Origin of the sequence: Curtobacterium sp. MCSS17_016, assembly GCF_003234255.2 — a bacterium.
Classification (GTDB): domain Bacteria; phylum Actinomycetota; class Actinomycetes; order Actinomycetales; family Microbacteriaceae; genus Curtobacterium; species Curtobacterium flaccumfaciens.
On the sequence record NZ_CP126254.1, the window covers coordinates 3,358,928 to 3,414,295 of the forward strand.

Annotated in this window: 54 protein-coding genes and 1 tRNA gene (2 of these 55 only partly in view); 23 read left to right on the plus strand and 32 right to left on the minus strand. The window is 71.4% G+C overall.

Annotated features, from left to right (window positions below):
* Together DEJ19_RS15730 and DEJ19_RS15735 are read right to left on the minus strand one after the other, a co-directional pair.
* Positions 1-573, minus strand: the 5' portion of a protein-coding gene (locus DEJ19_RS15730; RefSeq protein ID WP_051596961.1) for a CDP-alcohol phosphatidyltransferase family protein. Its footprint begins 12 nt before the window's first position; the window shows 573 of its 585 coding nt (coding positions 1-573); it begins with the start codon at positions 571-573; its stop codon lies beyond the left edge, outside the window.
* Positions 574-875: 302 nt separating this feature from the next.
* The gene (locus tag DEJ19_RS15735; RefSeq protein WP_111038986.1) at positions 876-4,703 is read right to left on the minus strand and encodes an ATP-binding protein; all 3,828 of its coding nucleotides are present in this window, start codon (positions 4,701-4,703) and stop codon (positions 876-878) included.
* 185 nt (positions 4,704-4,888) lie between these two features.
* Between DEJ19_RS15735 and DEJ19_RS15740 the strand changes: the two genes are divergently transcribed.
* From DEJ19_RS15740 to DEJ19_RS15755, 4 genes are all read left to right on the plus strand, one after another.
* Positions 4,889-5,761: an HpcH/HpaI aldolase/citrate lyase family protein gene (locus DEJ19_RS15740; protein WP_017887994.1), complete on the plus strand. Its 873-nt coding sequence runs from the start codon at positions 4,889-4,891 to the stop codon at positions 5,759-5,761.
* A gap of 10 nt (positions 5,762-5,771) precedes the next feature.
* The gene (locus DEJ19_RS15745) at positions 5,772-6,239 is read left to right on the plus strand and encodes a DUF6264 family protein (protein WP_110865425.1); all 468 of its coding nucleotides are present in this window, start codon (positions 5,772-5,774) and stop codon (positions 6,237-6,239) included.
* A gap of 141 nt (positions 6,240-6,380) precedes the next feature.
* Complete coding sequence (locus DEJ19_RS15750) at positions 6,381-7,628, plus strand: FAD-dependent oxidoreductase (RefSeq protein ID WP_111233884.1); 1,248 nt, start codon at positions 6,381-6,383, stop codon at positions 7,626-7,628.
* 67 nt (positions 7,629-7,695) lie between these two features.
* Complete coding sequence (locus DEJ19_RS15755) at positions 7,696-8,574, plus strand: aldo/keto reductase (RefSeq protein WP_071244093.1); 879 nt, start codon at positions 7,696-7,698, stop codon at positions 8,572-8,574.
* Positions 8,575-8,667: 93 nt separating this feature from the next.
* On the opposite strand, the gene DEJ19_RS15760 is transcribed toward DEJ19_RS15755, so the two are convergent.
* Positions 8,668-9,156 (minus strand): hypothetical protein, encoded by a 489-nt coding sequence (locus DEJ19_RS15760; protein ID WP_111100318.1) that lies wholly within the window; start codon positions 9,154-9,156, stop codon positions 8,668-8,670.
* Positions 9,156-9,563, minus strand: a complete 408-nt coding sequence (locus tag DEJ19_RS15765; RefSeq protein WP_071404030.1) for a hypothetical protein — start codon at positions 9,561-9,563, stop codon at positions 9,156-9,158. The genes DEJ19_RS15760 and DEJ19_RS15765 overlap by 1 nt, the downstream gene beginning before the upstream one ends.
* Positions 9,564-9,711: 148 nt before the next feature.
* On the opposite strand from DEJ19_RS15765, the gene DEJ19_RS15770 reads away from it, so the two are divergent.
* A complete protein-coding gene (locus DEJ19_RS15770) occupies positions 9,712-10,677 on the plus strand; it encodes an NAD(P)H-quinone oxidoreductase (RefSeq protein ID WP_111233889.1) in 966 nt (321 codons plus the stop codon).
* Here DEJ19_RS15770 and DEJ19_RS15775 read toward each other — a convergent pair.
* The 6 genes from DEJ19_RS15775 to DEJ19_RS15800 all read right to left on the minus strand — a co-directional run bounded on the left by DEJ19_RS15775 (position 10,674) and on the right by DEJ19_RS15800 (position 16,838).
* Positions 10,674-11,450 carry an amino acid ABC transporter ATP-binding protein gene (locus DEJ19_RS15775; protein WP_111030700.1) on the minus strand — a complete coding sequence of 259 codons (777 nt, stop codon included), beginning with the start codon at positions 11,448-11,450 and terminating at the stop codon, positions 10,674-10,676. The genes DEJ19_RS15770 and DEJ19_RS15775 overlap by 4 nt on opposite strands.
* Complete coding sequence (locus tag DEJ19_RS15780; RefSeq protein ID WP_071404033.1) at positions 11,447-12,325, minus strand: amino acid ABC transporter permease; 879 nt, start codon at positions 12,323-12,325, stop codon at positions 11,447-11,449. The genes DEJ19_RS15775 and DEJ19_RS15780 overlap by 4 nt, the downstream gene beginning before the upstream one ends.
* Positions 12,326-12,329: 4 nt before the next feature.
* On the minus strand, positions 12,330-13,151 hold the full coding sequence (locus tag DEJ19_RS15785; protein WP_111224402.1) for an ABC transporter substrate-binding protein: 822 nt from the start codon (positions 13,149-13,151) through the stop codon (positions 12,330-12,332).
* An 83-nt stretch (positions 13,152-13,234) separates the two neighbouring features.
* Positions 13,235-13,753, minus strand: a complete 519-nt coding sequence (locus DEJ19_RS15790; protein ID WP_250895887.1) for a cupin domain-containing protein — start codon at positions 13,751-13,753, stop codon at positions 13,235-13,237.
* Positions 13,750-15,135 (minus strand): amidohydrolase family protein, encoded by a 1,386-nt coding sequence (locus tag DEJ19_RS15795; protein WP_111233883.1) that lies wholly within the window; start codon positions 15,133-15,135, stop codon positions 13,750-13,752. The genes DEJ19_RS15790 and DEJ19_RS15795 overlap by 4 nt, the downstream gene beginning before the upstream one ends.
* A complete protein-coding gene (locus DEJ19_RS15800) occupies positions 15,132-16,838 on the minus strand; it encodes an adenosylhomocysteinase (protein WP_111233882.1) in 1,707 nt (568 codons plus the stop codon). The genes DEJ19_RS15795 and DEJ19_RS15800 overlap by 4 nt, the downstream gene beginning before the upstream one ends.
* Before the next feature lie 81 nt (positions 16,839-16,919).
* Here DEJ19_RS15800 and DEJ19_RS15805 point away from each other — a divergent pair, with 81 nt between their 5' ends.
* The 6 genes from DEJ19_RS15805 (at position 16,920) to DEJ19_RS15830 (ending at position 21,046) form a co-directional block, all read left to right on the plus strand.
* Positions 16,920-17,189, plus strand: coding sequence for a glutaredoxin family protein (locus DEJ19_RS15805; RefSeq protein ID WP_017888006.1), 270 nt, complete (start codon positions 16,920-16,922; stop codon positions 17,187-17,189).
* Positions 17,190-17,335: 146 nt separating this feature from the next.
* Entirely contained in the window at positions 17,336-18,220 is an 885-nt protein-coding gene (locus DEJ19_RS15810) for an amidohydrolase family protein (RefSeq protein ID WP_111233881.1), read from the plus strand.
* Positions 18,221-18,262: 42 nt separating this feature from the next.
* Complete coding sequence (locus DEJ19_RS15815; RefSeq protein WP_111233880.1) at positions 18,263-19,111, plus strand: fumarylacetoacetate hydrolase family protein; 849 nt, start codon at positions 18,263-18,265, stop codon at positions 19,109-19,111.
* Complete coding sequence (locus DEJ19_RS15820) at positions 19,111-19,896, plus strand: SDR family NAD(P)-dependent oxidoreductase (protein ID WP_111233879.1); 786 nt, start codon at positions 19,111-19,113, stop codon at positions 19,894-19,896. Before DEJ19_RS15815 ends, DEJ19_RS15820 begins: the two co-directional genes overlap by 1 nt.
* A gap of 100 nt (positions 19,897-19,996) precedes the next feature.
* Positions 19,997-20,674, plus strand: a complete 678-nt coding sequence (locus DEJ19_RS15825; RefSeq protein ID WP_111233878.1) for a FadR/GntR family transcriptional regulator — start codon at positions 19,997-19,999, stop codon at positions 20,672-20,674.
* A gap of 96 nt (positions 20,675-20,770) precedes the next feature.
* A complete protein-coding gene (locus tag DEJ19_RS15830) occupies positions 20,771-21,046 on the plus strand; it encodes a GlsB/YeaQ/YmgE family stress response membrane protein (RefSeq protein ID WP_027466577.1) in 276 nt (91 codons plus the stop codon).
* A gap of 91 nt (positions 21,047-21,137) precedes the next feature.
* Here DEJ19_RS15830 and DEJ19_RS15835 read toward each other — a convergent pair whose 3' ends face one another.
* The 9 genes from DEJ19_RS15835 to DEJ19_RS15875 form a co-directional block, all read right to left on the minus strand.
* The gene (locus tag DEJ19_RS15835; protein WP_111233877.1) at positions 21,138-22,100 is read right to left on the minus strand and encodes an aldo/keto reductase; all 963 of its coding nucleotides are present in this window, start codon (positions 22,098-22,100) and stop codon (positions 21,138-21,140) included.
* On the minus strand, positions 22,097-22,417 hold the full coding sequence (locus tag DEJ19_RS15840) for an L-rhamnose mutarotase (protein WP_111233876.1): 321 nt from the start codon (positions 22,415-22,417) through the stop codon (positions 22,097-22,099). Before DEJ19_RS15840 ends, DEJ19_RS15835 begins: the two co-directional genes overlap by 4 nt.
* Entirely contained in the window at positions 22,417-23,742 is a 1,326-nt protein-coding gene (locus DEJ19_RS15845; protein WP_111233875.1) for an alpha-L-fucosidase, read from the minus strand. Before DEJ19_RS15845 ends, DEJ19_RS15840 begins: the two co-directional genes overlap by 1 nt.
* A gap of 50 nt (positions 23,743-23,792) precedes the next feature.
* Positions 23,793-24,683 carry a carbohydrate ABC transporter permease gene (locus DEJ19_RS15850; protein WP_111233874.1) on the minus strand — a complete coding sequence of 297 codons (891 nt, stop codon included), beginning with the start codon at positions 24,681-24,683 and terminating at the stop codon, positions 23,793-23,795.
* The gene (locus DEJ19_RS15855; RefSeq protein WP_111233873.1) at positions 24,676-25,650 is read right to left on the minus strand and encodes a carbohydrate ABC transporter permease; all 975 of its coding nucleotides are present in this window, start codon (positions 25,648-25,650) and stop codon (positions 24,676-24,678) included. Before DEJ19_RS15855 ends, DEJ19_RS15850 begins: the two co-directional genes overlap by 8 nt.
* A gap of 164 nt (positions 25,651-25,814) precedes the next feature.
* Positions 25,815-27,050 carry an ABC transporter substrate-binding protein gene (locus DEJ19_RS15860; protein ID WP_258377452.1) on the minus strand — a complete coding sequence of 412 codons (1,236 nt, stop codon included), beginning with the start codon at positions 27,048-27,050 and terminating at the stop codon, positions 25,815-25,817.
* A gap of 48 nt (positions 27,051-27,098) precedes the next feature.
* The gene (locus DEJ19_RS15865) at positions 27,099-28,436 is read right to left on the minus strand and encodes an enolase C-terminal domain-like protein (protein ID WP_111233871.1); all 1,338 of its coding nucleotides are present in this window, start codon (positions 28,434-28,436) and stop codon (positions 27,099-27,101) included.
* A gap of 240 nt (positions 28,437-28,676) precedes the next feature.
* On the minus strand, positions 28,677-29,270 hold the full coding sequence (locus DEJ19_RS15870) for a TetR/AcrR family transcriptional regulator (protein WP_111233870.1): 594 nt from the start codon (positions 29,268-29,270) through the stop codon (positions 28,677-28,679).
* A 77-nt stretch (positions 29,271-29,347) separates the two neighbouring features.
* On the minus strand, positions 29,348-31,408 hold the full coding sequence (locus DEJ19_RS15875) for an MDR family MFS transporter (RefSeq protein WP_111233869.1): 2,061 nt from the start codon (positions 31,406-31,408) through the stop codon (positions 29,348-29,350).
* Positions 31,409-31,577: 169 nt separating this feature from the next.
* Between DEJ19_RS15875 and DEJ19_RS15880 the strand changes: the two genes are divergently transcribed.
* Together DEJ19_RS15880 and DEJ19_RS15885 are read left to right on the plus strand one after the other, a co-directional pair.
* The gene (locus DEJ19_RS15880; protein ID WP_111233868.1) at positions 31,578-32,528 is read left to right on the plus strand and encodes a phosphotransferase family protein; all 951 of its coding nucleotides are present in this window, start codon (positions 31,578-31,580) and stop codon (positions 32,526-32,528) included.
* 71 nt (positions 32,529-32,599) lie between these two features.
* Positions 32,600-32,989: a hypothetical protein gene (locus DEJ19_RS15885; protein WP_111233867.1), complete on the plus strand. Its 390-nt coding sequence runs from the start codon at positions 32,600-32,602 to the stop codon at positions 32,987-32,989.
* A gap of 34 nt (positions 32,990-33,023) precedes the next feature.
* On the opposite strand, the gene DEJ19_RS15890 is transcribed toward DEJ19_RS15885, so the two are convergent.
* Both DEJ19_RS15890 and nadE read right to left on the minus strand, forming a co-directional pair.
* Complete coding sequence (locus tag DEJ19_RS15890; protein WP_111030687.1) at positions 33,024-34,481, minus strand: SPFH domain-containing protein; 1,458 nt, start codon at positions 34,479-34,481, stop codon at positions 33,024-33,026.
* Positions 34,482-34,657: 176 nt separating this feature from the next.
* Complete coding sequence (gene nadE, locus DEJ19_RS15895; RefSeq protein ID WP_110863289.1) at positions 34,658-35,485, minus strand: NAD(+) synthase; 828 nt, start codon at positions 35,483-35,485, stop codon at positions 34,658-34,660.
* A 454-nt stretch (positions 35,486-35,939) separates the two neighbouring features.
* Between nadE and DEJ19_RS15900 the strand changes: the two genes are divergently transcribed.
* Entirely contained in the window at positions 35,940-36,377 is a 438-nt protein-coding gene (locus DEJ19_RS15900; RefSeq protein ID WP_111024304.1) for a MarR family winged helix-turn-helix transcriptional regulator, read from the plus strand.
* Positions 36,378-36,624: 247 nt separating this feature from the next.
* Positions 36,625-38,055: an MATE family efflux transporter gene (locus DEJ19_RS15905; RefSeq protein ID WP_111233866.1), complete on the plus strand. Its 1,431-nt coding sequence runs from the start codon at positions 36,625-36,627 to the stop codon at positions 38,053-38,055.
* A 221-nt stretch (positions 38,056-38,276) separates the two neighbouring features.
* On the opposite strand, the gene DEJ19_RS15910 is transcribed toward DEJ19_RS15905, so the two are convergent.
* From DEJ19_RS15910 to argG, 3 genes are all read right to left on the minus strand, one after another.
* Entirely contained in the window at positions 38,277-38,876 is a 600-nt protein-coding gene (locus tag DEJ19_RS15910) for a copper resistance CopC family protein (RefSeq protein WP_111095310.1), read from the minus strand.
* Positions 38,877-38,917: 41 nt separating this feature from the next.
* On the minus strand, positions 38,918-39,085 hold the full coding sequence (locus DEJ19_RS15915) for a hypothetical protein (RefSeq protein ID WP_181441591.1): 168 nt from the start codon (positions 39,083-39,085) through the stop codon (positions 38,918-38,920).
* Positions 39,086-39,351: 266 nt separating this feature from the next.
* On the minus strand, positions 39,352-40,794 hold the full coding sequence (gene argG, locus DEJ19_RS15920; protein WP_042540079.1) for an argininosuccinate synthase: 1,443 nt from the start codon (positions 40,792-40,794) through the stop codon (positions 39,352-39,354).
* 110 nt (positions 40,795-40,904) lie between these two features.
* On the opposite strand from argG, the gene DEJ19_RS15925 reads away from it, so the two are divergent.
* From DEJ19_RS15925 to DEJ19_RS15935, 3 genes are read left to right on the plus strand one after another with little or no spacing between them, the layout of a single operon-like run.
* Positions 40,905-41,459 carry an RNA polymerase sigma factor gene (locus DEJ19_RS15925; protein WP_111233865.1) on the plus strand — a complete coding sequence of 185 codons (555 nt, stop codon included), beginning with the start codon at positions 40,905-40,907 and terminating at the stop codon, positions 41,457-41,459.
* Positions 41,456-42,358: a hypothetical protein gene (locus DEJ19_RS15930; RefSeq protein ID WP_111233864.1), complete on the plus strand. Its 903-nt coding sequence runs from the start codon at positions 41,456-41,458 to the stop codon at positions 42,356-42,358. The genes DEJ19_RS15925 and DEJ19_RS15930 overlap by 4 nt, the downstream gene beginning before the upstream one ends.
* A 44-nt stretch (positions 42,359-42,402) precedes the next feature.
* The gene (locus DEJ19_RS15935; protein ID WP_146250702.1) at positions 42,403-42,855 is read left to right on the plus strand and encodes an HTH domain-containing protein; all 453 of its coding nucleotides are present in this window, start codon (positions 42,403-42,405) and stop codon (positions 42,853-42,855) included.
* Positions 42,856-42,991: 136 nt separating this feature from the next.
* Here the strand turns inward: DEJ19_RS15935 and DEJ19_RS15940 are convergent.
* Positions 42,992-43,066 (minus strand) — tRNA-Arg (locus tag DEJ19_RS15940).
* Between the two features lie 13 nt (positions 43,067-43,079).
* Complete coding sequence (locus tag DEJ19_RS15945; RefSeq protein ID WP_111233862.1) at positions 43,080-44,183, minus strand: epoxide hydrolase family protein; 1,104 nt, start codon at positions 44,181-44,183, stop codon at positions 43,080-43,082.
* A gap of 215 nt (positions 44,184-44,398) precedes the next feature.
* On the opposite strand from DEJ19_RS15945, the gene DEJ19_RS15950 reads away from it, so the two are divergent.
* Positions 44,399-45,091 carry an HAD family hydrolase gene (locus DEJ19_RS15950; RefSeq protein WP_111233861.1) on the plus strand — a complete coding sequence of 231 codons (693 nt, stop codon included), beginning with the start codon at positions 44,399-44,401 and terminating at the stop codon, positions 45,089-45,091.
* A 90-nt stretch (positions 45,092-45,181) separates the two neighbouring features.
* Here the strand turns inward: DEJ19_RS15950 and DEJ19_RS15955 are convergent, their stop codons facing one another.
* The 4 genes from DEJ19_RS15955 to DEJ19_RS15970 all read right to left on the minus strand — a co-directional run bounded on the left by DEJ19_RS15955 (position 45,182) and on the right by DEJ19_RS15970 (position 49,333).
* Positions 45,182-46,327 (minus strand): TIGR03364 family FAD-dependent oxidoreductase, encoded by a 1,146-nt coding sequence (locus DEJ19_RS15955; protein WP_110863075.1) that lies wholly within the window; start codon positions 46,325-46,327, stop codon positions 45,182-45,184.
* 248 nt (positions 46,328-46,575) lie between these two features.
* Positions 46,576-47,070, minus strand: a complete 495-nt coding sequence (locus DEJ19_RS15960; RefSeq protein WP_027466591.1) for an HNH endonuclease — start codon at positions 47,068-47,070, stop codon at positions 46,576-46,578.
* Positions 47,071-47,423: 353 nt separating this feature from the next.
* A complete protein-coding gene (locus DEJ19_RS15965) occupies positions 47,424-48,395 on the minus strand; it encodes a C40 family peptidase (protein ID WP_111054075.1) in 972 nt (323 codons plus the stop codon).
* A 242-nt stretch (positions 48,396-48,637) separates the two neighbouring features.
* Positions 48,638-49,333 (minus strand): iron-dependent transcriptional repressor DtxR, encoded by a 696-nt coding sequence (locus DEJ19_RS15970; RefSeq protein WP_071404062.1) that lies wholly within the window; start codon positions 49,331-49,333, stop codon positions 48,638-48,640.
* A gap of 184 nt (positions 49,334-49,517) precedes the next feature.
* Between DEJ19_RS15970 and serC the strand changes: the two genes are divergently transcribed.
* Positions 49,518-50,633 (plus strand): phosphoserine transaminase, encoded by a 1,116-nt coding sequence (gene serC / locus DEJ19_RS15975; protein WP_111233859.1) that lies wholly within the window; start codon positions 49,518-49,520, stop codon positions 50,631-50,633.
* Positions 50,634-50,715: 82 nt separating this feature from the next.
* On the opposite strand, the gene DEJ19_RS15980 is transcribed toward serC, so the two are convergent.
* Complete coding sequence (locus DEJ19_RS15980; protein ID WP_111233858.1) at positions 50,716-51,516, minus strand: DUF3027 domain-containing protein; 801 nt, start codon at positions 51,514-51,516, stop codon at positions 50,716-50,718.
* Positions 51,517-51,520: 4 nt separating this feature from the next.
* A complete protein-coding gene (locus tag DEJ19_RS15985; RefSeq protein WP_017888041.1) occupies positions 51,521-51,898 on the minus strand; it encodes a cold-shock protein in 378 nt (125 codons plus the stop codon).
* A gap of 55 nt (positions 51,899-51,953) precedes the next feature.
* Here DEJ19_RS15985 and DEJ19_RS15990 point away from each other — a divergent pair, with 55 nt between their 5' ends.
* The 3 genes in view from DEJ19_RS15990 to DEJ19_RS16000 are tightly spaced (at most 48 nt apart) and all read left to right on the plus strand, a layout consistent with a single transcriptional unit that may run on beyond the window.
* Complete coding sequence (locus DEJ19_RS15990; RefSeq protein ID WP_111233857.1) at positions 51,954-52,253, plus strand: hypothetical protein; 300 nt, start codon at positions 51,954-51,956, stop codon at positions 52,251-52,253.
* Between the two features lie 28 nt (positions 52,254-52,281).
* Positions 52,282-54,048, plus strand: coding sequence for a helicase-associated domain-containing protein (locus DEJ19_RS15995; RefSeq protein ID WP_111233856.1), 1,767 nt, complete (start codon positions 52,282-52,284; stop codon positions 54,046-54,048).
* A gap of 48 nt (positions 54,049-54,096) precedes the next feature.
* Positions 54,097-55,368, plus strand: the 5' portion of a protein-coding gene (locus DEJ19_RS16000; protein WP_027466594.1) for a DNA repair helicase XPB. It continues 426 nt past the right edge of the window; 1,272 of the gene's 1,698 nt are visible here — the first part of the coding sequence; its start codon is at positions 54,097-54,099; its stop codon lies off the right edge, out of view.

The following is a 55,368-nucleotide window of genomic DNA, read 5'->3' on the forward strand; positions in this document are numbered from 1 at the left end:
GACCGCGCGGCGCTTCGCGAACATCGCGACGGCGTACTGCGCGCCGGCGAGCACGTGCCCCGCGGTGCCGAGGTACACGAACACCAGGGCCACGACCCGGACCCACGGCGCGTTCTCGTCGACGGTGTGCACCGCGGAGAACAGCAGCACCGGCAGCCCGACGAACAGCAGGGCCGAGCGGATCTTGCCCGTCCACGTGACGTCGAGGTCCGGGTTGCCGTGGAACAGCACGCTCGACAGGACGACGAGCACCAGGTCGACAAGCACGACGACGGCCACCACCCACCAGGGCAGCAGGCCGACGAGCACCAGGGACAGCACGATCGCGATGATGGCCAGGCGGTCGGCGACGGGGTCGATGGCCTTGCCGAGCTTGGAGCCCTGGTCGAACTTGCGCGCGATGAAGCCGTCCGCCCAGTCGCTCACGCCGATCACGACGAGGGCGACGAGCGCCCACCCCGGGTGGCCGGCGACGACGAGGCCGATGAACACCGGGATCAGCACGAGGCGGAACAGCGTGATCAGGTTCGGCCAGGTCTGCCAGTCGGGGCGCTGCCGCGCGGTGTCAGTCATCACGGGCCAGGCTACCGGTTACCAGTGCGGGGGGACGTCGCGCCGGAGCTGGTCGTCGTTCTCACCGTCACGGTGCCGCGCCGGTTCCGGCGGCGGCGTCGGGTCGTAGCCCGCCACCGGCTGGGTGGTGACGCGTCTGCGGCGCCGCACCGGGCCTCCCGGCTGGTCCGCCGTCTCGCCCCCGTCAGCGGCGGGACGGACGGGAGGCGCGGCTGACGACGCGTCGTCGACTCGCGTCCACGTGCCCACCAGCTGGTCCGTCTCCGGCGTCACCGGACCGGCGGGCCGAGAGGCCCGACGGCTCATCGGCGGGCGGGGATCGGGGGTATGGAGATCTCCTGCGTGGCACCGCGGTCGACCCCGAGCACGGACGCGACGGTGTCGGCGACGCGGTCCGGGTCGGAGAACAGCTGGAACGCGTGCACGCGCACGTAGTGCCAGCCGAGTCGGCGGAGCACCTCGGGACGCAGGCGCAGGGACTCGCGCAGCGATCCCTTGACCAGCGACGCGTCGGTCTCGATCGTGACGCAGACCCCGCCGTGCGCGGCGACGAGGCCGAGCTTGCCGCGGTGTCCGAGCGCGACCGGGATGCCACGCATCTCGAGGCGCCGGGCCAGGTCGACGAGCAGCGGGTCGGAGTCGTCCGGCACGTACTCGGCGGTGGTGCGGGCACGCACCTCGGCCAGGATCTCGGCGAGGGCGACGGTGCCGTGGCCCATGCGCTCGGCCTCGATGTCCGACGGCTGGAAGCAGGTGACGATGACCATCGAGCGACGCGCACGGGTCATGGCGACCGCCAGCAGTCGCTCGCCGCCGGGCTTGCCGAGCGGACCGAAGTCGCGCAGCACGCGACCGTGCGGGGTGCGGCCGTAGCCGATGGAGAACACGACGCGGTCGCGGCTCTGCGCCACCGACTGCTCGAGCGTCGCCACGATGAACGGCTCGGCACGGTCGCCGATGACGAACTCGGTCAGGTCCTTGTGGCCCTGCGCGGCGGTCAGCACGGCCTGCTCGACTCGCACGGCGTGCTTCGCCGACGCGGTGATGACCATGAGCGACTCGGTCGGGCGGGTGCGGGCGTGGTCGATGACGAGCCGGACCACGCGGTCCACCTCGGCGTCGACGCTCTCCACGGCACCGGACTCGGGGTCCGGCACGGCCTTGCCGTCGCTGACGTAGTCGAGCGCGATCGAGCCGTGGCCGAGGAACGAGCCGGCCCACGGCAGGGACTCGATCTTGCCGCCGTAGAAGCGACGGTTCACGAGTTCGGCGAGGTCCTCGCCGCCGGCGCGGTACGACCGCGACAGCGACAGGGTCGGCAGCAGGGTGGACAGCTTCGCCAGGGCGGAGTCGGCGTGGAACGCGTCGAGCGTGCCCTCGTCGACCTGCAGCGCCCGGTGCTCGGGGTCCACGGCGATGCGGAAGGGCGACGGGGTCTGGGTGACCGGGTCGCCGAACACGACGGTCTGGCGAGCACGGCGGACGGCACCGACGGTCTCGGCGATCGTCACGGCACCGGCGTCGACCAGGATCACGGTGTCGAACGGCATCGTGTCGGCGATCTGCGGCACCTCGTACGGGCTGGCGAGCCAGACGGGTGCGATCGACCGGGACAGGTGCGGTGCGGAGTCCTGCAGCAGTCGCGAGGTGATCGCGCCGTCGCGGAGCTGGGTCTTGAGCGCCGTCGCTTCTTCCGGCCAGTCGACGAGACCGACCTTCCAGTTCTCGGCGAGCTGCCACGCCAGGCCCTGGGAGACCCCGGCCGCGTGGGCGTCGTCCACCAGGCGGAAGTCGGCCTCGACCCGGTCGAGCATGTCGGTGTTGGCGCCGAGCAGTGCCCGGTCGGACTCGAGCATGGTCTCGAGGGCGGACTGCCACCAGGCGAGCTCGAGCTCGGCCGGCACCTGCACGTCCGGCACGTGCCGGTTCGCCAGGTCGGTGATGAGCGGTTCGAGCTGCAGGTCGCGCAGGGTCTGCATGAGCTCGGTGCGCTCCTGCAGGTTGTGCAGGACGTCGGACTCGGCGGCGAGCTCGGCGATGGTCGGGACGAGCTGGTCGACCGGGGTGTTCGCGAGCTGGCGGTCACGCTCGGTGCGACCCAGCGGCTCGTCGAGGCGCGCGAGGTCCTCGGCGACGTTCGAGAACAGCACCTGGACGTCGGCGATGCCGGTGGGCACCTCGGGGTTCACGCCGGCGGCGACGTAGCGCTGCCAGAGCACCCGCTGCTGCTGGACGCGGGTCAGGGCCTCGTGCAGGTCGGACACGTGCACGCCCGGACGGACGTACTCGCGGGCGAGCTTCTTGAGCCGGCGACGGTTCGTCGACGACATCGGGGCACCCTCGCCGCGGGGCGCGGTGGCGGCCACGAGCTCGGACACCGAGCGGTCGAAGACCACCGGCAGGAAGCGGTCGAGCGTGTCACGGATCTCGGTGAGCAGGCGCAGGTAGATGCCGAGCTCGTTGATGGTCGTGAACTGGCGCATGTGCGTCGAGCTCACCAGGTCGTGGGCGCGGCGGAGCAGGGTCGGCAGGCCGTCGGCGTCGAGGTCCTTCGCGATGCGGTGCGCACGCTGGGCGCCGTCGCTCGAACCGAACTTCGCGCCGTACCAGGGCGAGTCGTCGGGGCCGTAGCGGAACTCACCGAGGTTCGCAGCGCTGACCATCGTCTCGGCGACGCGTGAGCGGCCCTCGACCATCGAGGCGACGGACTGCTTCGACAGGCGCGCGGTCGTCGAGGGCGCGACGGGCAGCAGCGACAGGCGCGAGAGCTCCACCAGGCAGTCGAGCACCGAGACGCCGAAGTCGGGGTCCTTGCGGGTGAGCGAGCCGCGGTAGTCCTTCAGCACCTTGCGCAGGCGGACCAGGGCGTCGTCGACCTCGCGGAGGTTCGGACGCGCGGCCTTCTCGTTCCGGGCGATGGCACGGACGACGTCACGGCGCAGGGTCGACGGCGTGACCGCGACCCCGGGCAGCTGGACCTCGCCGAAGCGGGCGGCGATGCCCCGCAGGGTCGCGCGGCGCGGGCTCACGACGAGCACGCGCTTGTTCGCGGCGACCAGGCCACCCAGGGCGTTCACGATGGTCTGGGTGCCACCGGTGCCGGGCAGGGTCTTCACGACGATGGAGTTGCCGGCCGTGATCTGCGCGATCACGTTCTCCTGCTCGTCGTCGGCGTCGAGCAGGAGCGTGTCGGTCTCCGGGCTGCGCTCGTCCGACGGGGTCTGCTCGACCGGGTGGTAGGACTGCTCGACCTGCCACTTCGCGCTCGGGTTGCCGGCGAGGGCGTCGAGCACGGGGTGCGACAGGTCACCGGTGTCCTCGACCATGCCGGTGGCGACCTCGGCGAAGGTGGACACCACGAGGCGTGCGTGCACCGAGAAGCCGGGGATGTGCGCGGTCAGGCCACGCAGGCGGTCGATGACGGGGTTCGGCGTGAAGGAGCCGTCCTGCTGCGCGAGGGCCACGAAGGACTGCGCGTCGAGGATGACCCCGAACTGCTCGTGCAGCGCGTCGGCGAGGCCCGGGTTGAGCACCGGTTCGCCGAGCAGGCGCACCTCGAAGTCGCGTCCGTGTCGGCGGATCGCCAGGGGGCGCAGGAGCACCGGGCCGCGGAACTGCTCGTCGCCGTGCTTCCAGTCGGCCATGCCGATGCCGAGCTTCACGGCGTCGATGCCGCGCACGGTGGCCAGCTCGGTGCCCTTCGCCTCGACGTGTCCGGCGGCCACGCGGGCGGCACGGAGCGCCACCTCGTCGCGGATCAGGCTGGACAGCAGGGTCGTCTTGCCGGTGATGAACTGCGCGAGACCGCCCGGGTGGGTGGTCGAGAGCTCGATGCGGGCGCGCGGGTGGTCGCTGAAGTGCGTGAGCGGGCTCGTGCCGCCGACGCCGGTCAGCTGGGTGCGCCAGCCGTCCCACGTCGGTTCGGCCGCGTTGCCGGCCTGCAGCCGCGGGTCGCCGAGGCTGATCGCCTGCGGGCTCGTCATCTGCAGCTCCGGGCGGAGCGTGCGGTCCGGCTCGTCGTCGGTCCGTTCCTGGTCCACGTCCTGCTGCTCGTCTCGATCGTCGTCGGGGCGCGCGCGGGCACCCTCGACGGGGACGTCGTCGTTCACGTCGTCCTCACCGTCGGTCACCCTGTCCGCTCGCCACACATCCGACACTGTAGGCGGAACCGGACGGCCTCTCTGGCAATGAACCGAGGTTTCGGGGTTTCCGCACGGACGTGACCGCCGTCCGGCCCGACGTGCGCCACCGTCCGACCCGACGTGCGGCGCGCCCGATCCGACGGCGGCCCCGTCCGGTGTGGTACCAACGGGGCATGGCCATCGACGACCGCACCGCTCCGTCCGCCCCCACGCCGAACCGGCGTCGATCGGTCCCCGCCGAGATCTCACGGTCGTGGCTGCTGGTGTCCGGCACCGCCACCGACCGGTTCGACAAGTCCCAGCGCTCCCGCGCCGACCAGATCATCCTGGACATCGAGGACGCCGTCGACCCCGCCGCGAAGCCCTCGGCCCGGCAGGGCGTCGCCGCCTGGCTGGCCGGCGGTGGCGAGGCCTGGGTGCGCATCAACGACGTCACGACGGACTTCTGGGCGGACGACGTCGAGGAGCTCCGCGGCCTGCCCGGGCTGCAGGGCGTCATGCTCGCCAAGACCGAGTCCCCCGCCCAGGTCACCGACACCTGGCACCGGCTCGGCGGCCAGACGCCGGTGATCGCCCTCGTCGAGTCGGCCCTGGGCATCGAGGAGTCCGTGTCGATCGCCAAGGCGCAGGGCGCGTTCCGCCTGGCCTTCGGTTCCGGCGACTACCGCCGCGACACCGGGACCAGCGCCGACACGCTCGCGATGGCGTACCCGCGGTCGAAGCTGGTCGTCGCCTCGCGCGTCGGCGACCTGCCGGGCCCGATCGACGGCCCCACGGTCGGGTCGTCGCACCCGATCCTCCGCGAGCAGTCGCAGGTGGCCGTGTCGCTCGGCCTCACCGGCAAGCTCTGCCTGGACACCGAGCAGCTCCCCGTCATCAACGAGGTCATCTCCCCCACGCCGACCGACGTCGCCTGGGCGCAGGACTTCCTGGACGACTTCGAGGCCCGCGGCCGGGTCATCCGCGACGGTTCCGACCTGCCGCGGCTCGGTCGGGCGCAGAAGATCCAGCGGCTCGCACAGGCGTTCGGGGTCGAGGCGCGGTAGGACTGCACGCATGACCTGGTCCAACGTCCCCGGCCCTCCGCCGCAGTCCTCCTCCGGCCCCACGGACGCGCAGCGCGCGGCGTGGGAGCGCGGTGGCACCACGCTGTTCCCGCCGGCGAAGCTCGCCGACCGGATCTCGACGGTGCTGCTCCTGGTGTTCGGTGCCGTCATGACCGCGATCACGGCGGTCGTCGGCATCGTCGCGATCGCCTCGGCCACGGCGGAGTGCGACGCCTCGTCGGGCTGCACGCCCGGCGGGTACTTCGGTGGCGCGGCCATCGCGGTCGGTGGCGCCTTCGTCATCGGGGTCGCCACGATCGTGCTGTCGATCGGCGCGTGGATCCGGCGGAAGCCCTCGTGGTGGATCGCCGCGATCGGCTTCGTGCTCGCGATCGTCGTCATCGTGTGGGGCGGGGTCGTCTTCGCGAACGCCGTCGACAGCGGTCCTGCCTCGTCGTCGGTGTCCGCCAGCGCCTGACCGGCGCACCGACACCACCCTTCCGACCGGACGTCGTCGTCCGACGCGTGCCGGGTCCGAGAACGCGTGTGCGTTCCGGCCCGGAGGCGCGGGGCGGGGCCGCCACGCGCCTCCAGTCCGGAGCGGGGTAGCGTCCGGAGCATGGTGACGGTGTCGCGGACGACGGTCGCGGTGGTCGGTGGCGGCCCCGCAGGGGTCGTGCTCGGGCTGCTGCTCGCCCGCGCCGGCGTCGACGTGCGTGTGCTCGAGCGGCACGACGACTTCAACCGGGACTTCCGGGGCGACACGGTGCACGCCTCGACCATCCGGCTGCTCGACGAACTCGGCCTCGGAGCACCGTTCCGGGCGCTGCCGCAGTCACGCCTCGACGACTTCTCGCTGCCGATGCCGGACGGCTCACGGCTGCTGCTCGGTGACTTCTCGCGTCTCGCACCGCCGTACGACCACGTGGCGATGGTGCCGCAGTGGGACCTGCTCGACCTGCTCGTGACCGCCGCCCGTCGGGAACCGTCGTTCGGCATCTCGATGGGCCTCGCCGCGACCGGGCTCATCGAGGAGAACGGTGTCGTGACCGGGGTCCACCTGCGGCCGCGGGACGGGACCGGCGAACCCGAGGAACTCCGCGCGGACGTCGTGATCGCCTGCGACGGGCGGAACTCGGTGCTGCGTCGCGCCGCCGGCCTCGTGCCACGAGCGTTCCGGGTGCCGTTCGACACCTGGTGGTTCCGGTTGCCCCGGCACCCCGGGGACGCGGCGAGCGCCCTCACCCCCGCGTTCTCGGACCGGGACGTGCTGCTGAGCTTCCCGCGGCCGGACTACCACCAGGTCGCGTACTTCGCGCCGAAGGGCTCTGACGCGGCCCTGCGCGCAGCGGGGGTGACGGCCTTCCGGTCCGGTGTGGCGCGACTCCGACCGGACTTCGCGGACCGGGTCGACGCGATCGCCTCGATGGACGACGTGCACGTGCTCGACGTCCGGATGGACCGCCTGCGCCGGTGGTGGCGCCCGGGGCTGCTCTGCATCGGCGATGCCGCGCACGCGATGTCGCCCGCTGGTGGGGTCGGCATCAACCTCGCGGTGCAGGACGCGGTGGCGACCGCGACGATCCTGGTGCCGGCGCTCCGACGGGGGCTCCGCGGTGACGGCCTCGACCGGGCGCTCGCAGCCGTCCAGCGTCGCCGGACCCCGCCCGCAGCCCTGGTGCAGGCCGCGCAGGCGGTGCTGCACCGGGTCGTGTTCGAGCGGGCCTTCGCCGGGCACCTGCAGGACGGTCCGCCGCTGCTCCCCGTGTTGCTCGCGCGCTGGGTCCCGCCGGTCCGGGGCCTCTACGCCCGCGGCATCGCGTTCGGCCCGCTGCCGGAACACGCGCCGTCGTGGGCTCGTCGGTGACGGGGGCTCGTGGCGCGTCGGTGCGGGAACTGGGCGTCGGCGTCGGGGGCGGGCGCATGCTGGGCCGATGAAGCAACGAGTCATCGGAGACGTGTCCGTCAGTGCCATCGGTCTGGGCGGGATGCCCATGTCGATCGAGGGCCGACCGGACGAGCGTCAGTCCATCGCCACGATCCACGCAGCGCTCGAGAACGGTGTCACGCTCATCGACACCGCCGACGCCTACCACCTGGGCGGCCACGACGAGGTGGGGCACAACGAGGAGCTCATCGCGCGGGCCGTCCGGGAGTTCCACGACGACACCTCGGACGTCCTCATCGCGACGAAGGGCGGACACCTGCGCCCCGAAGCCGGCAACTGGGCACAGAACGGGCACCCGGAGTACCTGAAGGAGGCGGCGAAGGCCTCGGCGAAGCGGCTCGGCGTCGAGCAGATCGGCCTGTACCAGTTCCACCGCCCCGACCCGGCAGTGCCGTACGCCGACTCGATCGGGGCGCTCGCCGAGCTGCTCGACGAGGGCGTCATCCGGATGGCGGGCATCTCGAACGCCGACCCGGACCAGATCCGCACCGCGAACGAGGTGCTCGGCGGACGCCTGGCGTCGGTGCAGAACCAGTACTCGCCGAAGTTCCGGTCGAGCGAGCCGGAACTCGAGCTGTGCGACGAGCTCGGCATCGCGTTCCTGCCGTGGAGCCCCCTCGGTGGCATCGGGAGCGCGGCGGACCTCGGCACGGCGTTCGAGGACTTCGCGTACATCGCCCGCGACCGTGGGGTCACCCCGCAGGTCATCGCCCTGGCGTGGGAGCTGCAGAAGAGCGACGTCGTCGTGCCGATCCCCGGTGCGTCGCGGCCGCAGTCCATCCTGAACTCGATCACGGCGCCGACCGTGCGGCTGCGGCCGGAGGACGTCGCACGCCTCGACGCCTCGCAGCCCGCGGCCGTCTGACGCCCGTTCCCCCGACGGGGGAAGCACGACGCCCCGCCGCTCCTGGTCCAGGAGCGGCGGGGCGTCGTCGTGCGTGGCCGGGCGTGCGCCCGCTCAGCTCTTGGCGGGGCAGACCGCCGAGACCTGGTCGAGCGTGGTCTGCACCTCGGACTGGGCCTTCGTGACCTCGGTGGAGTCCTCGGCCGCGCCGGAGCGGATGGCCGAGCTGTAGCCCTTGGCCGCGCCGGAGAAGTCCTCGAACGTGTCGTGCACCTGGTCGTTCGAGACCTTCGTCAGCGCCGAGTCGATGCGCTGGACGAACTCGTCGATGAGCGCCGCACGGGCCTTCGGCTCGGCCGGGGCAGAGCTGGAACCCTGCTCCTTGAGGAACGACGCGAGTTCGTTCTCGAGCAGCGAGCAGGCTTCCTGCTTGGTCTGGGCGGGTGCCGCGGCGGCGGTCTTCGAGGCCGACGGGGCGCTGGACGAGCCCGAGTCACCCCCGGAGGAGCCGCCGTCGGACGAACCGCCGTCGCCGCCCGAGCAGCCGGCGAGCAGCGTGAGCGCGAGGCCGGCGGTGGCGAGCGCGGTGAGGGTGCGGCGCATCAGGAGTTGCACTCCTTCTGGAACGCGTTGCCGGCGTCCTGCACCTTGGTGCTGGACTTCGTCAGGGCCGAGACGTCGGCCGACTGCGGGTCGTCGGCGATGTCCTCGATGTCGTCGACCAGGTCGCCGTACGCCTCTTCGAAGGCGTCGCCCTTGGCCTTCAGGTCGTCGTCCGACAGGTCGTCGACGCCGTCGGAGATCTTCTCGTCGAGCTCCTTGAGCTTCGTGACGGCGGCGTCCGGGTCGGACTGCAGGTTCGCGGCCTCGGACTGGACGCCCTGGGCGGCGGACTTGACCGTCTTCTCGAACTGCGTGCACTGTTCGGCCTTGGACGGCCCGGTCGAGCAACCGGCGAGCAGCGTGAGTGCGAGGCCGGCGGTGGCCAGCGCGATGAGCTTCTTGGGCATGGTGGAGAGTCCCCCTCGATCTGTCCGCACTCCCCCGGATGAGGTGCAGATCCGTCATCGAGCGTACAGGGAACATCCACAGGGAGACCGGCCGGGTTGTGGGCGACCGGCACCCGGCCGGAGGCGGGTGGCGCGTACCGTCGAGGGCATGCGAGCCATCACGTTCGACGACGCTTCCATGTCCGTCACCGACCTGCCCGACCCGGAACCCGGTACGGACGAGGTCCTGATCGAGGTCGCCGCGGCCGGTGTCAACAACGCCGACCTGCAGCAGCGCGCGGGGAACTACCCGCCGCCGCCCGGGGCCTCGGAGGTCCTCGGGCTCGAGGTCTCCGGCACGGTGCGGGCCGTCGGTGCGGGCGTCACGGCCGTGGCGGTGGGAGACCGAGTGTGCGCGCTGCTCTCCGGCGGCGGGTACGCGGCACTCGTGGTCGCGCCGGTCACCCAGGTGCTGCCGGTCCCCGAGGGCGTCGACCTGGTCGAGGCGGCCGGGCTGCCCGAGGCCGCCTGCACCGTCTACTCCAACATCGGCATGCTCGCCGGGCTCCGACCGGGGCAGACGCTCCTGGTCCACGGCGGTACGGGCGGCATGGGCTCACACGCGGTGCTGTGGGCCAAGGCCCTCGGTGCGACGGTGATCGCGACGAGCGGCGGCGACCGCAAGGTCGCCGCGTCCCGTGACCTCGGCGCCGACCTGGTGGTCGACCACCGCACGGAGGACTTCGTGGAACGCGTCATGGCGTTCACCGACGGTGTCGGCGTCGACGTGGTGCTCGACGTCGTCGGTCCGTCCTACCTGGAGCGGAACCTGCAGGCCCTCGCCCCGAACGGGCACATCGCGGTCATCGCCTCGGGCAGCGGCCGCACCGCCGAGCTCGACCTCGGGGTGCTGATGCGGAAGCGCGCGATGATCAGCGGCACGACCCTGCGTGCACGGCCGCTCGCCGAGAAGGCCGCCATCGTCGAGGCGGTCCGCTACAACGTCTGGCCGCTGGTCGCCGACGGCCGGGTGCGCCCGGTCATCGACTCGGTGCTGCCCCTTGCCGAGGTCGAGGAAGCCCACCGCCGCGTGCGCGACGGCGAGGTGATCGGCAAGGTGCTGCTGACGCCCTAGGCGTGCACGCGGGCGAGGAACTCGACGAGCGCCGGGTGCTGCGGGTGGTCGAGGACGTCGGCGGGGGATCCCTGCTCGACGACCTCGCCGCGGTGCAGGAACACGATCCGGTCGGCGACGTTCCGCGCGAAGTGCATCTCGTGCGTCGTCATCAGGATCGTCGAACCCTGTCGCTTCAGCTCGGTGACCAGGTCGAGCACCTCGCCCACGAGCTGCGGGTCGAGGGCACTCGTGACCTCGTCGAGCAGCAGGAGTTCCGGGTCCGACGCGATCGCCCGGACGATGGCGACGCGCTGCTGCTGCCCGCCGGACAGGCGGTCGGGGTACGCATCGGCGAACGAAGCGAGACCGATCCGGTCGAGCAGCCGGCGCGCGGTGTCCTCGGCCTGGGCACGTCCGATGCCGTGCACCTGGCGGGAGGCGAGCGTGACGTTGTCGAGCACGCTCATGTGCGGGAACAGGTTGAACTGCTGGAACACCACGCCGATGCGCGCTCGCACGGCGTCGACGGCGACGCGCGGGTCGGCGATGTCCGTGCCCTGCAGCAGGATCTCGCCGTCGTCGATGCCCTCGAGCAGGTTGACCGTCTTGAGCAGCGTCGACTTGCCGGAGCCGGAGGCCCCGATGACGCAGATGACCTGGTGGCGGTGGACCGTCAGGTCGATCCCGCGCAGGACCTCGTGCTCACCGAAGGCCTTGCGCAACCCGCGCAGTTCGAGGACCGCGGCGTCCGTACCGGACGCACCACGGGCCTCCTGGCCGGCCTCGCTCATACGGTCCCTCCGATCTGCTCGCGCCGCTGCTGGCGACGCGCGATCGCGTCCGTGACGCGGATCAGCGGCAGGCTGATCACCACGAACAGCAGCCCGGCGACGAAGTACGGCGTGAAGTTGTAGGTCTCGGCCTGCGCGATCTGGGCGGAGCGGACCGCGTCGACGGCCCCGAGGATCGACACCAGACCGACGTCCTTCTGCATCGACACGAAGTCGTTCATCAGCGCCGGGGTGACCTTGCGGATCGCCTGCGGCAGCACCACGAGCCGCAGGGTCTTGGCGTGCGAGAGTCCGAGCGACCGGGCGGCCAGGCGCTGGGAGGGGTGCACGGCCTCCATGCCGGCGCGGAGCACCTCGGCGATGTACGACGAGTAGGTCAGGGTGATCGCGATCGTGCCCCAGACCTCGGCGGGGAGCCGCGGGAACACCCCGAGCCCGGGGATGCCGTAGCCGACCAGGTAGAGCACGATGATGAGCGGCAGACCGCGGAACAGGTCCGTGTAGCCGGTCGCGAGCATCCGCAGCGGGAAGAACACCGGGTTGCGCAGGCCGCGGACGACCGCGAGCAGCGTGCCGAACACGGCGACGCCGATGGCGCTGAAGAACAGGATCCGGACGTTCAGCCAGAGGCCCAGCAGGATGTCCGGGAACGTGTCGACCGCGGTCTGCGGGTCGAAGAACGACTGCTGCACCGCCGCCCAGCCGGGGGTGTTCACGACGCCGAAGTACACGACGGCGAGCACGACCAGGGTGGAGACGACCGACACCACGACCGAGCGACGGCCACGCTGGCGGCGGTAGAGCCGACGCTCGAGCTCGACCTGGCTCGGCGCGGGTGCGGCGACCGGGGTGCCGGCCCCTGCTGGCAGGGTCATCCGGTTACTTCAGGACCGGCGTGCCGGTCTCCGACGACAGCCACTTGGTCTGCAGGTCCTGCAGGGTGCCGTCGTCGTCGAGGGTCTTCAGGGCCTTGTCGACCTTGCTCGTCAGCTCCGAGTCCTTCGGCAGGACGAAGCCGAACTGGTCGCCCTTGCCGTCGTCGGGGAACTGTGCGGACACGGTGCCGTCGTCGACCTGGGCCGAGGCCATGTAGAACGCCGTCGGCAGGTCGGTGACGATCGCGTCGATCTGCCCGGACTTGAGTGCGAGCACGGCGTCGTCGTTGGAGTTGAACACCTGCGGCGTGACCCCGAGGACGTCCTTGACGCTCGCGATGCTCGTCGAACCGGTCGCGACGCCGATCGCGTCCTGCTTGAGGGCAGCGATCGTGGTGTCGCCGGCGGCCTTCGACCCGGAGGTCGTCACGACCGCCTGGGTCGTCGTGTAGTAGGCGCTCGACATGTCGACGGCCTTCTTGCGCTTCGCGTCGATCGAGAACTGCTGGACGTTGAGGTCCCAGTCCTTCGGGCCCGGCGCGATGGCGCTGTCGAAGGTGCTGCGCTTCCACACGACGTCGGACTTGCTGTAGCCCATCTCCTTCGCGACCGCGTAGGCCACGGCGGACTCGAAGCCCTTGCCGGACTGCGGCTTGTTGTCCTCGACCCAGGGCGAGTACGCCGGGTCACCGGTGGCGATCGTGAGCTTGCCGTCGGTCACGGTGCCGTCGGCGTTGCTGCTGCCCCCGGCGGAGCAGGCCGACAGGGCGAGGGCGGCGACCGCGGCGGTGGCGACGGCGAGGGTGAAGCGGAGGGGACGGGTCACGGTCGGGCCTTCGTGCGAGGGGGGTGGGGGCAGGTCGAAGTGTACTTCGCGGTGGGATACCAACGCGAAACGGTGTCGCGGTGCTACTCGGCGGCAGGGTCCCCGTCGTCGGCCATCGTGAAGTCGTCGAACGAGAAGCCCGGCGACACCAGGCAGCTCAGCAGCACCTCGCCGTCGCCCGGGATCGTCCGCTGCCACACCCCGCCGCGCACGAACGCCTGCGCGTCGTTCACGCGGTCGCGTCCGGCGTCCGGGCCGAGGGTGATCGTCGCGCCGGGCTCGGGGACGTCACCGTCGCCGCCGAGCTGCAGGTCGACGGTGTCCGGCCCGTGCCACATCCAGATCTCGTCGCTCGTGACCCGGTGCCAGGCGGAGGCCTCGCCCGGGGGCAGCAGGAAGTGGATCAGGGTGGCGGCGGGACGCTCCCCCGCGGGGGTGGTGACCGTCGCCGGCGAGGTCCAGGTGCGGACGTACCAGCCACCCTCGGGGTGCGGTTCCATGCCGAGGGCGATCGCGCGCTTCGGCACGTCGAGCCACTCGATCAGCTCACCGGTGACGGTTCGGCGCGCGGCCATTCCGGGGTGGGGTGCGGACTCGGTCATCGTTCCTCCTGGTGCGGTGTGGGGACGTCCATGTGCGGGGAAGCCGGCTCGGTGACGACGCCCGCCGCGGCGCGGACCACGCCACGGATCACGGTGGCGGCCGCCCGCCCGGCGCCGTCCTCGACGAGCTCGGCGAGCGCGTCCGGCACCGTGCGGGCATCGACGTCGAAGACCGCCAGGTCGGCGCGCGCCCCGACGGCGAGGTGCCCGATGCGGTCCGGCCCGACGGCGAGGCCCATCGCGTGCGCACCACCGAGGGTCGCCGCCGCGAGCAGCCGCTCGTGCAGGTCACGGTGCCCGTAGCCCTGGGCACGAGCGATGCGGTGGAGCGCGGTGACGTCGGCCATCAGGTCGAGGGACGGCGACGACGACAGGGAGTCGGTGCCGATCGCGATCGGGCTGCCTTCGCGCAGGTAGTCGGCGACCGGCGGCGGGTCGAGGCCGATGACGGCGTTGGAGCGGGGGCACAGCGCCACCGCGGTGCCGCGGGCACGCAGGAGCGCCCGGTCGGCAGCGGTCATGTACACGCCGTGGGCGATGTGGCAGTCCGGCCCGAGCACGCCGAGGCGGTCGACGAACGCGGTCGCGCTCGCACCGAAGCCCAGGGCTCGCAGCGCCCGGAACGACGGCACGTTCGCCAGGTGCCAGTCGTTCCCGTGGCCGACGCCGTCGACCCCGTCGAGCCCGGGGACCGGACCGAGGGCGGTGCGCTCCCCCTCGAACGCCGCCTCACCGAGGTGCAGGTGCAGGCGCAGGCCGCGCTGCCGCACGATGTCGGGGAGCTCGAGCAGCGGAGCGACCTCGAGCGAGTACGGCGCGTGCGGCGACAGGCCGGCACCGGGTGTCGTGGGGATCCGGTCGAGTTCGTCCAGCACCTGGTCGCGACCGTGCGACTGCCAGGCGTCGTTCTCCCAGTCCATCACCTCCCAGTACGCGATGCCGCCGAGCCCGGCGTCCTGCAGGGCGGTCGAGGCCTCGATGTCGGTGACGATGTCCGCGATGCTCGTGACGCCGGCCAGGATCGACGCCCGCGCACCGTCCGCGGCTTCAGCCCGCCAGTCGTGCGGTTCGGCGTAGTCGACGTTGAACGCTGCGGCCCAGTCCTCGAACCCGTTGTACTGGCGCTGGCCGACACTGGCCATGCCGGTGTACTGGAGGTGCGAGTGCGCGTTCACGAGTCCGGGCAGGAGCGCGCCACGCCACTGCCGCTCGGTGAAGGTCGCGCCGGACCCGGTGAGCTGGTCGATGACCCACGACCGGTCGCCGACGTGCAGGATGCGGCCGTCCTGCACGGCCACCGCGCCGTCGGCGATCGGCGGCGCGGTCATCGGGACGACGACGCGCGCCGAGTGCACGGTGACCGGGTGTGGACGGGCGCTCATACCGGGTCTCCGAAACGGTGGGTCCGGACGTCCGGCTCGCGGTCCGCCGGGTGTTCAGCGGCAAGGCCGGGAGGCACGGGTCGGCTCCCGAAGGCGGCGAGCGCCGCGCGGGCGGTCACGTCGTCGACCGCGGGGTCGATCGGCACGACGGCACGCTCCAGCTCGTCGCCGCGCTCCAGGAGCATCCGGACGGCGCCGAGCTGCACGGCGAACGACAGGTCCATGATCTCGACCGGGTTGCCCTCGGCCGCGGTGATGTTGATGCAGCCACCGTCGTCGAGCACGATCGGCCCACCGTCGGACCCGGGGAACACGAACCGCTCGGCCTTCGGGCCCACGTCCTGGCGCTCGGCCCCGGCGGCGAGCGCGTCGTCGACGGCGATCTCCTGGTCGACCCCACCGGCGACGGCGAGGACCGCACCATCCGCGCAGGCACGGAGCACCTCGAGGTCGATCGTGTCCGGCACCCCGGTGGCGCTCATCACGAGGTCGGCGTCGCGCACCGCCTCGACGAGCGGGGCCACGGCGTACCCGGCGAACCGCGCCTGCAGGGCGCGGACCGGGTCGGTCTCGGCGACCGTCACCCGGAACCCGAGGGCGGTGAGCACCAGGGCGACCCCCTCGCCGACGTGCCCGAACCCGGCGACGACCGCCGCGCCTCCCGGCATCACCCGGTGGGTGCCGGACGCGAGCCCGTCGACCAGGTCGAGCACCGCGAACACCGTCGACTGCCCGGTGCCGTACCGGTTGTCGAAGAACGTCTTGGTGCGGGCGTCGTTCACCGCGATCACCGGGATGCCGAGCTCGCCGCGCGCTGCCAGTGCACGCAGGGGCCGGAGGCCGCTCGTGGTCTCCTCGGCGGCGCCGAGCATCGTCGGCAGCAGGTCGGGGCGTTCCTGGTGGGCGAGCCGGATGACGTGCGAGCCGTCGTCAAGCAGGATGTGCGGCGCGGTGTCGAGCATCGCGAGGGCCAGCTGCTTCTGCTCGGGGAGCGTCGCCGTGCTGCTCGCGAACACCGTCAGGCCGGCCGACCGCAGTGCGTCGGCGACGGCGTCGTCGGTCTCGTCGGCGTGGGCGTAGACGACGACCTCGGCGCCGGCGTCACGGAGGAGCAGGCTCAGTACCGCCGTCTTGGGCTCGAGGAACATCGCGACGCCGATGCGGGTGCCGCGCAGGAGTCCACCGTCGCGGAGTTCCGCGGCGACCGACCGGGCGACCGGCATGGAACGCCGTGCCCAGCGCAGGCGGGCGTCCGCTGCGGGGTCGTCCTCGGGGTCGCGGCCGGTGGACACCAGGAAGACGTCGTCGGAGAGCATCGGGACGGCGAGGACGCCGGGGCGGGCGGGCGTGACAGGGCCGAAGGCGTCCTCGTCGACGGCGGGCAGGTACCGGCCGGCGTCGATGACGACCAGGGTGGTGCCGCGCGGGCGGTCGGCGGCCTGCTCGACCGCGGGGGTCGATTCCTCGGGTGTGCCGAGGCACCAGAGCTGGTCGACGAGGTCGGACGGGTGCTGCTGGTCCGACTGATCGGCCTCGTGCGCGCCGAGTGCGATCAGCAGGTGCCGCAGCGCCGCCGCGTCACGGGCGTCACCGCCGACGATGCGGAACCGTCGGGCGGCGACGAGCAGGTTGGTCGCGGCGGCGAAGCGCCGGACGGCCGCCGAGGCCCAGGCCAGCGTCGCGGGATCGGGTGCTGGCGGCATGTGCCAATCGTAGGGCGAGCGGGGCGCGGGTCCGGCGGCGCTCCGGGAATGCCCGGGGGCGCTCCGACGTACTCTCTGCACATGAGCGATGCGACGACTGCCCCCGACCGCGTGACCATGTTCGGTGCCGACTGGTGCCGCGACTGCCGTCGGTCCAAGGCGCTGCTCGACACCCTCGGCGTGGACTACGAGTACGTCGACGTGGAGCAGGACCTGTCCGCCGCCGACCGTGCCGAGGCGATCAGCGGCCGGAAGAACATCCCCGTCGTGGTGCTGCCGAACGGCAAGCACTTCGTCGAGCCGTCCGACGCCGAGCTGCGGGCCGAACTCGAGGCCTCGGGCGTCGTCTGATCGGCGCTCGCCGACGCGACCCCACGCGCTGAGCGACACCTCGCGCGCCGCAGCGTCCGTGACGTGTCGCTGAGCACGAAAGGTCGCCGCACCGGCGGCACCGGCCGCACCGGGCGGACATCGGATGAATCGGGCATCATAATCGCGTGATCATCGACGCTCACCACCACCTCTGGGATCCCGCCGACCGGTCGTACCCCTGGATGGACGACTCGGTCGCTCCGATCCGCCGCCGGTTCGACGTGGACGACCTCCGCGCCGCCGCCCGGAGCACCGACGTCACCCGGACGATCGTCGTGCAGGCCGTGCACGACCCCGGCGAGACCGCCTGGCTCCTCGAGCAGCCCGAGCCGGTCGTCGGGGTCGTCGGCTGGGTGGACCTGACCGCCCCGGACGTCGTCGACCGGCTCGCCGCCCTCATCGCGGGACCGGGTGGCGACCGACTGGCCGGCAACCGCCTCGTCGGCATCCGGCACCAGGCGCAGGACGAACCGGACCCGGACTGGCTCGCCCGGCCCGAGGTCGTCCGCGGGGTCCGCGCCGTGGCCGCCGCCGGCCTGGTGTTCGACGTGCTCGTCCGCGCGCGCGAGCACCGTGCTGCCCTCGCGCTGCTCGACGCCGCGCCCGAGGGTTCGTTCGTCCTCGACCACGCAGGCAAACCCGACATCGCGGGCGGGGATCCCGGGTGGGTGAGCCGGATCGACGACTTCGCCGCGCGTCCGAACGTGGCCTGCAAGGTGTCCGGACTGTTCACGGAGGCCGGCCCGGCGTGGCGACGGCAGCCCGTCGACCGGTACGTCCGTGCGGTGTTCGAGCGGTTCGGCCCGGAGCGGTCGCTGTTCGGGTCGGACTGGCCCGTCTCGACGCTCGCCACGACCTACGACGACGTGGTGCGGCGGACCACCGAGGCGCTGGCCGACCTGACCCCGGACGAACGGCAGTCGGTGCTGAGCGGGACGGCGGAGCGCACGTACCTGCATCGGAGGACCCTCAGCACCCGCGACCTTGTCGGAGACCCGGGCCAGACATAGGATGTCTCTGGTTGCGCCGGTGCAGCCGGAGAGCGAGGAACGATGCAGTTCGCACGACTCGGCCCCGCGGGCGGCGAGATCCCCGTCGCGGTCGACACCGACGGCGAGGTCCTCGACCTCCGCCCGATCACGACCGACATCAGCGGGGCCTTCCTGGCGTCCGACCCGGTCGCCCGCGTCCGGCACGCGCGGAGCGCCGGGGACGTCCGGGCACTGCCCGACGCCGAGGGCCTCCGCCGCGGTGCACCGGTGTCCCGTCCGGGCAAGGTCGTCTGCATCGGCTTGAACTACCGGGACCACGCCGCCGAGACCGGTGCCGAGATCCCGACCGAACCGATCGTGTTCATGAAGGACCCGATGACGGTGATCGGGCCGGACGACGAGGTCCTGATCCCCCGCGGCAGCGAGAAGACCGACTGGGAGATCGAGCTCGCCGTCGTCATCGGGCGGACCGCCCGCTACTGCGACTCCGACGAGGCCGCGAGCGCCTGCATCGCCGGGTACGCCATCGCGAACGACGTCTCCGAACGGGCCTTCCAGCTCGAGCGGGGCGGGCAGTGGGACAAGGGGAAGTCCTGCGAGACGTTCAACCCCCTCGGCCCGTGGTTGGTCACCCCCGACCAGGTCGACCCGGCGGCGCTCGCGCTCCGGCTCACCGTCAACGGAGTGGTCCGCCAGGACGGCACCACGGCCGACATGATCTTCCGACCCGTCGAGATCGTCCGGTACCTGTCGCAGTTCATGGTGCTGTACCCGGGCGACGTCATCAGCACCGGCACCCCGGCGGGGGTCGCCCTCGCCGGGCACGCACCGTACCTGCAGCCCGGCGACGTGGTCGAGCTCACCGCCGACGGGCTGGGTTCGCAACGACAGACGGTGGGAGCAGCCTGATGGCCGACACGACCGCCCAGACCGGCACGACCGGAACGCCCCGCAGCCACGCGGGTCTCCGCGCGATCGTCACCGGCGGCGCCTCCGGCATCGGCGCGGCCATCGCGGCCGCGCTGCACGAGCGGGGCGCAGCGGTCGCGGTGCTCGACCTGCAACCGTCCACCGCCGAGGAATTCGTCTCCGTCACCTGCGACGTGTCGTCCGACGAGTCCGTCCGTGCCGCCGTCAAGTCGGCCGTCGACCAGCTCGGCGGTCTCGACGTGCTCGTGAACAACGCCGGCATCGGCGCACAGGGGACGGTCGAGGACAACACCGACGACGAGTGGCGCCGCGTGTACGAGGTCAACGTGCTCGGTGCCGTGCGCCTGTCCCGCGCCGCACTCCCCCACCTCCGAGCGTCGGACAGCGCGAGCATCGTCAACACGTGCTCCGTCGCGGCCACCGCCGGACTGCCCCAGCGCGCGCTCTACTCCGCCACGAAGGGGGCGATCTCCGCACTCACCCGCGCGATGGCCGCCGACCACGTCCGCGAGGGCATCCGCGTCAACGCCGTCAACCCCGGCACCGCCGACACCCCGTGGATCGCACGGCTCCTGTCGTCCGCGGACGACCCGGCCGCCGAACGCGCCGCGCTCGAGGCGCGTCAGCCGCACGGCCGCCTGGTGCAGGCGGCGGAGGTCGCCGAGGCGGTCGCCTACCTGACGAGCCCGCTCGCCCGGTCGACGACGGGTGTCGAGCTGGCGGTCGACGGCGGGATGCAGGCGCTCCGGCTGCGGCCGGCCTGATGGTCGCCCCACGGCTCCGCCGCACCGGCCTGGAGGCCCGTCCCGGGTATCGTCGGGACGTCCCGTCGCGCACGCGGCCGGGTCCACAGGAGGTGGTGACGTGGCGTCGCTGACCGACGATGCGATCGCACGCATCCAGCAGATGATCGTGAGCGGCGAGCTCCAACCCGGCCAGCGCCTCCCGCCCGAGAAGGAACTGAGCGAGTCGCTCGGACTGTCCCGCAACAGTCTCCGTGAAGCGGTGAAGGCGCTCGAGCTCATCCGGGTGCTCGACGTCCGACGCGGTGACGGCACCTACGTGACCTCGCTCGAACCGGGCGTCCTGCTCGAGGCGGTGTCGTTCGTCGTCGACATGCACCACGACCGGTCGCTCGTCGACCTGCTCGAGGTGCGCCGCATCCTGGAACCGGCGTCCGCCGTCCTGGCGACGGCCCGTGCCACGGAGCAGCAGGTCGACGAACTCGCGACCCTGATGCAGTCCGTCGGCGAGGACACCGGCGTCGAGGACCTCGTCGCCCACGACCTGCTGTTCCACTCGACCATCGCGGGCATCGGCGGCAACCAGTACCTGTCCGGGCTGCTCGACGCGCTGTCGAGCAAGACGGTGCGGGTGCGGGTGTGGCGCGGACTGACGCAGAACGGGTCGGTGCAGCGGACGCTCGACGAGCACGCGGCCATCGTCGACGCGATCCGACGCCGGGATCCGCAGCTCGTGCAGGCCCTCGTCGTGTCGCACGTCGAAGGTGTCGAGCGCTGGTTGCGGCGCTCGCTCGACTGAACCCGACAGTCCTCCCAGGGACCTCGGAGTTGTGTCAGTCCTCGGCCCTGACTCCGGCAACCATGCCGCGGCAACCGCACCCACGAGGAGGACACCGTGCTCGGTCTCATCATCAGCTTGATCATCATCGGACTCATCGCCGGCGCTCTCGCCCGGCTCATCATCCCCGGCAAGCAGAACATCGGCATCCTCATGACGATCGTCCTGGGCATCGTCGGTTCGTTCGTCGGCGGGTTCCTCGGGTTCCTGATCTTCCAGCACGACCCGATGGACGGCTTCTTCCAGCCGGCCGGCATCATCGGCTCGATCATCGGCGCCATCATCGTGCTGTTCATCTACACGCGCGTCGCCGGCCGCGGTTCGCGCCGCTAGGCAGAACGCAGCCGGTCCGACCGGCGCACCACTGAGGTCACCCCGAACCGCGCAACCGCGTGGTCCGGGGTGACCTTCGTTGTGCGCGGCGTCACATCGCGAGCAGGCCCGCCGCGCGCAGGTCGTCCCACAGCGCCTCCGGCACGTCGGCGGCGGCCCGTGCGACGTTCGAGCGGACCTGGTCGGCGGACTGCGCGCCGAGCGCGATCGCCGCGACCGCCGGGGCCCGGCGCGGGAACGCCAGCGCAGCCTCGGGCAGGGTGACCCCGTGGCGTTCACACACGTCGGCGATGGCGTTCGCACGGTCGATGAGTGCCAACGGGGCCTCGGCGTAGTCGTAGGTCGCACCCGCCGAAGGGCGCTCCTGCCCGAGCAGCCCCGAGTTGTAGACCCCGACTGCGACGACCGCGACGCCCAGCGACGCACACCGGTCGACGAGCGCCGCCGCCGGTTGCTCGAGCAGGGTGAACCGACCGGCGAGCATGACGACGTCGCAGAGCCCGGTGTCGACGGCCGCCGACAGCGCCTCGACCGAGTTCGACCCGACCCCGACCGCCTGCACCACGCCCTCGTCGCGCAGCTCGGCGAGCGTCGGGAGCGCCTGGGTCAGGCCGTCGGTGAGCGAGTAGACGTCCGGGTCGTGCAGGTAGGCGACGTCGACGTGGTCGAGCCCGAGGCGGCCGAGCGACTCGTCGAGCGACCGCCGCACGCCCGACGGTGACGGGTCCCACTGCCGCACCGTGTCGTCCGGCACCGCGAAGCCGCCGGAGGCCAGGTCGTCGCCGTCACCGCGCCCGGGCACGAGCACCCGCCCGACCTTCGTCGACACGAGGAACTCCTGCCGGGGCCGTCCGGCGAGCGCCGCCCCGAGCCGCCGCTCGGACAGCCCCAGGCCGTAGTGCGGGGCGGTGTCGAAACCGCGCACACCGGCGTGCCACGCGGCGTCCACCGTGGCCCGGGCGTCGTCGTCGGACACCGGCCGGAGCAGGTTGCCGATCCCGGCGCCGCCCAGCCAGAACGGTCCACGGTCGAGCTGCTGGGCGGGTTGCGTCATGCCTGTCCTTCCAGGGTCCAGACGAGCGGGATCCCGTCGTCGTCGCCCGAGTAGTCGTCGTCCGCCTCGAGCAGGGGGTTGATGACCGCCTGCCAGGCCGCGTTCACCGGGTCGTCCGCCAGCGCGCGGCGCATCGCACGGTGGTCCTCGACCTCGATCAGGTGCACGAGGTCCTGCCCGTCGCGCCAGATGCTCCAGTTCGACACCCCGGCGGACCGCAGCCGGTCGGCCAGTGCGGGCGGGATCGCCGCGTGCGCCTGCTCGTAGTCGAACTCCCGTCCGGGCCGCAGCCGGGTGCGCGAGAGGATCCGCTGCATCAGTCGCGCAGGAACAGCTCGACGACGGGCACGGCGACGTCGGGCCGCACGATCGGCAGCGTCAGGGTGAGCGTGCCGGCGGGCTGGCCGCCGAGCCCGGTGTTCTGCGCCCGGGTGCCCGGTGGGATCTCGCGGAAGTGGATCTCCGATGCGTCGTTGAGCAGCTGCGCGTACGCCACCCGGCCGGCGAGGTCGGGCAGGTGCACGTGCTCGAACGGCCACGCGAACAGGTGCAGGTACAGGCGGTTGCCGTTCTGCGTGTAGACGGTGTTCCGCGGGGCGACGAACCGCGACGGCCCCGCCCCGTACACCGAGCGGGCGTGCTGGTGCATCCACGTCCCGATGCCGTCGAGTGTCTGCCGCGAGACCCCGTCGAACTCACCGCGACCGGTCGGGCCGATGTTGAGCAGCATGTTCCCGTTGTTCGAGACGCCGTCGACGAGCATGCGGACGAGCAGGTCGACCGGCTTCAGGTTCGTGTTGTCGCGGTCGTAGCCCCACGAGCCGTTGAGCGTCTGGCAGGCCTCCCACGGCACCGGGACGCCGTCGACCTCCATCGGCTTGTCGGGCTGGTACTGCTCGGGGGTGACCAGGTCGCCGGGGATGTCGAGCCGGTCGTTCACGATGATGCCGGGCTGCAGGCGCTTCGTCAGCGCCATGAGCTCCTCGGAGCCCCACTCGTCCCGGCCCTTGCCGCCCCAGATGTCCTCGTGGTCGTTGTCCCGGTACGAGAAGTCGTAGAACAGGTAGTCGATCTGCCCGTAGTCCGTCAGGAGTTCCTCGATCTGCCGGTGCAGGTACTCCCGGTACCGGGTCATGTCGCGCCCCTCGTTCAGCGCGGCGATCGTCTGCTCCCCGTCGTCCCGCCGAGGGTGGACCCCGTCGACGGTGAAGTCCGGGTGGTGCCAGTCGATGAGCGAGTGGTAGAAACCGACCCGCAGCCCCTCGGCACGGACGGCGTCGACGAACTCCCGCACGATGTCCCGGCCGAAGGGGGTGTTCGTGGACTTGTAGTCGGTCAGGGCGGTGTCCCACAGGCAGAAGCCCTCGTGGTGTTTGGTGGTGAGGACGACGTACTTCATCCCCGCCTGCCGTGCCCGACGTGCCCAGTCCGCGGCGTCGAACAGGTCCGGGTCGAAGTGGTCGAAGTACTTCTGGTAGTCCTCGTCGGTGATCCGTTCGCGGTTCTTGACCCACTCGTGCCGTGCCGGCAGGGCGTACAGCCCCCAGTGGATGAACATGCCGAACCGGTCGTGGGAGAACCACGCGGGGAACCCCGCGGAGTCGGTCGCGGTCTGCGGCTCGGCAGGTGCGGTGATGGTCATGAGGCCAGTGTTCCTTTCAGTGGAGGACGAGAGGGGGACGGTCGGCGGTGTCACCGGCCGCCGAGACCGCTGGTGACGATCCCCTTGACGAGGTGCTTCTGGAGCAGGATCAGCAGGACCACCGTGGGCAGCATCGAGATCACCGACGCCGCCATCACGAGGTTCCACTCGGAGCCCTGCTGCCCGAAGAACTGCTGCAGGCCGAGCGGGATGGTGCCACGGGCCTCGACGTCGTTGACGATGACGAGCGGCCAGAGGAACGAGTTCCAGTACGCGATGAACGAGAAGACGGCGAGGACCGCCATCGTCGGTCGGGCCAGCGGGAGCATCACCGAGAAGAACGTCCGGATCGCTCCGGCACCGTCCACCCGGGCGGCGTCGTCGAGCTCCTGCGGCACGGTGAGGAAGAACTGCCGCACCAGGAACGCGCCGAGTGCCGTGAACGCCCACGGGATGATGAGCGCCTGGAACGTGTCGACCCACCCGAAGCCCTGCATCATCACGTACATCGGGATGACGAGGACGTCCTGCGGGATCATCAGCGTCGCCAGGAACAGGACGAACACCGTGTTCCGGCCGCGCCACCGCAGTCGCGAGAACGCGTAGCCGGACAGCACCGCGACGGCGACGTTGATCGCCGTGCCGGCCGCGGCGACGAAGACGCCGTTCAGGATGAACCGGGCGAACGGCAGGTACGTGAACGCCTGTGCGTAGTTGCCCCACTCGATGGACGAGCCCCAGAGCGTCGGCGGGGTCGTGAACACGTCGGCCGACGGCTTCAGGCTCGTCGCCACCATGTAGATGAGCGGCGAGACGAACAGCAGGGCCACCAGGCAGAGCAGCGCGTAGCCCACCGCGTGGCGCACCCGGCCGGTCTGCCGGTGCGTGCGGGGCAGCGCCCGCGGGTTGATCGTCCGGTTGGACGAGGTCAGCTCACTCATAGTGCACCCACCGCTTCTGTCCGAGGAACTGGATGGCCGTGATGCCGAGGATGATGACGAACAGCACCCACGCCCCGGCCGATGCGAGTCCGAGCTGCTGGGTCTGGAACCCCGTGTTGTAGATGTACTGCACCAGGGTCTCGGTGGCGGTGCCGGGGCCGCCCTTCGTCAGGACGAACGGCTGCACGAACACCTGGAACGAGGTGATCAGGGTCATCATCGTCGCGAAGAAGATCGACGGCGAGATGAGCGGGAACTTGATCCGCCAGAACATCTGCCAGGCGTTCGCCCCGTCGAGCTGCGCAGCCTCGATCTGGTTCTCCGGCACCGAGTCGAGCGCCGCCGAGAAGATCAGCATGTTGTAGCCGAACCCCTGCCAGACGCTCATCGCGACGACGGCGAGCATGGCCCAGTTGTCGTCGGCCAGGAAGTTCGGGGCGTTCACGCCGACGGTCGACTGCAGCGTCGCGTCGATGGCACCGCCCGGCTGGTACAGCATCCGCCAGACGACGACGTTCGCGACGATCGGCGTGATGGTCGGGATGAAGAACAGCACGCGGAAGACGTGCCGATGGCGGATCTTCGGCGTGAGCCAGGCCGCGAGCCCGAGGGACACGACCAGGTTGAGCGGCACGTAGAGCACGACGAACAGCACGGTGTTCAGCGTCACGGTGCGGAAGATCGGGTCGGAGAACAGCTGCGCGTAGTTCGACAGGCCGGCCCACGAGCGTTCGCCGAGCATCGGCCAGTTCATGAAGCTCACGACGAGCGACGCGAGGATCGGGAACGCCGTGAACACGACGAGGCCGATCGAGTGCGGAGCGGCGAAGGCGGCGCCCCACCAGGAGCGGCGTCCGAGCTCGGCGTCGGGGCCGCTGTCCTTCCGGCGCTGGGCCGCGCCGGTCGCGACCGCGACCGCGGGGGCGGGCAGCGCCGCCTCGGCGGGTGGGTCCTGGATGGTGGTCATGCGACGACCTCCTCGTCGTTCGCGGTCCTGGTCAGGGGATGGGACGGACCGGGAGGCGCGGGGCGGGGTCGACCTCCGACTCCGCAGGCTCCGTCGGCGCGGCCCGCGCAACGCTTCGCGTCGCTCGAAGCGGGCCGCGCCCGTCCGTCAGGGGGTGACGCCCGTCACTGCGATCCGAGCTGGCTCGCGATGGACGACATCGTCTCCTTGCCGGAGGTCTGTCCGTTCACCGCCTGCAGGGCGTACTGCGCGAAGAGCTGGTTGAGCTGGTCGCTCTGCTTGTTGCCGGGCAACGGGGTGGCGTTCTCGAGTCCGGTCTTCAGGGCGTCCTCGACCCCGTCGATGCCGGCGTTGTCGTACCAGGCCTGCTGCGCCGCGGTGCGTGCCGGGAAGGCGCGCCCCTGCTCGGCGAGCGAGGTGAGCGTGGCTTCGTTCGTCATGGTGGTGATGGCCTTGAACGCCTGCTCGGGGTACTTGCACTGCTTCGAGATGCCGAAACCCGACCCCGCGGCGAAGGAGCTGGGTCCGTCCGTGCCCGAGGGGATGGTCGTGATGCCCAGGTCGAACTTGACCTTGGCCTTCTGGCTGATGATCGACCAGGGGCCGTCGCTGTACATCGCGACGTCACCGGACACGAACGCGTTGTCGTCGGTGGAGCCGTCGGTGCTCGCCTGTGTGGCGTAGCCGTCCTGCACCAGGCCGCCGATCCAGTCGAGCCCTTCGGCGAACTCCGCGTTCGAAGCGTCGAGCGTGCCGTCGTCCTCGATGACCCGACCACCGTTGTAGCCGAGGATCATCGACTCGAGGGGGATGTCCTCGACGCTCGTGCCCCAGATCGGTGTGCCCGCGGCCTTGAGCTGCTTCGCGGCGTCCTCGAACCCGTCGACCGTCCAGCCCGGCTTCGGCTCGTCGACGCCCGCCTTCTCGAAGATGTCCTTGTTGTAGAACATGACCATGGGGCCGGTGTCGTACGGCAGTCCGTAGAGCTTGCCGTCGACCTTCATGCCGTCGAGGCCGGTCTGGTCGTACTCGCTCAGGTCGAGGTCGGCCTTCTTCGCCATGTCGTCGATCGGGACGAGCACGTCCGTGTAGTTCGCAGCGCGGAGCGACTGGATGCTCACGATGCAGGGTGCTGTTCCGGTGGACAGCTGCGTGCGGAGCTTGGTCCAGTAGTCGTTGAAGGGTGAGCCCTGGATCGAGACGTCCACGTCGTCGTCGGTCTTGACCGTGTCCGCGACCTTCTGCCACGCGGCCTTGTCCTCCTTCCCGGCGATCCACATGGCCCAGGTGAGGGAGTCCTCGGACTGGCCGTCGCTGGCGCTGCTGCCAGCAGAACAGCCGGTGAGCACGAGCACGGCAGCTGCTGCTGCCGCCAGCCCGGCGGTGCGTCGTCGTTGCATCGGTGTCTCCACTTCGTCGTGGTGATGGGGTGTGCGGGGGGGGGAGAGTCAGGCGACCCGGACGGCGTCCGGGACCCGATCGGGATCGGACTCGGCCCAGACCGGGCCGTCCGGGAACGCGTGGGTGGTCAGGGTGTCGGCGAGCATCTCGGTGCCGGCCCCGGGTGCAGTCGGCGGCCAGTAGCGGCCGTCGTGGACGTCGACCGGGGTCACGAAGTGCTCGTGCAGGTGGTCGACGAACTCGATGCACCGGGTGTCGAGGTCACCGGTCAGGGCGACCGCGTCGAACATCGACAGGTGCTGCACCGCCTCGCACAGGCCGACGCCGCCGGCGTGCGGGCAGACGCGGACCCCGTGCTTGGCGGCGAGGAGCAGGATCGCCAGGTTCTCGTTCACCCCGGCGACCCGGGTGGCGTCGATCTGCAGCACCGACATCGACCCGGCCTGGATCAGCTGCTTCGCGATCACCCGGTTCGCCATGTGCTCCCCTGTCGCGACCGGGATCGGGGCGATGCGCCGGGCGATCTCGGCGTGGGCGAGGATGTCGTCCGGGCTCGTCGGCTCCTCGACCCACGCGACGTCGAAGGGGCGGAGCCGGTCGATCCACGCCACGGCCTCGTCGACGTCCCAGCGCTGGTTCGCGTCGATCGCGATCCGGATGTCCGGGCCGACGGTGGCGCGGGCGATGCCCATCCGTCGGACGTCCTCGTCCACGTCGCCACCGACCTTGAGCTTGATCTGGGTGAACCCGTCGTCCACGGCTTCCCGGCACAGCCGCGCGAGCTTCTCGTCGTCGTAGCCGAGCCAGCCCGGGGTCGTCGTGTAGGCGCGGTAGCCCGCACGCTCCAGGCGCGCTCGACGTTCGGCACGCATCGGTTCGGCGGCGCGGAACAGTTCGAGCGCCTCGGCCGGGGTGATCGCGTCGGTCAGGTACCGGAAGTCCACCAGGTCGACGAGCTCCTCGGGGCGCAGGTCGGCGAGCAGTGCCCACAGCGGCTGCCCCGCACGCTTCGCACGCAGGTCCCACAGGGCGTTGACGACGGCGCCGATCGCCATGTGCATGACGCCCTTCTCCGGCCCGAGCCACCGCAGCTGCGAGTCGTGCACCATCGCGCGCCAGGTACCGCCCATGTCGGCCAGGACCGCCTCGACATCGGCGCCGACGACGTGCCCACGGAGGGCTGCGATCGCCGACTCCTGCACCTCGTTGCCGCGGCCGATGGTGAAGACGAAGCCGGTGCCGACCAGGCCGTCGAGCGCGTCGGTGCTGATCTCGACGTAGGCGGCGGAGTAGTCGGGTGCGGGGTTCATGGCGTCGGACCCGTCGTGCTCCCGCGAGGTCGGGAACCGGATGTCGTGCACGTGCAGACCGGTGATGCGGCTCATCTGTGTCTCCTGCCGTCCGGTCTCCGTCGACCGAACGGTGCAATCAAAACATCCGATGTCTTGCGCGTCAAGAGGCTCGTACATGCCATTTTGCCGAAAGCCGCCCCGCAACCGTCCGATGACTGACCGCACGGCGGTCTGGACGCACCAACGGCCTGGAGGCGCGGTGCGGGTCCGACCCGCACCGCGCCTCCAGGCCGTGGTCGCCCCGCGCCGGGGGCGACGCGATGGTCACGCTGGTCAGGCGGTGGCGAGCCGCCCCATCTCGGCGACGACCGCACGCAGTCGTGCCGCGAGCTCGTCGCGGGAGCCGTCCGCCGATCGGTGGGCGGACTCGATCACGCCGGCCATCACGAGGGTGGTCGCGGTCCGCGCGGTGTCCTCGTCGACGCGCTCGGCAGCGACCGCCAGCACGGTCTGCCGCGCGTGCGCCATCCACTGCATCATCGCCGGGACCATCTCGGGGCGGGCTCGGACGAGCTCCTTCATGCGCCGGCGGTCCTGCGGCAGGGTGACCGTGTGCGCGACGAGGTCGCAGAGGTCCGACACGAGCGGCCCCGTGGCACCGAGGAACGCTGCGCGCGCCACTTCCGGGACCGTCGTCGCCGGCAGTCCGAGGGCTGCTTCGGCCTTCGACGGGAAGTAGTTGAAGAACGTCCGCGGGGAGACGCCGGCGTCCGCGCAGATCTGCTCGACGGTCACCCCGGCGAGCCCGTGGTCGGTGACCAGGGCGAGTGCCGACCGGTGGATGGCGGACCGGGTCTGCTGCTTCTTGCGCTCCCGCAGGCCGAAGTCGCTCGCGACGAGGTCCTCGGTGGTGGTGGGCTGGTGCACGTGCTGCGCTCCGTCCTGCTCTCGGGTCCGTGCGACGCTGGGCCTCCGCGTCGTGTGACGGGGAGGCCCGGCGTGGCTCAGACCTGCGACCGACCGCCCTGGACGGGGATCGAACCGGTGACCGGGGCGGTGGGCGAGCCCATCGTGTCCGCGGCCCGCACGGCCTGCGCCTCGAGGTCGTCGGCGGTGCCGGCGTCGTCCGCCTGCTCCTGCAGGGCCGAGCTCTTGCGGAGCGGCGGCGCCTTGAAGAAGAAGCTCAGGACGAACGCGAGCAGGATCACCGCGAAGCCGACCCAGTAGACGGTCACGGCCGAGGCGTTGAACCCGGACATGAACGGCCGGGTCAGGGCAGAGTCCGCACCGTTGAGGTACGACGTGTCGCTCGTCTCGGCGTTCGAGTCGCTCGAGTCGTTCGCGCCCTTGTCGATCTGCTTCGACAGTTCCGGTGCGAGCTGGTCCACCCAGTAGGTGCGCTGCCCCGAGTCGGACCAGTCGACGACGAGCCGGCCGTCCTGCACGCTGGCGTGCGCCTTGTCGGCGGCGGCGGTGAGCGCCTGCTGCTGCACGGCGTCGGGAGCCCCGGCGGTGGCCTGGGTCACCTGGTCGGTGGCGGTGTCGAGTCCGGACTGCACCTGCTGCTGGAGGGGGGTGACGATCGGGTCCCAGATCTGGTCCATGACGCCCTGGTTCGCCTTGGCGCTGGCGACCTCCGGGTCGAGCGCCGCACTGAGGGCGGGCTTGAGGTTCGACTCGTCCGCCGTGGCGTGCAGGATGTTCGTCGGCATGAGCGAGAACAGGACGGACAGCAGGACGGCGGTGCCGAGCGTGCCACCGATCTGGCGGAAGAACGTGGCGGACGAGGTCGCCACACCCATGTCACGCGGCTGCACCGAGTTCTGCGAGGCCAGGGTGATGCTCTGCATGAGCTGGCCGAGCCCGAGACCGATCAGGAACATGCCGATCATCAGGAACCACAGCGGCTTGTCGATCGTCATGAAGGTCAGGACGACGTAGCCGAGCGACACCAGGGCCGTGCCGATGACCGGGAAGATCCGGTACCGGCCGGTGCGGGCCACGATCTGCCCCGAAGCGATCGAGGCGATCATCAGGCCACCGATCATCGGCAGCGTCGCGAAGCCGGACTCGGTCGGCGTCAGGCCGGTGACGATCTGCAGGTACAGCGGGATGGTGAGCATCGCGCCGAACATCGCGAAGCCGACCAGGAAGCCCAGGATGGTCGCCATCGAGAACGTGCTCGAGCGGAAGAGCTTGAGCGGGATGATCGCGTCGTCCTGCATGCGGGTCTCGATCACCAGGAAGGCGACGAGGCCGAGCGCACCGATGACGTAGCAGGCGATCGCGCTGGCCGAACCCCAGCCCCACGTGCGGCCCTGCTCCGCGACGAGGAGCAGCGGCGCGAGCGTGACGATGACCGAGGTCGCACCCCACCAGTCGATGCGCGGCTTGGCCTTGGCCTCGCCGAACTTCGGCAGGTGCAGGAACGCGATCACCATGAGGAGCGCGGCGACGCCGATCGGCACGTTGATCAGGAAGACCCAGCGCCACCCGGTGATGCCGACGATCGAGCTCGCACCGGCGAACAGGCCGCCGATCAGCGGGCCGATCACGGACGAGATGCCGAAGACCGCGAGGAAGTAGCCCTGGTACTTCGCGCGCTCACGCGGGGCGAGGATGTCGCCCATGATCGCGAGCGGCAGCGACATCAGCGCGCCGGCACCGATGCCCTGGAACGCGCGGAAGGCGGCGAGCATGGTCATCGACGTCGACAGGGTCGAGAGCAGCGACCCGAGGATGAAGACCGCGATGCCGAAGATGTAGAGCGGGCGACGTCCGAAGACGTCGGAGAGCTTGCCGTAGATCGGCGTGGTGATGGTCGACGCGATCAGGTAGGCCGTCGTGACCCAGGCCTGCTGGTCGAGGCCGTGCAGGTCGTCACCGATCGTGCGGATCGCGGTGCCGACGATGGTCTGGTCGAGCGACGACAGGAACATGCCCGCCATCAGGCCGTAGATGACGAGCAGGATCTGGCGGTGCGACATGATCGGCTTGCCCGGCGTGCTCGCCGGGGAGTCCTGTCGTCCGCGCGACACCTCGACGGGTGCGGTGGCAGTGGACATGCGGAGTTCCTCACAGGGGATGTGGCGTGGTGGTCGTCGGCCTGGTCGGGACCCCGAACGGGTGTCAACCTTGCAGGCTCTGCAACTTTACACCGCAAGCACCTTTGCTGCCAACGCAAAGTTGCCGAGCGTGCACGTTCGTGTACGGGTTCTCAGGTAACGTCGGCGCATGGGGCGAACCACCTGGACCGATGTACCGATGACGCTGCGGCAGCAGGTGGAGGGGGTGTTGGGCGGTCCGGTCGTGACCGCCCAGTCCCAGGCGAGCGGGTGGTCTCCCGGCAGCGCCGACCGGGTGACGACCGCGGCGGGACGACGGGCGTTCGTGAAGACCGTGTCGCGCTCGCGCAACGAACCAGCCCTCGAGCTGCACCGCCGCGAGGCCGAGGTCATGGCCCAGCTGCCGACCACCGTGCAGGCGCCACGGCTGCTCGACGCGCTCCACGCCACGGTCGACGGCGACGACTGGGTCGCGCTCGTGCTCGACGACGTCGCGGGACAGCACCCGGGCGGGCACCTCGACGGCTCGGACACGACGGCCGTGCTCGACGCGCTCCACACGCTGCCGCCCGCGACCGGTGGGCTGGTGACGCTCCCCCGCATCGCCGAGGACCTGCGCGGTGAGTTCGGCGCCTGGGACCGGATGCTGGCCGACGACGCGGACGCCGTCCGTGTCGCCGAGGTCGTCCCGCCGCACGTCCTCGACGCCGGGTCCGCCATCGCCCGCGCGGCATCCGGGGCAGCGGCACTCGTCGACGGCGAACACCTCGTGCACGCCGACTGCCGAGCGGACAACCTGCTCGTCGACGACGCCGGGCTCGTCTGGGTGGTCGACTGGCCCTGGGCGAGCGTGGGCGCGCACTGGCTCGATCCGCTGACCTACCTGCTCGACACGCTCGTCCGCGGCGAGGACGCCGACGTCGAACACCACCTCACCACGCACCCGGTCTTCGCCGGGGTGCCCGCCACCACGATCGACGCCGTGCTGGCCGGGCTCGCCGGGCTGTTCTTCGAGCACGCCCTGCCCCCGGCACCGCCGAACATGCCCACGATCCGCGACTTCCAGCGGCGCGAGGGCGTGGCCGCCGCCGAGTGGCTGCTCCGCCGCTGGGCCACCTGACAGCGCGCCCGCCCGAGCGGGGGACGCGTCTGTCCAGGGAGCGCAGCGCACCGGAGCGTACGGTCCACCGCATGACTGATGAGCACCGCACCCCGCGTCCCGAAGACGACGCCGCGCGCCTCGGTCTCGTCGTCGTCGGAGAGGCAGCAGCCCTGCAGTCCGGCGACGAGGCGGCGCTGGACGCGAGCGAGCAGAACATCCGCGACACGATCGATGAACTGGTCGACGAGCCCCTGACCCCGCGGCAGGAGGAGGTCGTCGAGCGACTCGCCGCGGCCGGCGGCACCCTGACCGCCGGACTCAGCGGTGCCCTCGCCGCCCAGAGCGGTCGCAGCGTCGACGACGTGCTCTCGGGCGCGGCCCGCAGTGTCGTCTGGCAGCAGCGGCTCGCCGACGAACGTGAGGACGCCGGCGCACAGCAGCGCGACCCGCAGAACGAGAACGGGCACGACGAGGGCTGATCCCCCGTCGCGCCCGCTGCAGGCACCCGCTCGGTTACTCGGCCGGTTCGACCTGCGGCACCGACTGCTCGCGCACGACGGCACGGGCAGCGGCCTGACCCGTCGTGGTGCTCTTCACGATGTCGCTCAGGGTGAACCCGGCGGTGGCACCGAGCAGCGCATCGACCTCGCTGAACTGGCTGACGACGCTCTTCGACAGTGCACCGGCGCCGTCGGAGGACACCACGGTGAGCGTGTCGATGTTGCTCATCGGAGCAGCGAGCTCGCGGGCGATGCTCGGCAGTGTCTCGATGGCCTTGACCCGCAGGACGGCCTCGGAGTGCTGGGCGAGCGCGTCGGCCTGCGCCTTGGTCGCATCGGCCTCGGCCTGGCCCTTCGCACGGATCGCGTCGGCGGCGGCTTCACCCTCGGCGCGCGAGGCGTCGGCGGCGAGCTTGCGGGCGTCCGCCTCGGCCTTCGCCTCGGCCGCGACGGCCTCGGCGGAGATCCGGCGGGCCTCGGCCTGGGCGCGGGCGGTCTCGACCTGGGCCCCAGCAGCGGCTTCGGCCTCGACGCGGGTCTTGCGCGCCTGGGCCTCGGCGACCGCAGAGACCTCGGACTCGAGCTCGGCACGGCGCAGCTCGGCACGCTTCTGCGCGGTGATCTGCTCCTGCTCGACGACGCCCTGGGACGCACGCGCCTGGGCGAGCGGGCCGGCGGCAGCGGCTTCGGCGGACGCACGGTCGGCGTCGAGCTGCAGCGCGGCACGGCGGATGGCCAGGGTGTTCTCGGCCTCGGCGATCGCCTGGTCTGCGGTCGCGCGGGCCTCTCGCGCTTCACGGTCGGCCTGGGCCTCGGCGTTCTCGGCCTCGAGTCGCACGCGTGCACGCTCGGCACGGCCGAGGTCGCTGATGTACTCGTTGCGGTCCGAGATGCCCTTGATCTCGAACGAGTCGACGTCGAGCCCCTGGCTGTGCAGGGCGTCCTGCGCGACGGTGAGGACCGCGACGGTGAGCTGGTCGCGGTTCCGGATGATCGTCGAGACGTCGGTCGCGCCGATCGAGGCACGGAGCGAGCCGGACAGGACCTCGCGCGCGAAGTCGTCGATCTTCTTCTCCTGGCCGAGGAACCGCTGCGCTGCCGCCCGGATGGACGCGTCGGCCTCGCCCACCTTGACGAGCGCCACGGCCTCGACGTCGATGGTGACGCCGCGGGAGTCCTGCGCGTTGACGTTGATGTCGATCGCACGCGAGCTGAGCGACAGCTTCGCGACCTTCTCGAAGAAGGGGCGGACGAGCACGCCGGCGCCGAGCACGACCTTGATGCCGGACTCGACGGTCTCGGTGCCGTCGGCGTTCTTGACCTTGCGGGAGCGCTTGCCGGTGATGATGAGCGCTTCGTCGGCACCGGCGTTGCGGTACACGACCTTGGCGTAGATCAGCGCGATCACGGCGAGGACGATGATCCCCACGATGATCAGCGGGACGGCTCCGAGCGCGAACAGGACTTCCATGACTCCCCCTCCGGACCAGGCGCCAGCCTGGATTCCGCATCTGTTGTTCCGTTGGCTCCCATCCTAGGAGCGCGCGCGGACAGCGGGGCCGCGCTGGGGAGGGTTGGGGAGAACAGACGGGAGGCGCGGTGCAGGATCACCTGCACCGCGCCTCCCGGCCGGGGCTGCGTCAGCGCCTACGCGCCCGCACGCCACCAGTCGTCGAAGGGCGTCGCCGGCACCTGGCGCTTGTGCTCCGTCGCGCGGTAGCGCGACTCGATCGCCTCGGCGACCTCGACCGGCACGTCGTGGCCCTGCAGGTACGCGTCGATCTCGGCGTAGGTGAGTCCGAGGTTCGCCTCGTCGGTCTGTCCGGGCAGCTCGTCGAGCAGGTCGGCGGTGGGCGCCTTCTCGTACAGGCGGGCGGGTGCGCCGAGGTGCTCGAGCAGCTGCCGCCCCTGGCTCTTCGACAGCCCGGTGAGCGGGGTGAGGTCGACGCCGCCGTCGCCGTACTTGGTGAAGAAGCCCGTGACGGCCTCGGCCGCGTGGTCCGTGCCGACCACCAGCAGGCCGCGCTGCCCGGCGATCGCGTACTGGGCGACCATGCGCATGCGCGCCTTGACGTTGCCCTTGACGAAGTCGCTCAGCTCGACCCCCGAGGCCGCGGTGTCCTGCATGACCCCGTCGACCCCGTGCTCGATGTTCACGGTGACGCCTGGGTCGGCCGCGATGAACTGCAGGGCGAGCTGGGCGTCGTCCTCGTCGGCCTGCACGCGGTAGGGCATGCGCACGGTCGTGAACTCGGCGGGGTGCCCCTCGGCGCGGAGCGACTCGACCGCGAGCTGGGTCAGGCGGCCGGCCAGGGTGGAGTCCTGCCCGCCGCTGATGGCGAGGAGGTACCCCTTCGCCCCGGTCGTCAGCAGGTAGTCGCGCAGGAACCCGACACGACGGGCGACCTCCTGCTCCGGGTCGATGGTCGGCTGGACGTTGAGGTCCGCTGCGATGGCGGCTTGGAGTTCACGCACCACCCCAGTATCACGCCGATCCGGCTCCGTGGACCGGCGGGTTCCCGAAGACGTCGATCGGATCGACCGGGAGGTCCCGGGGCGGCGGTGACCCGATCACCACCGCCCCGGGGATCCGCGACGACCCGAACGCGTCGCGGACCCGGTGAGGCGGACGCCGGTACCCGCCAGCGCCCGTCCTGGTCAGGCGCGACGAACCCGTCGCGCCGGGATCGCGGTGGGTGGTCCGTGGTGTGGCACGGTGCCTCCTCCCCCGACGGGGTCTCCGCCGCTGATCCGACCCCGGTGGTGAGCCAGGGGATGTGGGGCCCGTCGAACGGGCTGAGGGCGGCTGGTGAGGCCGCTTGCTGTGGAAGGTACCAGGATGCGAGCAGGGCTCGACACCCCCGTTGTGGGGTCACGACTTGGACTGCCTTCGTTGACAGTTCGATGGCTAACAGTTAGAGTCCTGATCATGCAGGCACCGGACTTCACGACACCGCTCCAGCTCATGCGGTGGATCGGATGGGCACAGCGCAAGGGCGCCGAGGAGTGGGTCCGTGAGCGCGACCTCACCCACGAGCAGTCCTTCGTGCTCGGGTACCTGCAGGAACACCCCGGCGCCATCCAGCGGGACGTCGCCGAGGCCACCCGGACCAGCGCGGCCAGCGTCTCGAGTCTCCTGCAGGGGCTCGAGCGGCGTGGCCTGATCGAACGACGACCGGACGCCACGAACGGGCGGACGAAGACGGTGCACGCCACCCAGGCGGGCATCGACCTCATCGCCGGGTTCACCGACGCGATGGTCGCCCTCGACGACTCCCTGCTCGCACCCCTCGACGAGGACGAACGCGACACCCTGCGGCGACTGCTGCAGAAGGTGACCGCGGAACTCGCGCCGCCGACCCGCTAGCCGCACCACCGCACCACCCGCGCCACCGGCGCCACCCGCACCAGCGCACCACCCGCGCCACCGCACCGACCCGTTCCACGCACCACGCGCCTCCCGGCCGGATCCGCTGGCGCGCCCTCGCGACCCCGCGATCCCGCGCCTTCCCGACCCGCGACCCTGCGATCCCGCGACCCCCTCGGTCGCGCGCTCCTCCTGCCGTGCCGGCGTCCGTCGGCGCGCCCACCGCCATGCCCGGAAGGGAACCGTCATGTCCTCCACCACCACCACCGCTGCGGCGACGAACCGCTGGTACCTCTCCGCTGCCCCGATCGCCCGAGCCCTGGTGCACCTGTGCGTGCCGATGGCCGCCGCGATGGTCGTCAGCGCCCTGTACAACGTCATCAACGCGGGCTTCATCGGCGCCCAGCACGACACGTCCCTGCTCGCCGCGATCACCTTCGGCACGCCGTTGCTCGGCCTCGTGATGGCCGTGGGCGGCGTGTTCGGCGTCGGCGGCAGCGCGTTGATGTCCCGGTTGCTCGGCGCCTCGGAACACGATCCCGACAAGGCGCGGGACATCAAGCACGTCGCCTCGTTCGCCCTGTGGGGAGCCGTCGTGACCGGAGCCGTGCTCGGCGTCGTCGGGCTCCTGCTGCTCCGCCCGCTCGTCGCCGTCCTCGGTGCCGACGCGGCAGCCCTACCCGCCACGAGCGAGTACGTCACCGTGATGCTCGCGTTCGTCCCCGTCCTCGCCGCGTCCTTCGCGCTCGAGCAGATCGTCCGCTCCGAGGGCGCCGCGAGGCAGGCGATGATCGGCCTGGTCCTGTCCACGGTCGGCAACCTGGTGTTCGACGTCCTGTTCATCCTGGGGCTGCACTGGGGTGTCGGCGGCGCTGCACTCGCGGTGGGCCTGGCCAACGTGGTCTCGATCGCCTACTGGGTGACGTGGCTGCAGCGGAACAGCGAGAACGTCAGCTTCGCGCCGAAGTGGTTCACGCTGCGTGCGGACATCCTGAAGCCCGTGTTCGGCATCGGCGTCGGCGAACTGCTGCAGTCCGCGTTCCTCATCGTCACCACACTCGTCCTCAACAACCTCGCCGCCGCCTACGGTGACGACCCGCTGGCAGCGATGGGCGTCGCGGTCCGCATCGCCCAGGTGCCGGAGTTCCTGGTGATGGGCGTGACCATCGGCGTGCTGCCGCTGCTCGCCTACGCGTTCGGAGCGGGTGACGCCGATCGACTCCGCTCCGGCCTGCGCGCTGCGGCCCTGACCGTCGGCGGCATCGTGCTCGTCTTCTCCGGGACCGTGTTCGTGTTCCGCGAGCAGGTCTTCACGATCTTCTCCGGTGACCACTCGGTGCTCGCGATCGGCATGACGATCCTGACGGCACAGCTCGTCGCCGCCGTCGTCAACGGGTTCACGGGGCTGCTCACCTCGCTGTTCCAGGCGACCGGGATGGTCATGCCCGCGATGGTGCTGTCGATGGCGCAGGGCGTGCTGTTCATCCCGATCGTGATCGCCGGCAACGTGTGGTTCGGGCTCGCCGGGATCATCTGGGCACTCACCATCACCGAGGGCATCGTGTTCGTCGCCGCGGTCGTCCTCTGGCTGGCGACGCGGGGCCGCATCGCCCGAGGCCTGGCCGAGGGCAGCGCGGCACGCGCCGACGCCGCGCTGGAGGCCGCCCCGGTGGCGTGAGGCGCGTCGCCCCCGGCGTCACGCACCACGTGCGGACGGGAGGCCCGGTGCCGGTCCGGCACCGGGCCTCCCGTCCGTCGCGTGGTCGCGTGACGTGCGCCGCGTGCGCTTCGTGGGCTCGCTGCGTGTGTGCGCTTCGTGAGCAGGAACGGTCGGGTGCGTGCGTGCGACCCGACCGTTCCTGCTCACGAAGTGCGCTGGCGCCGCTGCCGCCGCGCGCGCTACGCGCTGCGGCCGCGCCGCAGCAGCAGCACGACGACCGCGCCGGCCACCAGGACGGCCCCGGCGCCGAGGCCGATCCACACGCCCGGCGCGATGCCCGGCGACGAGGACGGAGCACCGTCCGAGGCTCCGGTGGCCGTCGCGGTGGCACTCGACGTCGGAGCGGTGCTCGCCGTCGGGGTCGGGGTGACGCTCGCGCTCGGGGTCGACACGGGCGCTGCGGCCCGGTACTCGAACGCGAGCGTGCCCTCGATCGGGTGGCCGTCCGGCGACACGTACCGCCAGAGCACCGTGTAGCGGCCCTGGTCGAGGTCGACCGCGCGGCGCATGGTCGTTCCGGAGACCGTCACGTCACCCCTGGCGACGTCGGCACCGGAAGCGTCCGTCACCTGGATCCGGAGTCCGGCGTCGAGGCCGGCGAGCGGTGCCTCGGAGAAGGTCAGGTCGACGGACTCGAGCGGTTCGGTGACGACCGCCCCGTCCGCCGGGGTACTGCTGGTCAGGGCCGAGTGGGCCGACGCGGGCTGGACACCGACGAGCGTCAGCAGTCCCGCCGCGACGATCGCCAGTGCCGCCGCCGTGGTTCGAGCTGTGCGCATGCGCAGACTCTACCGACGGTCGAGCGGCAGCCCGCTGGGGGTCAGAGCTGCTCGCCGAGGAAGTCCGCGTAGGTGGGCTCGTAGCGCGCTTCGCTGATGCTGACGAGCTGGTGGCCGGTTCCTTCGAGGCGTTCGGCGACGAGGGCGGCGAGGTCTTCGGGCGAGCGGAGGCCGTGGCGGTGCCAGGCGTTCTGGATGGTGGCGGTCATGGCGACCAGCCCTTCGTCGAGATGATGCGCATCTCGGATCCGTCCGGGTCGACCCGCTGTGCCAGACCTCACAGATCGTGAGGAGCATCGTGACGACGAGTCCCTGATGACTGACCCGGTACCTCCACGCTAGGTGTTGGAAGGCGTCGCGTCGAACGCAGTGCGCTTCTCGGCCGACCGGTCGACGGCGGACGGGAGGCCCGGTGCCAGCTGGCACCGGGCCTCCCGTCATCAGGGGGTCGCGCCCAGGGCGCGGATCCGCTCGATCAGTCGGTGCCGGAGTCGAAGGCCGCGCCCTCGGAAGCGAGGTCGGTGCGACGACCCATCGCGTCCTCGGCGTCGGAGGCGACGATCGCGCCGCCGAGGATCTCCTCGGCCTCGCCCGCCTCGAGCTCGCCGACGAGCTCGGCCGTCGCGCCACCGATGAGGCCGGCGGCGGCGTACTGCTCGAGCCGCGAACGGGAGTCCGCGATGTCGAGGTTGCGCATGGTGAGCTGGCCGATGCGGTCGTCCGGGCCGAAGGCGGCGTCGCCGACGCGCTCCATCGACAGCTTGTCCGGGTGGTACGACAGCGCGGGGCCCGTGGTGTCGAGGATCGTGTAGTCGTCGCCGCGCCGCAGGCGCAGCGTGACCTCGCCGGTGACGGCGGAGGCGACCCAGCGCTGCAGCGACTCGCGGAGCATGAGGGACTGCGGGTCGAGCCAGCGGCCCTCGTACATCAGGCGACCGAGACGGCGGCCCTCGTTGTGGTACGAGGCGACCGTGTCCTCGTTGTGGATCGCGTTGAGCAGGCGCTCGTAGGCGATGTGCAGCAGCGCCATGCCCGGAGCCTCGTAGATGCCACGGCTCTTCGCTTCGATGATGCGGTTCTCGATCTGGTCGGACGCACCCAGGCCGTGGCGGCCACCGATGGCGTTCGCCTCGTAGACCAGGGCGACCGCGTCGGTGTACTCGACGCCGTTGATCGCGACAGGGCGGCCGGCCTCGAACCGGACGCTGACGATCTCGGTCGCGACCTCCACGTCGTCACGCCAGGCGGCGACGCCCATGATCGGCTCGACGATGTCCAGGCCGCTCGACAGCTCTTCGAGGCTCTTCGCCTCGTGCGTCGCACCCCAGATGTTCGCGTCGGTCGAGTACGCCTTCTCAGTGGAGTCGCGGTACGGGAACCCGCGGGCGACGAGCCACTCGCTCATCTCCTTGCGGCCGCCGAGCTCCTCGACGAACTCGGAGTCGAGCCACGGCTTGTAGACGCGCAGACGCGGGTTGGCCATCAGGCCGTAGCGGTAGAACCGCTCGATGTCGTTGCCCTTGTAGGTGGAGCCGTCGCCCCAGATGTCGACGCCGTCTTCCTTCATCGCGCGGACGAGCATCGTGCCCGTCACCGCGCGGCCGAGCGGCGTCGTGTTGAAGTACGTCTTGCCGCCGGAGCGGATGTGGAACGCACCGGTCTGCAGGGCGACCAGGCCTTCTTCGACCAGGGCGCTCTTCGCGTCGACCAGACGGGCGATCTCCGCGCCGTACTCGTGGGCGCGGCTCGGGACGGCGTCGATGTCCGGCTCGTCGTACTGGCCGATGTCGGCCGTGTACGTGCAGGGGATCGCTCCCTTCTCGCGCATCCAGGCAACGGCGCAGGAGGTGTCGAGACCCCCTGAGAACGCGATGCCGACTCGTTCGCCGACGGGGAGACTGCTCAGGACCTTGGACACGGGGTCAATCGTACGGGGCCAGCAGGCTCCACTACCGTCCGGGGCGACGGTTGTGGAGAACTTGCCGCACAGAACCGGAACCGATCCTGGGCGACCGGACAATACAGGGCATGAACCAGATCACGGGGGACCGGTCCGACTGGGCCCTGGGCGTCGCCGGGGACGGCCGTGCGGTCGGTCGCCTCTTCGACCGGCACGCGGCGCGACTGCGTCGTCACGTCCGAGCGCTCGTCCCGACTCCGGACGACGCCGACGACGTGGTCGCCGTGGTGTTCCTCGAAGCCTGGCGGAAGCGGGACCGCGTCCGTTTCGTCGACGACTCGATGCTGCCGTGGCTCATCGTCACGGCGACCAACACGGCGCACAACCTGACGCGGTCGTCTCGGCGCCACCGTTCGTTCCTCGGCAGGTTCCCGGTCGACGATCCGGCACCCGACCCAGCGGACTCCTTCACCGACGCAGAGGCGGTGACCGCGCTCCGTGGTCTTCCGATCGCGGACCAGCGGGTCCTGTCCCTCTGCGTGCTCGAGGGGTTGAGCGAGCGTGAGGCCGCGACCGTCCTCGGCGTCCCGCCCGGCACCGTCAAGTCCCGGCTCCACCGTGCGAAGGCGCGGCTCCACAAGCAGTACTCGGCGACAGCGGAACCCCTCGGAGGCACACTGTGAACCACGACCAGATCTCCCCTCGTCTCGCAGCGATGCGCGACGCACTCGTCGCAGAGGTCGACGCGACCAGCGCCACCGGAGCGCCGCTCCGTCGACGTCGACGACCGACCCGGGGCACGGTCCTCACGATCGCGGCGGCGTTCCTGGCGGGATCGGCCGTCACGGGCGGGATCACCGCGGCTGCCCTCCCGTCGAACGACCTGGACACCCCACTGGAGAGCGCCCTTGCGACCTCGACGCGCTACATGGTCGAGGATGCCAACCACGCCACGATCCTCGGGACTCCGGCCTTCGCGGTCACACATGGCGACGGCTCGTTCTCGCTCGGTGCCCGCCCCGCGGACGCCGACCGTGTGACGCTCACGTGGAAGTGCCTCGACCCAGGGACCTTCACCGTGGCCGTCGACGGGACGACCATCGACGGGCCCACCCGCTGCACCCCCGGCACGACCGGTGAGCATTGGAGCTTGTCCCCCGCGACCGGTTCCGGACACTCGGCAGCGACCATCAGCGTGACGGGCGGCGGCTCCGCCCGCTACGCCGTCTGGGCCTCGTGGGCCGAGTCTGCGCCGATCGCAGAACCCTCTGCCCAGCAGCGAGCGGAGCTCCGGGACGACCTGATCACCCTCGACGAGTACCGCGCGGCCTTCAACCGGCTCGAGGCTTGTCTCACGCAGGCGGGACACCCGATGGATGACGTCCCGCTCTCGTGGTTCGCGAACGGGTCCTGGACGAGCCGACCGGTGGGCACGGGCCCCTGGTACCTGTACTCGACGCCGGCCGAGGGCCTCGAGGTGTTCGACACCCAGTGCTACCCGCGGGAGTTCGGCCAGGTCGACGCGCTCTGGCAGGCGGAACACCCCATGCCTGAGGACCCGCCGGCCGAGCCGGCTGGATGATGCACCACGGTGCGGAGACTCCTGCGACCGAGGAAGGGAACGAGATGACTGCCGAGGCCCTCGACGTCCGGGCGGAACTCCGCGCGCTGATCGAGCACCGTTCCGTCGCGCTCGACGCGATCGCCCAGATGACCGGGATCTCGGAGTCCACGCTCTCCGCGTGCCTGGACGGCCCAGGGATCGAGCACCAGGGTCTGACCGCCCTCGGGACCGGGCTGACTCCCGACGAATCGCAGCGGCTCGCCGTCCTCGCAGCGATGCTGGCCGCAGCTCCGAGCGTGCCCGACGACGACCGTGTCCGGGGCATCCTCGAGGGGCTCACGCAGGTCTCCGGGCTGACGGTCGCGAACATCGCGTCGCTCACCGGGATCGCGGAGTCCGACCTCGACGCGTTCTCGATCGATCCGACCGGGGTGAGCGCTGCGGTGAAGTACGCGATTGCGACCCGGACCTCGTTCCTCGTGAACGCCGTCAACCTCGCGACACCGAGGCACTGAGCGGCACCAACGCGCGGCAGGGACCCGAACCACTTCGATGTACTGGTGCCCCTGGACGGCACTGCAGGGACTCGAACCCTTCGACCTGCTGGTGCCCCTGGACGGCACTGCAGGGACTCGAACCCATTCGACCTGCTGGTGCCCCTGGAGGGACTCGAACCCCCAACCGTTTCCTTAGGACGGAACTGCTCTTCCATTGAGCTACAGAGGCTGGCCCGACCACTCTAGCGGCGGAAGCCCTGCAGGAACGCGTGCAGTTCGTCGACGAACAGGTCGGGCTGCTCGAACGGCGCGAAGTGCCCGCCGCGGTCGAGTTCGTGGTGGAACACGAGGTTCGTGGTGCGCTCGAGCCACTCCCGCGGCGCCCGCACGATGTCGCCGGGGAAGATCGAGAACCCGGACGGCACCTCGACCCGTCGCTCCAGCTGCTCCGCCGGGATCGCCGCGTTCGCGTGGTACATCCGCATCGCCGAACCGATCGTGGCGGTGGCCCAGTACTCGGTGAGCAGCGCCAGGACCTCATCGCGCGTGTAGACCGACCACAGGTCCCCGTCACAGTCGCTCCACGCCCGGAGCTTCTCGACGATCCAGGCCGCGAGACCCGCGGGTGAGTCGTTCAGCCCGACGGCCGCGGTCTGCGGCTTCGTCCGGTGCAGCATCGCGTAGGCGCCCTCGGCGGTGCGCCACCGATCGGTCGCGGCGACGAACTCCCGCTCGGCGGCGGACAACGTCGACGCATCCAGCCCCGGCCAGGCGAGCCCGCCGTCGATGCGGTGCACGGCGACGACCCGGTCGGGGTGGTCGAGCGCCAGGTAGCGGGCGACGTGTGTTCCGATGTCGCCACCGGACACCGCGAACCGCTCGTACCCGAGGTCCGTCATCAGCGTCGCCCACATGCCGGCCACCTGCCGGGCGTCGAGCACCTGGGGCGGCGCATCCGAGAATCCGTAGCCGGGCATGTCCGGCACGACGACGTCGTACCCGGCGGCGACGAGCATCGGCAGCACCTTGCGGTACCGCCACCCGGAGTCCGGCCAGCCGTGCGCGAGCAGGACCGGCAGGGCGTCGGACTGCGGCGCGCGGGCGTGCAGGACGTGGATGCCGATGCCGTCCACGTCGACACGGCGCGAGGGCAGCGCGGCGAGCTCGGCACGGTGCGCGTCGAAGTCGAACCCGTCGGCCCAGTACTCGACGAGCGGGCGCAGGACGTCGAGGTCCACGCCGAGCGACCAGCCGACCCCGGCGGGTGCGTCCGGCCAGCGCGTGGCGCGCAGCCGCGCGCGCAGGTCGTCGATGGTCGCGCCGTCGATGTGCGGTGTCTCGCCCATGCGGCCGACGCTACTCAGCGCCACCGACGCAGATGGGCGAGCGGGGACTGGGCCGCTCCCCCTGGCGGACCGACTGCATGTCCGCACAGGCTGTGACGAGCCTCCCGGCGGCGTTCACCTGGCAGACACCCGCGCATCCTCTGCCCGCAACGGGGTGCGTCGACGCTGGTCGGACCGCGCCGGTCCCGGCGTGACGGCACGTACCCAGGAGTCCCATGATCTCGCTCGTCTGCCTCGACATGGCAGGAACCACCGTCGACGACGGCGGCGTCGTCCTCGACGCCTTCCGCACCGCGCTCACCGACGTCGGCCTCGAGCACGGGAGCGCCGAGCACGACCGCGCCGTGCAGTACGCGGTCGACACCATGGGCCAGTCGAAGATCGCCGTGTTCACCGCGCTGTTCGACGGTGACGGTGTCCGCGCCGAGGCGGCCAACACCGCCTTCGAGCGTGCTTACGCACGAACCCCCGACCGCGGCGTGCGGCCGGTGGACGGCGCCGTCGAGACGCTCGTCGCACTCCGCGCAGCGGGGCGACGGATCGCGTTGACCACCGGGTTCTCGCCCGCGACGCGCGACGCGGTGCTCGACCTGCTCGGCTGGCGGCCGCTGATCGACCTCGCGCTCTCCCCCGCCGACGCCGGCCGCGGGCGCCCCTACCCGGACATGGTGCTCACCGCCGTGCTCCGGACCGCCACCGACGACGTCCGTGACGTGGCAGTCGTCGGGGACACCGTCGCCGATCTGCTCACGGGACACCGCGCCGGCGCCTCCGTCGTGGCGGGCGTGCGGACCGGGACGCACCAGGACGCCGACTTCGCGACGGTCGCGCACACCCACGTCCTCGACTCGGTCACCGAGTTGCCGTCGGTGCTCGCCGAGGTCGACGACGCCGCCGCCAGGGCGTGACGACCGCGTGACGAACTCACCGGTGCCGGAGGCCGCCGCGGTCGCACCGTTCGCCGGAGTGGTCGCATGCGCCGCGACTGACGGTCTCCCTCAGCCGAGGACCGTCGGCGCGATGCCGAGGCCGGTCGTCATACCGATGCCCGTGGTGACCGTCACGACGTCGACCCCGGGGACCGGCTGGTCGATGAGGAACTCCCGCCCCGGCGCCGAGGCGTAGACGCCCTGCCACCGGTCGACCACGGAGACCGGCGCACCGAACAGCCGCTCGGTCTCGGTGACGAGCAGCCGGAAGCCGTCCTCGTCCTGGAACGGCGGCGCGTCGACCCCGCGCTCGTGGGTGTCCCCGACGATGATGCTGCCGTCCGGCGGCGACGTGTACATCTGGTTGAGGTCCCAGCGGATCCCCTCGGGCAGGTCCGCGGCGAGCCGGTCCCGCAGGGCACCCGCTCCGGGCATCGCGGCGAACCCCGAGTAGCGGAGCAGCGACCACCCGGTCAGCAGCGGTGTGGCGAGCGGGAAGGCGAGCGGGATCGTCGCACGCAGCATGTGGAGCCGGCAGCGGACCAGGCCGATCGACTCGGCGAGCTCCGGGAAGAGCTGGTCGAGGTCGTGGTTGGTGCAGACGACGATCCGGGTCCCCTCCACGATGCCGCGACCGGTGCGGACGGCGCCGGTGGTGACCTCGAGCACGGGGGTGCGCCAGTGGAAGGTGACCCCCTGCCCGGCGAGCCAGCGCGCGATCGCGGGTGCCGCCTCCCGGGGGTCGACCTGCAGGTCGTGCGCGAGGTGCGCGCCGCCGAGGGCCGAGCCGGGGTCGACCGGCACCGCCGCTGTGATCTCGGCCGCGTCGGCCAGCCGCAGGTCCGCGCCGGAGTCGCGGTACTCCTCGAGCACCGCCAGCTCCTCGGGACGACGGGCGACGACGTGGGCACCGCGTTCGCGGGCCGTGAACCCGGCGAGCTGCGCGAGTGCGAGCCAGCGGCGGCGTGCTTCCTGCGCGTACCCGGCTGCCTCCCCGGTCTGCGGGGTGACGCAGGCGTGGCCGAAGTTCCGGACGCTCGCCCCCACGACCGCGCCCGCACGATCGACCACCGCGACCCGGGCGCCCTGCAGGAGCGCCTCGTAGGCCATGCCGAGCCCGACGATGCCCGCGCCGACCACGACGACGTCGTACCGTTCGGTCAGCGGCTGGTGGTCCGTCTCAGTGTCGAGTGCGGTGTGTGCGGAGCGGGGCATGAAGACCTTTCGGGCGGCGCGGAGTGCCGGTCCGGTGCGGATGCCGCAACTGTCGCAGGTCAGCGGTGGGGCGGGGTTCCGTCCCGGTGCACGCGGCGTGGACGGTGCGTGAACTCGGCGGGCACCTGTCCGGACAGGCGAGGACGCCCGCGGCGGTGCCGGGAGTCGCGGTGCGACCGCCGGACTGGAGGCCCGTGGCGGCGTCGCCACGGGCCTCCAGTCCGTCTCCTGGTGCGGACCGACGGCCGCTACGCGGCCACGAGGTACTCGTCCCACTCCGCCTGCGGGCGCTCGATGCCGCGCACGACCCACGAGGACCCGTGCGGCACCTTCGGCGGGAACCGGAGGCGCCACCCCATCTCCTGCGGGGTGCGGTCACCCTTGGTGTTGTTGCAGGCCAGGCAGCAGGCGACGAGGTTCTCCCACGAGTCCTGCCCACCGCGCGACCGCGGCTGCACGTGGTCGATGGTGGTGGCGTGCCGGCCGCAGTAGGCACAGTGGTTGCCGTCCCGACGCAGCACACCGCGACGGGACACCGGCACGAGCCTGGAGTGCGGGATGCGCACGTAGCGGGTGAGGATGATGACGGACGGACGGTCGTAGCTCGACGTCGACCCGGTGACGGGGTGTTCGACGTCGGCGGCGACGATGGCGGCCTTCTGGTTCATGACCAGCACGAGGGCTCGTCGGAACGAGATCACCGCGAGGGGCTCGTAACCGGCGTTGAGGACGAGAGTGCGCATGGGTTCCCTTCCGACGTGCCTGGACGGCTTCCAGGCGCTGCGGGTGCGTCGGACCGACGACGCGAACGGGTGAGGACGACCTGTTCACACCCCTGGAACCACGAAGAGCACCACCCGGATGGGCAGTGCTCTCGTCATGCAGGGGCGTGCTCGTGCACGCAGGCTGTGCTCGACCATATGTCGACGCGCGCGCGCCGACCCATGGTGCGGGTCGTGCGGAACATCGACATGAGGGTCTCCTGTTCGCGCCGGTGCGGACCGGTGCAGCGTCAGGTTAACCCAGAAACCGGCCCGGCACGAGGGTGTGCGGGCCGGTTCTGGAGAAGTTCACACTCCCCCGGGGGCAGTGTTCGCTAGATGCCGAAGCGGACGATGTGGTAGTCGCTGGTCCAGATCGGACGGATCTGCACGGTGCCGCCGGGCTTCGGGGCGTCCATGATCATGCCGTTCCCCATGTAGAAGCCGTCGTGCGCCTCGTTGTTGAAGATGACGACGTCACCGGGCTGTGCCTCGGACTCGGGGATCGTGGTGCCGGCCTGGTCCTGCAGCGGCACGGAGTGCGCGAGGTTGATGCCGTACTGGGCGTACACGAACATGATGAAGCCGGAGCAGTCGAAGCCCGACGGGTCCGCGCCACCGAAGACGTACGGGGTGCCGATGTACTGCTTGCCCGTGGCGACCACGGCCGGCAGCGAGAACGGGGTGTCGGCGGCGGACGAGCTGGCCGCGTACTCGGCGGCGGTGGGCCCGGTGTACGAGGAGTACTGCTTTGCGGTCGCGGCGCGGGCGGTCTGGGTCTGCTCGGCCTGCTCGGCGGCTTCCTTCGCTGCGGCGGCCTGGTCCGCGGCAGCCTGCTTTGCGGCCTTCTCGGCGTCGAGCGTCGCGGTGGACGTCGCGCCGAAGCCGTCACGGCTCGTGTCGGCGAGCGCCACGGCGTCGGAGACCGACAGCTCCTGGCTCTGCGTGGCCCGGACCTGACGCTGGGCGTCGGCGACGGCGGTCGAATTGCTGGAGGTCGTCGCGGCGAAGGCCGGGGCGACCGCGACCGTACCGAACATGCCGGCGGCAACGGTGAGGACGACCGGCGCGAGGAACTTGCGCTTGCGCGACGAGGAGCTGGCTTTCGCGGTGCTCGCGGCTGCGGCGGCCTGCGCGGCACGACGACCACCGGGCAGCGGGGCGGAGCGCACCGGCACGACCTTGCGGACCGGGCGGCCCTCGGTCTCGCGCACGGCCCGCCGGGTGAGCGGGGCGGTGGTGGCGTTCTCGGTGTTCGTCGGGTTCGCGGGCGTCTGGTCGTCCGCGGCGGTACCGGTCTGCGTCAAGAGGTGTGTCTCCAACGTCTCGTCATCACGCCGCCGTGGGTGTCCGGCGGTGTGCAACCCCATCCGTTCGTCATCGTTTCCGATCGAGGCAGGAGACGGGTTCGAGACGTCCTGCCACGGGTCTCCGGCTCAGGGGCAGCGCGGCGACTCGGACGAGTGTACGGAAGCGTCGTTACCGAGTCGAGACCAAACGCCCCACAGGTAACGAAACGGTAAAGACTCTCAGGAACGACCAGGAACGGTCAGCCGCGTTCGATGTAGACGTGCTGCGCGACCTCGATCGGCAGCTCGATGCCCGAGTCCTCACCCTCGACGCGGACCGCGACGTAGGCGCCAGCACGCTGCACGCTCGCCACACGCCCGGGCATGACGCCGGCGGTGCGGAGCTGGTGCAGGAGTTCCGGTTCGAACTGCACGGGCTCGCCCAGGCGTCGGACGACCCCGGTCGTGACGGCGTCGGTGCCCTCGGTCGCGGCGACGATGTTCTGGACGCCGTCGAGGAACCCGGCGGCCGCGGGGCCACCGATCTCGGCCAGCCCCGGGATCGGGTTGCCGTACGGCGACTCCGTCGGGTTGCCGAGCATCTCGAGCAGGCGGACCTCGACCTGCTCGCTCATGACGTGCTCCCACCGGCAGGCCTCGTCGTGCACGAAGGCCCAGTCGAGTCCGATGACGTCGGCCAGCAGGCGTTCGGCCAGACGGTGCTTGCGCATCACGTGCGTGGCGCGGGAACGACCCTCGTCGGTGAGCTCCAGGTGCCGGTCGCCGGAGACGACGACCAGGCCGTCGCGCTCCATGCGGGCGATGGTCTGCGAGACCGTCGGGCCCGAGTGTCCGAGGCGCTCGGAGATGCGCGCGCGCAGCGGCACGATCGCCTCTTCCTCGAGGTCGAGGATGGTGCGAAGGTACATCTCCGTGGTGTCGACGAGATCGGTCACGGTCCGCCTCTCATGTCTGGGCCCAGCGCCGACCACACTACTTGTTCGCACCGACGAACACCGACCGGCGCCCGGGTGCACGTGAGAAAGGGTCATCCGACGCGGTGGACGGGTGGGTCGAACCCTCCCCGTCCGGCCGGTACACGGGCTCGGGCAGGCGGATCGTCGTCGGTAGGATCGGTGCATGGCAGACATCGTCATCCCGGCCGAACTCCTCCCCACCGACGGTCGCTTCGGCTGCGGTCCGTCGAAGATCCGCGGCGCCCAGCTCGAGTCCCTCGTGACGCGCGGCGCCACGATCCTCGGCACCTCGCACCGCCAGAAGCCCGTGAAGGACCTGGTCGGCAGCGTCCGCTCCGGCCTCGCAGACCTGTTCCAGATCCCCGAGGGCTACGAGGTCGTCCTCGGCAACGGCGGCTCGACCGCGTTCTGGGACGCCGCCGCGTTCGGCCTCATCGAGCGCCGTGCCGAGAACCTGTCCTTCGGCGAGTTCGGATCGAAGTTCGCCAAGGCCGCAGCAGCCCCGTGGCTCGAGGCTCCGCACGTCGTCGAGGCGCCGGGTGGCTCCCTCGCCGCACTCGAGCCGGTGGAGGGCGTGGACGTCTACGCCTACCCGCACAACGAGACCTCGACAGGTGTCATGGCCCCGGTCGTCCGCGCGACCGGTGACGCCGGTGCCCTGACCGTCGTCGACGCGACCAGTGCCGCCGGTGGCGCCCTGTTCGACGTCAGCGCCACCGACGTCTACTACTTCGCCCCGCAGAAGAACTTCGCCTCGGACGGCGGCCTGTGGCTCGCGCTGCTCTCCCCCGCCGCGATCGAGCGGATCGACCGCATCGCCGCCTCCGACCGGTACATCCCGGAGTTCCTGTCGCTCAAGAACGTCGTCGACAACTCGCGCCTGAACCAGACCCTGAACACCCCGGCGATCTCCACGCTGCTGCTCCTCGACGAGCAGGTGCGGTGGATGAACGAGTCCGGCGGTCTGGCGTGGGCGGACCTCCGCACGAAGACCTCGTCGTCGACGATCTACGACTGGGCCGAGGCCAGCGACTCCGCGACCCCGTTCGTCACCGACCCCGCCGCGCGCTCCCAGGTCGTCGCCACGATCGACCTCGACGACTCGATCGACGCCAAGGCCGTGGCCGCGACCCTGCGCGCGAACGGCATCGTCGACACCGAGCCGTACCGGAAGCTCGGCCGCAACCAGCTGCGCGTCGCGACCTTCACCGCGATCGACCCGGACGACGTCGCGAAGCTCGTGCGCGCGATCGACTTCACGATCGACGCCCTGCGCTGACCTCGGGGACACCCGCCCGAACGAGGACGGGCCCGGCACCACCCGATCGGTGGCGCCGGGCCCGTTCTTCGGTCCGGATGGGTCAGGCGCGGTGGAAGCCCGGGTCGGCCTCGCCGGCGTCGAGCTGGTCGACCTCGAGATCGGCGTCGGGCTCGAACGGCTGCACGCGGCGGGCACGGCGACGACGGGGCGGCTGCGGGGCCTCGTCCTCGGGGGCCGAGGCGGCGGCGGTGTCGCTGTCGGTGTCGCTCACATCGGCGAGCGCATCGACGTCCACGCCTTCGATGTCGTCGTCGTCCGACTCGTCGAGGTCGTCCTCGTCGGCGTCGAACTCGTCGTCGTCGTCGTCGTCGTCCGACTCGTCGTCATCCGAGTCGTCGTAGTCGTCGTCCTCGTCCGAGTCCTCGTCGTCCTCGTCCGACTCGTCGTCGTCCTCATCCGACTCGTCGTCGTAGTCCTCGTCGTCCGAGTCCTCGTCCGACGCGTCCTCGCCCTCGTGCTCCTGCGCGGCCCGGTACTCGGCCAGTCGCTCGGACCACGGCACCCACTCGGGCGCGACGAGCGAGCCGTCCCCGGGCATCAGCTCGACCTCGAGCACGGTCGGTTCGTCGTCGCCGACCTTGGCGACGCTGACGGTCCACCGCCACCCGGGGTAGCCGGGCAGCCGGTTGGCGAACAGGACGGACACGACGCCGTCCCCTTCGTCCACGGTGCCGACGGGTGCGCCGACGGTCGACTCCGGGGTGACCTCGAGCAACGCCTCGCGCGCCAGGTCGGTGTAGTCAACGGACGCTGCGTCGGTGGACACGGCGTCAGTGGACACGGCGTCAGTCGACACTGCGTCGGGAGCCGCCTCGGCCCCTGCTGTCTCGGACTCGGTCATGGGGTCACGCCTCCAACTGGTCTGCGACGTGCCGCAGGATGGCGGCGATGCGATCGCCGTTCTTCGGGTAGCGGCCGTGGCGGAGGTCTCCGCTGATCCGGTCGAGTTCCTTCACCAGGTCCTCGACGATCACGGCCATGTCGTCCGCGGAGCGACGGGTCATCCGCGACAACGACGGCTGGGGCTCGAGCAGCCGCACGGACAACGCCTGCGACCCCTTCTTGCCCTGGACGACGCCGTACTCGAGCCGCGTGCCGGCCTTGACGGTCACGACGCCGTCGGGCAGCGAGGACGCGTGCAGGAACACCTGGTCGCCGTCGTCTCCGGTGATGAAGCCGAAGCCCTTGTCGTCGTCGTAGAACTTGACCTTGCCGGTGGGCATGCGTGGACTCCTCGAGGTCGTGGTACGGCCGTGGTGCGTCGGATATCCTGGGTCGATGGCCAAGCCGACCCGATCAACCGGGAACCCGCAGGACTCCGCAGAACCCCCGGTGACGTTCAATCGTACCGAACGCGCTCTGGCGTTCATGATCGGTGGGATCATCATCCTCGGCCTGCTCTGCTTCGTCGCGATGATCATCATGTGGCTCACCGCCCCCAGCGCCCGGGGTGCGATGCCGTGGCCGGTGGTCATGGCGATCCCGCTCTTCGGCTTCCCGATCGCCATGGTGCTGGTCTTCACGCTCCTCGGCATCACCTGGACACGTCGCGCACGAGCGAACCGGACGGCTCGCTGACGTCCGCCCCGGACGCTGGCACCGGACGATGACGACCACCGCCGACCTCGCCGCCCGACTCCGGGCGATGCCGGACGATGCGCTCGAGCGCCTCGTCGCGGCGAGGCGACTCCCCACCGCTGCACTCGCCGAGACCGGCCCGCAGCGCATCACCGACTTCTTCGACCTCGCCGAGGCGCTCCGCAGCGACGACGCCGTGGACGCCGCGGTCGAGCACCTGCCGCGCGCCACGATCCTGGCGCTGCGTGACGGCGGCGCCGTCGACGCGCTCGGCCCCGCGGTCGAGCTCGGCCTCGCCGACGAGGACGGCGCCGTCGACGACGCGGTCGCCGCACGCGTGGCCGCCCACCCCGACCTCACCTCGCTCGACGAGCAGCCTGGAGGCCCGGAGCAGGTCCGCCCCGCTGCTCCCGCCCTCGACGCCGCGGCACTCGAGCGTGCGCGCACCACGGGTGCGGAGCAGGCGTTCGCGACGATGACCGTGCTCGCCGAACTGCTGCGGGCGGTCGACGCCGGCGCGGTCCGCGAACTCGTCAAGGGCGGGATCGGCATGCCGCTCGCCCGCACCCTGGCCGAACGCATCGGCACCGATGCCGAGCTCGTCGCCGGTCGCCTGGCGCTGCTCGACAGCATCGGGTTCGCCGACCCCGACACCGGACGCTGGATCGTCACCGACCCCGGGCACGCGTGGTTGCTCGCAAGCTGGCCGGAGCGCTGGGTGTCGCTGGTGGCCGCGTGGTCGGACACGCTCCCGCCCGCCGTGCACCAGGTGCTCGAGCTGGCCGACGGGGACCTGCGCGACCTCGTGCCGCTCGGGCGCTGGGCGTACCCGGCAGGGTCCCGCTGGCTCGACGCCCTGCTGCTCGACGTCGCCGGCACCGCGGCGTCGCTCGGCCTGGCCGTCGACGGCATCGTGACGAGCACCGGTCGGGCGCTCCTCGACGGCGACGCCGACCAGGCCGCCGACGACCTGCCGGGCACCGTCGAGCGGGTCTACCTGCAGCACGACCTCACCGTCATCGCACCCGGGCCGCTCGCGCCGGTGGACGACGACGCCCTACGCACCGTCGCCGTGCTCGAGGCACCGGGCCTCGCGGCCCGCTACCGCATCTCCGAGGACACCCTGCGCGCGGCGTTCCGGGCCGGACACTCCCGCGACGACCTGCTGTCCCTGCTCGGACGACTGTCGGCGACCGGGATCCCGCAGCCCCTCGCCTACCTGATCGACCAGGTGGCCGGACGCGACGGCAGCATCGTCGTCGACCGGGGGCCGGGCGGCGTCGGGACCGAGGTCCGCGGCACCGCCGACCAGCTCGACCTCGTCGGGGTGGACGCCGAGCTCCGGCAGCTCGCGTGGGAGCGGCCCGACCTGACGACGCTGACCACGCGCTACCCGCCGCACGTCGTGCACACCGCGCTCGAGGACCAGCGCTACCCGGCCGTCCTGACGACCGCAGCCCGCCCCGAGGCGCACCACGGGCCTCCCGGCCGGCGCAGCCCCACCGGACGCTCGCCGGAGCAGTCGGCGCACGCACTCGTCGAACGGCTCCGCCTGACGACGCAGCGCGGCGACGCGGAGCCGGAGCAGGAGTGGCTCGGTCGGCAGATCGACCTGGCCGTGCGCGGACGCACGCCGATCCGTGTGACCGTCCGGATGCCGGACGGCTCGGAGCGGCCGTTCTCGATCGTGCCGACCTCGGTCGCGGCCGGACGCGTCCGCGGGCGGGACACGGCCGTCGACGTCGAGCGCACCCTGCCGCTGTCACTCGTCGTGTCGGTCGAGAGCGACGCCTGAGCCGCGCGGTCACCCGCACGCAGGTGCCGACGGCTAGGCTGGCAGGTCATGAACGGACCGCTGATCGTGCAGAGCGACCGCACCGTGCTCCTCGAGGTCGCGCACCCCGATGCCGAGGACGCGCGCCACGAGCTCGCGGCCTTCGCCGAGCTCGAACGCGCTCCCGAGCACGTGCACACCTACCGGATCACCCGCCTCGGACTCTGGAACGCGCGCGCCGCGGGCCACGACGCCGAGGCGATGATCGACACCCTGGAACGCTTCGCGAAGTTCCCCGTGCCGCAGAGCGTCACGGTCGACATCCGCGACACGGTCTCGCGCTACGGACGGCTCGTGATCCGTCGCGAGGAACGGCCCGACGCGCCCGTGATCGCGAACTCCCCGACCGAGGAACTCGAGCGCCTGCCGCTCCTGCTCCTCACCGCCGAGGACCCGTCGGTGCTGGCCGAGGTCATCCGGTCCAAGCGCATCAAGCCGTTGCTCGGTGACATGCGGTCCTCGACCGAGGTCGAACTGCAGCCGTGGGCGCGGGGGCAGATCAAGCAGGAGCTCGTGAAGCTCGGCTGGCCGGCGGAGGACCTGGCGGGCTACACCCCCGGGCAGCCGCACCCGATCGATCTGGACACCGCCGAGTGGCACATGCGGCCGTACCAGGAGCAGGCCGTCGACACGTTCTTCGCCCAGGGCTCCGGCGTCGTCGTGCTGCCCTGTGGTGCGGGCAAGACGCTCGTCGGCGCGGGCGCCATGGCGACCGTCAAGGCGACCACGCTCATCCTCGTGACGAACACCGTCTCGGCGCGGCAGTGGCGCACCGAGCTCCTCAAGCGCACGACCCTGACGCCGGAGGACATCGGCGAGTACTCGGGCAGCGTCAAGGAGATCCGACCGGTCACGATCGCGACCTACCAGATCCTCACCGCCCGCCGGAAGGGCGAGTACACGCACCTGTCGCTCCTCGATGCCCTCGACTGGGGCCTCATCGTCTACGACGAGGTGCACCTGCTGCCCGCGCCGGTGTTCAAGCTGACCGCCGACCTGCAGGCCCGCCGACGCCTGGGCCTCACCGCGACGCTCGTGCGCGAGGACGGCCGCGAGGGCGACGTCTTCTCGCTCATCGGGCCGAAGCGGTACGACGCCCCGTGGAAGGAGATCGAGGCGCAGGGCTACATCTCGCCGGCCTCCTGCTACGAGGTCCGCATCGACCTGCCGCACCAGGACCGCCTGGAGTACGCGGCGTCGAGCGACGACGAGCGCTACCGGCTCGCCGCGACGTCCCCGGCCAAGACCCCGGTGGTGCGGGAACTCATCGAGAAGCACCGC

Coding starts and splice junctions, on each gene's coding strand:
- DEJ19_RS15835 (WP_111233877.1), bottom strand. CDS start 22,100: ATGACGCAACCCGCCCAGCAGCTCGACCGTGGACCGTTCTGGCTGGGC.
- DEJ19_RS15750 (WP_111233884.1), top strand. CDS start 6,381: ATGGTGACGGTGTCGCGGACGACGGTCGCGGTGGTCGGTGGCGGCCCC.
- DEJ19_RS15950 (WP_111233861.1), top strand. CDS start 44,399: ATGATCTCGCTCGTCTGCCTCGACATGGCAGGAACCACCGTCGACGAC.
- DEJ19_RS15740 (WP_017887994.1), top strand. CDS start 4,889: ATGGCCATCGACGACCGCACCGCTCCGTCCGCCCCCACGCCGAACCGG.
- DEJ19_RS15795 (WP_111233883.1), bottom strand. CDS start 15,135: ATGAGCGCCCGTCCACACCCGGTCACCGTGCACTCGGCGCGCGTCGTC.
- DEJ19_RS15805 (WP_017888006.1), top strand. CDS start 16,920: ATGAGCGATGCGACGACTGCCCCCGACCGCGTGACCATGTTCGGTGCC.
- DEJ19_RS15875 (WP_111233869.1), bottom strand. CDS start 31,408: ATGTCCACTGCCACCGCACCCGTCGAGGTGTCGCGCGGACGACAGGAC.
- DEJ19_RS15840 (WP_111233876.1), bottom strand. CDS start 22,417: ATGCAGCGGATCCTCTCGCGCACCCGGCTGCGGCCCGGACGGGAGTTC.
- DEJ19_RS15990 (WP_111233857.1), top strand. CDS start 51,954: ATGGCCAAGCCGACCCGATCAACCGGGAACCCGCAGGACTCCGCAGAA.
- DEJ19_RS15800 (WP_111233882.1), bottom strand. CDS start 16,838: ATGCCGCCAGCACCCGATCCCGCGACGCTGGCCTGGGCCTCGGCGGCC.
- DEJ19_RS15760 (WP_111100318.1), bottom strand. CDS start 9,156: ATGCGCCGCACCCTCACCGCGCTCGCCACCGCCGGCCTCGCGCTCACG.
- DEJ19_RS15765 (WP_071404030.1), bottom strand. CDS start 9,563: ATGCCCAAGAAGCTCATCGCGCTGGCCACCGCCGGCCTCGCACTCACG.
- DEJ19_RS15745 (WP_110865425.1), top strand. CDS start 5,772: ATGACCTGGTCCAACGTCCCCGGCCCTCCGCCGCAGTCCTCCTCCGGC.
- DEJ19_RS15915 (WP_181441591.1), bottom strand. CDS start 39,085: ATGACCGCCACCATCCAGAACGCCTGGCACCGCCACGGCCTCCGCTCG.
- DEJ19_RS15980 (WP_111233858.1), bottom strand. CDS start 51,516: ATGACCGAGTCCGAGACAGCAGGGGCCGAGGCGGCTCCCGACGCAGTG.
- DEJ19_RS15775 (WP_111030700.1), bottom strand. CDS start 11,450: ATGAGCGAGGCCGGCCAGGAGGCCCGTGGTGCGTCCGGTACGGACGCC.
- DEJ19_RS15855 (WP_111233873.1), bottom strand. CDS start 25,650: ATGACCACCATCCAGGACCCACCCGCCGAGGCGGCGCTGCCCGCCCCC.
- DEJ19_RS15985 (WP_017888041.1), bottom strand. CDS start 51,898: ATGCCCACCGGCAAGGTCAAGTTCTACGACGACGACAAGGGCTTCGGC.
- serC (WP_111233859.1), top strand. CDS start 49,518: ATGGCAGACATCGTCATCCCGGCCGAACTCCTCCCCACCGACGGTCGC.
- DEJ19_RS15935 (WP_146250702.1), top strand. CDS start 42,403: ATGACTGCCGAGGCCCTCGACGTCCGGGCGGAACTCCGCGCGCTGATC.
- DEJ19_RS15910 (WP_111095310.1), bottom strand. CDS start 38,876: ATGCGCACAGCTCGAACCACGGCGGCGGCACTGGCGATCGTCGCGGCG.
- DEJ19_RS15755 (WP_071244093.1), top strand. CDS start 7,696: ATGAAGCAACGAGTCATCGGAGACGTGTCCGTCAGTGCCATCGGTCTG.
- DEJ19_RS15925 (WP_111233865.1), top strand. CDS start 40,905: ATGAACCAGATCACGGGGGACCGGTCCGACTGGGCCCTGGGCGTCGCC.
- DEJ19_RS15820 (WP_111233879.1), top strand. CDS start 19,111: ATGGCCGACACGACCGCCCAGACCGGCACGACCGGAACGCCCCGCAGC.
- DEJ19_RS15860 (WP_258377452.1), bottom strand. CDS start 27,050: ATGCAACGACGACGCACCGCCGGGCTGGCGGCAGCAGCAGCTGCCGTG.
- DEJ19_RS15960 (WP_027466591.1), bottom strand. CDS start 47,070: ATGCGCACTCTCGTCCTCAACGCCGGTTACGAGCCCCTCGCGGTGATC.
- DEJ19_RS15850 (WP_111233874.1), bottom strand. CDS start 24,683: ATGAGTGAGCTGACCTCGTCCAACCGGACGATCAACCCGCGGGCGCTG.
- DEJ19_RS15885 (WP_111233867.1), top strand. CDS start 32,600: ATGACTGATGAGCACCGCACCCCGCGTCCCGAAGACGACGCCGCGCGC.
- DEJ19_RS15790 (WP_250895887.1), bottom strand. CDS start 13,753: ATGACCGAGTCCGCACCCCACCCCGGAATGGCCGCGCGCCGAACCGTC.
- DEJ19_RS15945 (WP_111233862.1), bottom strand. CDS start 44,183: ATGGGCGAGACACCGCACATCGACGGCGCGACCATCGACGACCTGCGC.
- DEJ19_RS15900 (WP_111024304.1), top strand. CDS start 35,940: ATGCAGGCACCGGACTTCACGACACCGCTCCAGCTCATGCGGTGGATC.
- DEJ19_RS15955 (WP_110863075.1), bottom strand. CDS start 46,327: ATGCCCCGCTCCGCACACACCGCACTCGACACTGAGACGGACCACCAG.
- DEJ19_RS15880 (WP_111233868.1), top strand. CDS start 31,578: ATGGGGCGAACCACCTGGACCGATGTACCGATGACGCTGCGGCAGCAG.
- DEJ19_RS15845 (WP_111233875.1), bottom strand. CDS start 23,742: ATGACCATCACCGCACCTGCCGAGCCGCAGACCGCGACCGACTCCGCG.
- DEJ19_RS15890 (WP_111030687.1), bottom strand. CDS start 34,481: ATGGAAGTCCTGTTCGCGCTCGGAGCCGTCCCGCTGATCATCGTGGGG.
- DEJ19_RS15865 (WP_111233871.1), bottom strand. CDS start 28,436: ATGAGCCGCATCACCGGTCTGCACGTGCACGACATCCGGTTCCCGACC.
- DEJ19_RS15905 (WP_111233866.1), top strand. CDS start 36,625: ATGTCCTCCACCACCACCACCGCTGCGGCGACGAACCGCTGGTACCTC.
- DEJ19_RS15995 (WP_111233856.1), top strand. CDS start 52,282: ATGACGACCACCGCCGACCTCGCCGCCCGACTCCGGGCGATGCCGGAC.
- DEJ19_RS15780 (WP_071404033.1), bottom strand. CDS start 12,325: ATGACCCTGCCAGCAGGGGCCGGCACCCCGGTCGCCGCACCCGCGCCG.
- DEJ19_RS15770 (WP_111233889.1), top strand. CDS start 9,712: ATGCGAGCCATCACGTTCGACGACGCTTCCATGTCCGTCACCGACCTG.
- DEJ19_RS15815 (WP_111233880.1), top strand. CDS start 18,263: ATGCAGTTCGCACGACTCGGCCCCGCGGGCGGCGAGATCCCCGTCGCG.